Annotated in this window: 50 protein-coding genes and 2 tRNA genes; 30 read left to right on the plus strand and 22 right to left on the minus strand. The window is 58.6% G+C overall.

Features of this window, described 5'->3' with window-relative positions; all coding sequences use genetic code 11:
• Positions 1-271: 271 nt before the first annotated feature.
• Positions 272-1024 carry a class I SAM-dependent methyltransferase gene (locus FAZ30_RS13475; protein WP_137009617.1) on the plus strand — a complete coding sequence of 251 codons (753 nt, stop codon included), beginning with the start codon at positions 272-274 and terminating at the stop codon, positions 1022-1024.
• Between the two features lie 86 nt (positions 1025-1110).
• Here the strand turns inward: FAZ30_RS13475 and FAZ30_RS13480 are convergent, their stop codons facing one another.
• Positions 1111-2262 carry a GGDEF domain-containing protein gene (locus FAZ30_RS13480; protein ID WP_124643331.1) on the minus strand — a complete coding sequence of 384 codons (1152 nt, stop codon included), beginning with the start codon at positions 2260-2262 and terminating at the stop codon, positions 1111-1113.
• 386 nt (positions 2263-2648) lie between these two features.
• Between FAZ30_RS13480 and tig the strand changes: the two genes are divergently transcribed.
• The 8 genes from tig to FAZ30_RS13520 all read left to right on the plus strand — a co-directional run bounded on the left by tig (position 2649) and on the right by FAZ30_RS13520 (position 11038).
• Positions 2649-3956, plus strand: coding sequence for a trigger factor (gene tig, locus FAZ30_RS13485; RefSeq protein WP_137009618.1), 1308 nt, complete (start codon positions 2649-2651; stop codon positions 3954-3956).
• 24 nt (positions 3957-3980) lie between these two features.
• The gene (gene clpP, locus FAZ30_RS13490) at positions 3981-4613 is read left to right on the plus strand and encodes an ATP-dependent Clp endopeptidase proteolytic subunit ClpP (RefSeq protein WP_124643334.1); all 633 of its coding nucleotides are present in this window, start codon (positions 3981-3983) and stop codon (positions 4611-4613) included.
• Between the two features lie 16 nt (positions 4614-4629).
• Positions 4630-5910, plus strand: coding sequence for an ATP-dependent Clp protease ATP-binding subunit ClpX (clpX, locus tag FAZ30_RS13495; RefSeq protein ID WP_124643336.1), 1281 nt, complete (start codon positions 4630-4632; stop codon positions 5908-5910).
• A 144-nt stretch (positions 5911-6054) separates the two neighbouring features.
• A complete protein-coding gene (lon, locus tag FAZ30_RS13500) occupies positions 6055-8469 on the plus strand; it encodes an endopeptidase La (RefSeq protein ID WP_124643338.1) in 2415 nt (804 codons plus the stop codon).
• A gap of 176 nt (positions 8470-8645) precedes the next feature.
• On the plus strand, positions 8646-8915 hold the full coding sequence (locus tag FAZ30_RS13505; RefSeq protein ID WP_043572292.1) for an HU family DNA-binding protein: 270 nt from the start codon (positions 8646-8648) through the stop codon (positions 8913-8915).
• Between the two features lie 42 nt (positions 8916-8957).
• Positions 8958-9033: transfer RNA gene (locus FAZ30_RS13510), tRNA-Val, on the plus strand.
• Between the two features lie 6 nt (positions 9034-9039).
• Positions 9040-9116 (plus strand) — tRNA-Asp (locus tag FAZ30_RS13515).
• A gap of 77 nt (positions 9117-9193) precedes the next feature.
• Positions 9194-11038, plus strand: a complete 1845-nt coding sequence (locus FAZ30_RS13520) for a SurA N-terminal domain-containing protein (protein ID WP_124643340.1) — start codon at positions 9194-9196, stop codon at positions 11036-11038.
• A 108-nt stretch (positions 11039-11146) separates the two neighbouring features.
• On the opposite strand, the gene sodB is transcribed toward FAZ30_RS13520, so the two are convergent.
• Positions 11147-11728 carry a superoxide dismutase [Fe] gene (gene sodB / locus FAZ30_RS13525; RefSeq protein WP_124643499.1) on the minus strand — a complete coding sequence of 194 codons (582 nt, stop codon included), beginning with the start codon at positions 11726-11728 and terminating at the stop codon, positions 11147-11149.
• Positions 11729-11857: 129 nt separating this feature from the next.
• On the opposite strand from sodB, the gene FAZ30_RS13530 reads away from it, so the two are divergent.
• Genes FAZ30_RS13530 through FAZ30_RS13545 form a run of 4 tightly spaced genes read left to right on the plus strand, consistent with a single transcriptional unit; the run spans position 11858 to position 15478 of the window.
• Positions 11858-13039, plus strand: a complete 1182-nt coding sequence (locus tag FAZ30_RS13530; RefSeq protein ID WP_137009619.1) for a BaiN/RdsA family NAD(P)/FAD-dependent oxidoreductase — start codon at positions 11858-11860, stop codon at positions 13037-13039.
• A gap of 52 nt (positions 13040-13091) precedes the next feature.
• Positions 13092-14501: a replicative DNA helicase gene (gene dnaB / locus FAZ30_RS13535; protein WP_124643344.1), complete on the plus strand. Its 1410-nt coding sequence runs from the start codon at positions 13092-13094 to the stop codon at positions 14499-14501.
• Positions 14502-14561: 60 nt separating this feature from the next.
• A complete protein-coding gene (locus tag FAZ30_RS13540; protein WP_124643346.1) occupies positions 14562-14870 on the plus strand; it encodes a (2Fe-2S) ferredoxin domain-containing protein in 309 nt (102 codons plus the stop codon).
• A complete protein-coding gene (locus FAZ30_RS13545; protein WP_124643348.1) occupies positions 14870-15478 on the plus strand; it encodes an alpha/beta hydrolase in 609 nt (202 codons plus the stop codon). Before FAZ30_RS13540 ends, FAZ30_RS13545 begins: the two co-directional genes overlap by 1 nt.
• A 58-nt stretch (positions 15479-15536) precedes the next feature.
• Here the strand turns inward: FAZ30_RS13545 and rnk are convergent, their stop codons facing one another.
• From rnk to dinG, 6 genes are all read right to left on the minus strand, one after another.
• Positions 15537-15947: a nucleoside diphosphate kinase regulator gene (rnk, locus tag FAZ30_RS13550; protein WP_124643350.1), complete on the minus strand. Its 411-nt coding sequence runs from the start codon at positions 15945-15947 to the stop codon at positions 15537-15539.
• Positions 15948-16073: 126 nt separating this feature from the next.
• Positions 16074-16928 (minus strand): flagellin N-terminal helical domain-containing protein, encoded by an 855-nt coding sequence (locus FAZ30_RS13555; RefSeq protein ID WP_124643351.1) that lies wholly within the window; start codon positions 16926-16928, stop codon positions 16074-16076.
• A gap of 129 nt (positions 16929-17057) precedes the next feature.
• Positions 17058-17855, minus strand: a complete 798-nt coding sequence (gene map, locus FAZ30_RS13560; RefSeq protein ID WP_124643353.1) for a type I methionyl aminopeptidase — start codon at positions 17853-17855, stop codon at positions 17058-17060.
• Between the two features lie 107 nt (positions 17856-17962).
• Entirely contained in the window at positions 17963-19111 is a 1149-nt protein-coding gene (locus tag FAZ30_RS13565; RefSeq protein ID WP_233578409.1) for a porin, read from the minus strand.
• Between the two features lie 166 nt (positions 19112-19277).
• The gene (locus FAZ30_RS13570) at positions 19278-19592 is read right to left on the minus strand and encodes a DUF3579 domain-containing protein (protein WP_059285374.1); all 315 of its coding nucleotides are present in this window, start codon (positions 19590-19592) and stop codon (positions 19278-19280) included.
• Positions 19593-19719: 127 nt separating this feature from the next.
• Complete coding sequence (gene dinG / locus FAZ30_RS13575) at positions 19720-21846, minus strand: ATP-dependent DNA helicase DinG (protein ID WP_124643355.1); 2127 nt, start codon at positions 21844-21846, stop codon at positions 19720-19722.
• Positions 21847-22116: 270 nt separating this feature from the next.
• On the opposite strand from dinG, the gene FAZ30_RS13580 reads away from it, so the two are divergent.
• The 4 genes from FAZ30_RS13580 to FAZ30_RS13595 all read left to right on the plus strand — a co-directional run bounded on the left by FAZ30_RS13580 (position 22117) and on the right by FAZ30_RS13595 (position 26857).
• Positions 22117-24075 carry an aminotransferase class I/II-fold pyridoxal phosphate-dependent enzyme gene (locus FAZ30_RS13580; RefSeq protein ID WP_124643357.1) on the plus strand — a complete coding sequence of 653 codons (1959 nt, stop codon included), beginning with the start codon at positions 22117-22119 and terminating at the stop codon, positions 24073-24075.
• A gap of 191 nt (positions 24076-24266) precedes the next feature.
• The gene (gene argF / locus FAZ30_RS13585; protein ID WP_124643359.1) at positions 24267-25190 is read left to right on the plus strand and encodes an ornithine carbamoyltransferase; all 924 of its coding nucleotides are present in this window, start codon (positions 24267-24269) and stop codon (positions 25188-25190) included.
• A 44-nt stretch (positions 25191-25234) separates the two neighbouring features.
• On the plus strand, positions 25235-26461 hold the full coding sequence (locus FAZ30_RS13590; RefSeq protein ID WP_103523639.1) for an argininosuccinate synthase: 1227 nt from the start codon (positions 25235-25237) through the stop codon (positions 26459-26461).
• 222 nt (positions 26462-26683) lie between these two features.
• Positions 26684-26857 carry a DUF2788 domain-containing protein gene (locus FAZ30_RS13595; RefSeq protein ID WP_181836620.1) on the plus strand — a complete coding sequence of 58 codons (174 nt, stop codon included), beginning with the start codon at positions 26684-26686 and terminating at the stop codon, positions 26855-26857.
• 73 nt (positions 26858-26930) lie between these two features.
• On the opposite strand, the gene FAZ30_RS13600 is transcribed toward FAZ30_RS13595, so the two are convergent.
• From FAZ30_RS13600 to FAZ30_RS13625, 6 genes are all read right to left on the minus strand, one after another.
• Positions 26931-27569 carry a LysE family translocator gene (locus FAZ30_RS13600; RefSeq protein WP_124643361.1) on the minus strand — a complete coding sequence of 213 codons (639 nt, stop codon included), beginning with the start codon at positions 27567-27569 and terminating at the stop codon, positions 26931-26933.
• A gap of 154 nt (positions 27570-27723) precedes the next feature.
• Positions 27724-29262: an amino acid permease gene (locus FAZ30_RS13605; protein WP_124643363.1), complete on the minus strand. Its 1539-nt coding sequence runs from the start codon at positions 29260-29262 to the stop codon at positions 27724-27726.
• A gap of 325 nt (positions 29263-29587) precedes the next feature.
• Positions 29588-30316, minus strand: coding sequence for a gamma-glutamyl-gamma-aminobutyrate hydrolase family protein (locus tag FAZ30_RS13610; RefSeq protein ID WP_124643365.1), 729 nt, complete (start codon positions 30314-30316; stop codon positions 29588-29590).
• Positions 30313-31476, minus strand: coding sequence for an iron-containing alcohol dehydrogenase (locus tag FAZ30_RS13615; protein WP_124643368.1), 1164 nt, complete (start codon positions 31474-31476; stop codon positions 30313-30315). Before FAZ30_RS13615 ends, FAZ30_RS13610 begins: the two co-directional genes overlap by 4 nt.
• Before the next feature lie 3 nt (positions 31477-31479).
• Positions 31480-32865, minus strand: coding sequence for an aldehyde dehydrogenase family protein (locus FAZ30_RS13620; protein ID WP_137009620.1), 1386 nt, complete (start codon positions 32863-32865; stop codon positions 31480-31482).
• Complete coding sequence (locus FAZ30_RS13625; RefSeq protein ID WP_233578410.1) at positions 32866-34209, minus strand: glutamine synthetase family protein; 1344 nt, start codon at positions 34207-34209, stop codon at positions 32866-32868.
• A 283-nt stretch (positions 34210-34492) separates the two neighbouring features.
• Between FAZ30_RS13625 and FAZ30_RS13630 the strand changes: the two genes are divergently transcribed.
• The 3 genes from FAZ30_RS13630 to FAZ30_RS13640 all read left to right on the plus strand — a co-directional run bounded on the left by FAZ30_RS13630 (position 34493) and on the right by FAZ30_RS13640 (position 37648).
• Positions 34493-35365, plus strand: coding sequence for a MurR/RpiR family transcriptional regulator (locus tag FAZ30_RS13630; RefSeq protein ID WP_137009621.1), 873 nt, complete (start codon positions 34493-34495; stop codon positions 35363-35365).
• A gap of 64 nt (positions 35366-35429) precedes the next feature.
• Complete coding sequence (locus FAZ30_RS13635) at positions 35430-35930, plus strand: YajQ family cyclic di-GMP-binding protein (RefSeq protein ID WP_124643376.1); 501 nt, start codon at positions 35430-35432, stop codon at positions 35928-35930.
• A gap of 116 nt (positions 35931-36046) precedes the next feature.
• Positions 36047-37648, plus strand: coding sequence for an NAD(P)/FAD-dependent oxidoreductase (locus FAZ30_RS13640; protein WP_137009622.1), 1602 nt, complete (start codon positions 36047-36049; stop codon positions 37646-37648).
• A gap of 67 nt (positions 37649-37715) precedes the next feature.
• Here FAZ30_RS13640 and FAZ30_RS13645 read toward each other — a convergent pair whose 3' ends face one another.
• Together FAZ30_RS13645 and FAZ30_RS13650 are read right to left on the minus strand one after the other, a co-directional pair.
• Entirely contained in the window at positions 37716-39203 is a 1488-nt protein-coding gene (locus tag FAZ30_RS13645; RefSeq protein ID WP_124643381.1) for an aldehyde dehydrogenase, read from the minus strand.
• Between the two features lie 60 nt (positions 39204-39263).
• A complete protein-coding gene (locus FAZ30_RS13650; protein ID WP_255424577.1) occupies positions 39264-39791 on the minus strand; it encodes a cupin domain-containing protein in 528 nt (175 codons plus the stop codon).
• Positions 39792-40219: 428 nt separating this feature from the next.
• Here FAZ30_RS13650 and FAZ30_RS13655 point away from each other — a divergent pair, with 428 nt between their 5' ends.
• From FAZ30_RS13655 to FAZ30_RS13695, 9 genes are all read left to right on the plus strand, one after another.
• A complete protein-coding gene (locus FAZ30_RS13655; RefSeq protein WP_124643385.1) occupies positions 40220-40975 on the plus strand; it encodes a gamma-glutamyl-gamma-aminobutyrate hydrolase family protein in 756 nt (251 codons plus the stop codon).
• Between the two features lie 53 nt (positions 40976-41028).
• Complete coding sequence (locus tag FAZ30_RS13660; RefSeq protein WP_103523626.1) at positions 41029-42360, plus strand: glutamine synthetase family protein; 1332 nt, start codon at positions 41029-41031, stop codon at positions 42358-42360.
• Positions 42361-42579: 219 nt separating this feature from the next.
• Complete coding sequence (locus FAZ30_RS13665) at positions 42580-43959, plus strand: aspartate aminotransferase family protein (RefSeq protein WP_137009623.1); 1380 nt, start codon at positions 42580-42582, stop codon at positions 43957-43959.
• A gap of 324 nt (positions 43960-44283) precedes the next feature.
• Positions 44284-45141 carry a flagellar motor stator protein MotA gene (gene motA, locus FAZ30_RS13670; protein ID WP_124643389.1) on the plus strand — a complete coding sequence of 286 codons (858 nt, stop codon included), beginning with the start codon at positions 44284-44286 and terminating at the stop codon, positions 45139-45141.
• Between the two features lie 18 nt (positions 45142-45159).
• Entirely contained in the window at positions 45160-46068 is a 909-nt protein-coding gene (gene motB, locus FAZ30_RS13675; protein ID WP_124643390.1) for a flagellar motor protein MotB, read from the plus strand.
• A gap of 6 nt (positions 46069-46074) precedes the next feature.
• Complete coding sequence (locus FAZ30_RS13680) at positions 46075-46821, plus strand: class I SAM-dependent methyltransferase (protein ID WP_124643392.1); 747 nt, start codon at positions 46075-46077, stop codon at positions 46819-46821.
• The gene (locus FAZ30_RS13685) at positions 46808-48130 is read left to right on the plus strand and encodes an HDOD domain-containing protein (RefSeq protein WP_137009624.1); all 1323 of its coding nucleotides are present in this window, start codon (positions 46808-46810) and stop codon (positions 48128-48130) included. Before FAZ30_RS13680 ends, FAZ30_RS13685 begins: the two co-directional genes overlap by 14 nt.
• Before the next feature lie 3 nt (positions 48131-48133).
• Complete coding sequence (locus FAZ30_RS13690) at positions 48134-48937, plus strand: TrmH family RNA methyltransferase (protein WP_137009625.1); 804 nt, start codon at positions 48134-48136, stop codon at positions 48935-48937.
• A 35-nt stretch (positions 48938-48972) separates the two neighbouring features.
• Positions 48973-49662, plus strand: coding sequence for an N-acetylmuramoyl-L-alanine amidase family protein (locus FAZ30_RS13695; RefSeq protein ID WP_137009626.1), 690 nt, complete (start codon positions 48973-48975; stop codon positions 49660-49662).
• 41 nt (positions 49663-49703) lie between these two features.
• Here FAZ30_RS13695 and FAZ30_RS13700 read toward each other — a convergent pair whose 3' ends face one another.
• The 4 genes from FAZ30_RS13700 to FAZ30_RS13715 are packed head-to-tail and all read right to left on the minus strand — an operon-like array spanning position 49704 to position 54216.
• Positions 49704-50078, minus strand: coding sequence for a lysozyme inhibitor LprI family protein (locus FAZ30_RS13700; protein ID WP_137009627.1), 375 nt, complete (start codon positions 50076-50078; stop codon positions 49704-49706).
• A gap of 43 nt (positions 50079-50121) precedes the next feature.
• The gene (locus tag FAZ30_RS13705) at positions 50122-51354 is read right to left on the minus strand and encodes a multifunctional CCA addition/repair protein (protein WP_137009628.1); all 1233 of its coding nucleotides are present in this window, start codon (positions 51352-51354) and stop codon (positions 50122-50124) included.
• Positions 51354-52301 (minus strand): complex I NDUFA9 subunit family protein, encoded by a 948-nt coding sequence (locus FAZ30_RS13710; protein ID WP_137009629.1) that lies wholly within the window; start codon positions 52299-52301, stop codon positions 51354-51356. The genes FAZ30_RS13705 and FAZ30_RS13710 overlap by 1 nt, the downstream gene beginning before the upstream one ends.
• A 25-nt stretch (positions 52302-52326) precedes the next feature.
• Positions 52327-54216 carry a lytic transglycosylase domain-containing protein gene (locus FAZ30_RS13715; RefSeq protein ID WP_137009630.1) on the minus strand — a complete coding sequence of 630 codons (1890 nt, stop codon included), beginning with the start codon at positions 54214-54216 and terminating at the stop codon, positions 52327-52329.
• Positions 54217-54746: 530 nt separating this feature from the next.
• On the opposite strand from FAZ30_RS13715, the gene FAZ30_RS13720 reads away from it, so the two are divergent.
• Positions 54747-55319 carry a hypothetical protein gene (locus tag FAZ30_RS13720; protein WP_137009631.1) on the plus strand — a complete coding sequence of 191 codons (573 nt, stop codon included), beginning with the start codon at positions 54747-54749 and terminating at the stop codon, positions 55317-55319.
• Positions 55320-55387: 68 nt separating this feature from the next.
• Here the strand turns inward: FAZ30_RS13720 and trpE are convergent, their stop codons facing one another.
• Together trpE and FAZ30_RS13730 are read right to left on the minus strand one after the other, a co-directional pair.
• A complete protein-coding gene (trpE, locus tag FAZ30_RS13725) occupies positions 55388-56851 on the minus strand; it encodes an anthranilate synthase component I (protein ID WP_137009632.1) in 1464 nt (487 codons plus the stop codon).
• 134 nt (positions 56852-56985) lie between these two features.
• Positions 56986-57654, minus strand: coding sequence for a phosphoglycolate phosphatase (locus tag FAZ30_RS13730; protein ID WP_124643408.1), 669 nt, complete (start codon positions 57652-57654; stop codon positions 56986-56988).
• Between the last annotated feature and the right edge of the window lie 17 nt (positions 57655-57671).

Below are 57671 nucleotides of genomic sequence, written 5' to 3' on the forward strand. Positions count from 1 at the left end.
TAATTTAAGCCGGGGATTTTTTATGCTGCGTGGGCTAAAGGCACTGTCGCAAATTTGTCGCAAGTATCTCTATGGGCCAATAAAATCAATGTTTTTCGAGTCTCTCCGCTCGCACCACAACTCAGTTTTTTCTCTGGTAATCCTGCGGTGTATCCGCTTCGTTTTACTCCTGCAGATGCGGTATGCGATAGTCTGCACACTCCTCTTGTTTTGTACTGCGTTGTCTGTATCCGTATTCGTCCCGTGATTGATCTCAATTAGGCGGAGTTCGATGCACAAGTCCACTGTCAATGCGCTGTACACCGACCCGCGGCTGATCGCTGTATACGATGTGCTGAATGCCGGAGAGGCCGATCATCTGTTTTATGCGGAGCGGATTGGTCCTGAGAGCAGGGCTGTCGTTGATATCGGTTGTGGCACAGGCGTGCTTGCGCTGCGCTTGGCGCAACTGGGGCATTCCGTCACAGCTATTGATCCGGCGCCGGCAATGCTAGACCTGGCGCGTGCACGTAGTGGTGCCGGGCAGGTCTGTTGGCGTAGTGGCACGGCGACCGACTTGCCACCTGATACGCGTTTCGATATCGCACTGATGACGGGGCATGCCTTTCAGTGTCTGTTGACGGATGAAGCAGTGCTGCAAACGCTGCTTGCTGTGCGTCGCCGCTTGCGGCCGGGTGGGGTAATGATGTTTGAAAGTCGCAACCCGGTCGGTGCGCCCTGGCAGCGGTGGACGCCCGAGTATTCGCGCCGCATGGTTGAGCTGGCGGATGGTGAACAGCTTGCTGTCTGGCATGTGCTGCAGGATTTCGATGGGGCGTTGCTCAGTTTTGATACTCACTACCATTTTCAGCGTGCCGATGTGCGGCTGCACAGTCAGAGTGTCTTGCGGTTCATGACGCATGCTGCCATTGCCGAGCAGTTGCGGTTGGCCGGTTTTGTGCGAGTGGATTGGTATGGCGACTGGCAAGGCGGGGCACTGACGCCGGCGAGTGCCGAAATGATCGCTATCGCCCGTTGTGACTGAGCTATATGAGCAGGGCGTTTGTGATTGATGTGGAGACGGTGCTTGGCTGTGAGGCGGATATCTGTCGTTCCAAGTCGCATGCTGCCTTAGATGATGGGTGCGGTCTGGCGGCGCGGGTGAACGGCATTGCGCCCGGCGTGTTTGGCAGCATAGAGCGCCTTGTCGGTGGCGGCTAAAAATGTTTGTTCACTGTCGTCCGTCTGCCACTGCGCCAGCCCCAGGCTGACCGTGGCGTGCAGTTCACTGGCTCCGTGTGGTAGTGGCGAGTCGGCAATCGTATTCCGGATGGTCTCGCACAGGATAAAAGCCTGATCCACGCTAGTGTCGGGCAGCAGGATGGCGAACTCTTCACCGCCAATGCGGCATACCAGGTCCTGCGGACGTACGTTGAGCTGCAGCAGGCTGGCGATGTGGCACAGCACTTTGTCGCCGGCATCGTGGCCGTAGTTATCATTGATGCGTTTGAAAAAATCGATATCCAGCATGGCGAGGCAAAATGGGCGCTGGTCCAGACTGTGGCGGTGCTGCAATTGCGCCAGCCTGGCATAAAAGGCGCGTCTGTTGGCCAGGCCGGTCAGCATATCGGTGCTGGCCATTTGCTGGATACGGTTTACCAGTGCATCCGAAAAGTGTTCACCCGCCAGTAGGGCGATGAACAGAATGATGGAGCCCGATAGCAGTACTCCCAGATTCAGTATGCTGATCATGGTGGGGCCGAGCGTCTGTACGGTGAGTGCGGCTGGCCATTGCATGAACTGGAACAAGGAAAACCATCCCAGGCAGATTCCGCAGACGATGGCCATGCCACGTCGATCATTGATGGGGACGATGAGGGGCGCGGTCAGGAAAAACAGCAGGAAATAGAAGTGTGAGCCGAAGAGTGTGCCCTGTCCGCCAAGAATGCCAGTCAGTACCGTGGTTTGGCAGATCAAGCAGGCTTTCCAGTAGTGGGGAGGCTGGCCACAAGTTTGGCGCCAGCGGAACCAGGCGATGCCGGTGGCGGGGATGGGGATTTCCACCAGGCATGAGTGTGCCAGTTCGCGATTGCCCAGCGTGAGAAACAGCAGGTAGTAAAACAGCACCATCAGCAGCACCGAGGCAGGGACGGCATTGGTAATGTACTGCCGTCGCCGCAGCGGGCCGCTCAGTGTGGGGTCTACGCCTGCGGTGATCCATTGCCAGGCCATGGCAAGGGCAATGGGCGGCTTGGTGGCGATCGATTGATGGGGTAGGCCCATGGCGGCTCATCCGGATTATTCATCGTCTGTTTATTCAGCATAGTGAAAAATGCGGAAAGTCGCCGGGCTTGGTTTACTGGTCTGGCAGTGACAGTGCGAGGGGTCCCCGTGATGATGGCTGGCTATTGCTATAGCCCAGTGTGGGCAAGCATTTGCGCCGCGATTCGCCTGCATACAAAAACAGGGTGCATGTTATACTGCGCGTTTTCGCAATGGGATGCGGGCCTGATCGTTGCTGCGTAAGCGCAGCAGGGCTTGCACTTGTAGCCGGGGCTTGTGGCCCCATATAGAGCCGAAGCCTCCCAAGGGTTTCACCTGTTTTCCAAAATACGAAATGTTCGCGCAAAGGCCGAACTCGTATTCAGATGACTAGTTAAGGATTGAACATGCAAGTACAACTGGAAACGTTGAGCAATCTTGAGCGCCGCATGAACATCGCTCTGCCGATGGCTGCCATTGATGCCCAAGTCACCGAGCGCCTGAAGCGCGTGGCACGTACTGCCAAGATTCAAGGTTTCCGCCCGGGCAAGGCTCCGCTGAAAATCGTTGAAGCAAACTACGGCGCCCAAGTGCGTGAAGAAGTGCTGGGCGAACAGGTTCAGCAAGGCTTCTACGGCGCAGTCAGCGAACAGAAGCTGCGTGTTGCCGGCTACCCGCGTTTCGAACCGGTAGCGGCCGAGGGTGATGTCGAGAACTTCAAGTTCGCAGCCACTTTCGAGGTATACCCGGAAGTCAAGGTTGGCGAGCTGGCCGACAAGGAAGTCAAAAAGCCGGCCACTCCGGTGACTGATGTTGAAATCGACAAGACCATCGACATCCTGCGCAAGCAGCGTACCCGTTACAACCGTGTTGAGCGTGCTGCTGCCGAAGGCGACCGCGTGATCATCGATTTCAAGGGCAGCATCGATGGCGTGCTGTTTGATGGCGGTTCTTCCGAGAACTTCCCCTTCGTGCTGGGTCAGGGCCAAATGCTGGCCGACTTCGAAACCGGCGTGACCGGCATGAAGGAAGACGAAGTCAAGAACGTGGAAGTGTCCTTCCCGGCTGACTACCATGGTAAGGATGTTGCCGGCAAAACCGCCGTCTTCGAAATCACCGTGAAGAATGTTGCCGAAGCTACCCTGCCGGAAGTGAACGAAGAGTTCGCCAGGCTGCTGGGCATTGCCGATGGCGATGTAGAAAAAATGCGTGCCGAAATTCGCAAGAACGTCGAGCGCGAAGTGAAGCGTCGTCTGCAGGCTCGCACCAAGGAAGCCGTGATGCAGACCCTGCTGGATGCCACCGAAATCACTCTGCCCAAGGCCTTGGTGCAGCTGGAAATCGGCCGCCTGATCGAGCAGGCTCAGCGTGACATGCAGCAACGCGGCATGAACGTAAAAGACATGCCCTTCCCGCCGGAGCTGTTTGCCCAGCAAGCAGAACGCCGCGTGGCCCTGGGTCTGATCCTGGCTGAAGTGGTTGAATCCAACAAGCTGGAAGCCAAACCGGAACAAGTGAAGGCGATGATCGAAGAGTTCGCCGACAGCTACGAGCATCCGGAAGAAGTCCTGACCTGGTACTACGCCAGCGCCGACCGTCTGGAAGGCCCGACCTCCATGGTGCTGGAAGACAATGTGGTGGAATTTGTTCTGTCCAAGGCCAAGGTTGAAGTAGAAGAATTGTCCTTTGATGCCCTGATGGGTAGCAACGCCTGATAACGACACAAACGGAGTTGGTCGATGAAATCGATGATTGAACCGCAAGGGCTGGGCCTGGTGCCCATGGTGGTGGAGCAGAGTGGTCGTGGCGAACGCGCTTATGACATCTACTCGCGACTGCTGAAGGAGCGTATCGTGTTCCTGGTAGGGCCCGTCACCGACGAATCGGCCAACCTGGTTGTGGCGCAGATGCTGTTCCTCGAGTCGGAAAATCCGGACAAGGACATCTACTTCTACATCAATTCGCCAGGTGGTTCGATCACGGCGGGCATGTCCATCTACGACACGATGAATTTCATCAAGCCGGACATTTCCACGCTGTGTATCGGTCAGGCTGCCAGCATGGGGGCTTTCCTGCTTTCTGCCGGCACTCATGGCAAGCGCTTTGCCCTGACCAATAGCCGGGTGATGATTCACCAGCCGTTGCTGTATGGCGGTGGTCTGAGCGGCCAGGTGACCGATATCGAAATCCATGCCCGCGAGCTGGTGAAGGTAAAGGGCAAGATGAACGAGCTGCTGGCCAAGCATTCCGGCCAGACCATGGAGCGTCTGCAGGCCGATACCGAGCGTGACAATTTTATGTCCGCCGAGGAAGCCCGCGAGTACGGTCTGATTGATAAAGTGCTGACCTCCCGCAAGGATGTTACGGCGTAAGCAGTGGAACTAGCTAATGGCTGATAAAAACAGCAACGAAAAACTTCTGTATTGCTCTTTCTGCGGCAAGAGCCAGCATGAAGTCCAGCGTCTGATCGCCGGTCCCCAGGTATTCATCTGCAATGAATGCGTCGAGCTGTGCAATGACATCATTCGTGAAGAACTGGAAAAGGTGGTTGGCGAAATCGGTGATGCCGCCGGCACTGCCACCGCACTGCCCACTCCGCAGGAAATCCGCGCGGATCTGGATCAGTACATCATTGGCCAGGATTTTGCCAAGAAGACGCTGTCCGTTGCCGTGTACAACCACTACAAGCGGCTGTACACCCCGGCGGGCGACAAGGACGAAGTCGAGCTGGCCAAGAGCAACATCCTGCTGGTAGGTCCTACCGGTTCTGGCAAGACCCTGCTGGCGCAATCGCTGGCGCGACTGCTGGATGTGCCGTTTGTGATTGCTGACGCCACCACGCTGACCGAAGCCGGTTATGTGGGGGAGGATGTCGAGCACATCATCCAGAAGCTGCTGCAGAAGTGCGACTACGATGTAGAAAAAGCCCAGCGTGGCATTGTCTACATCGATGAAATCGACAAGATTTCGCGCAAATCGGAAAACCCGTCCATCACGCGTGACGTGTCGGGCGAAGGTGTGCAGCAGGCATTGCTCAAGCTGATCGAGGGTACGGTGGCTTCCATCCCGCCGCAAGGTGGGCGCAAGCACCCCAACCAGGAATTTATCCAGGTTGATACCACCAATATCCTGTTCATCTGCGGTGGTGCATTCGATGGTCTGGAAAAGATCATCCGTCGTCGCTCGGAAAAGGGCGGTATTGGTTTTGGTGCGGAAGTCAGCTCGCGCGACGACAGCAAGTCGACCTCGGCGCTGTTCAAGGAGGCCGAACCGGAAGATCTCATCCGTTTTGGCCTGATTCCAGAGCTGATCGGCCGTCTGCCGGTAGTGGCTACGCTGGAAGAGCTGGATGAAGAGGCGATGGTCACTATCCTGACTCAGCCGAAGAATGCGCTGATCAAGCAATACCAGCGTCTGTTCCAGATGGAGTCGGTTGAGCTGGAAGTGCGTCCGTCAGCCTTGCGGGTGATCGCCAAGCAGGCGCTGATTCGCAAGACCGGTGCACGTGGTCTGCGTTCGATTCTCGAGCGCGTGCTGCTCGATACCATGTACGAACTGCCGTCCATGGAAAATGTTGAAAAAGTAGTGGTAGATGAAAAGGTTATCGAAAAAGGTGAGAAGCCTTTGTTCATCTATCGCGACAAGGGTGACGAAGTCCAGTCTGCCTGAGCTTTTCAGCTGTGATGGAAAACCGCCCGTCATGGGCGGTTTTTCTTTTGTGTTGTCGCCAAACTGATTTAGTATGGGGTGTTGATTTTCAGCGTGCATGCCCCATCTTTCATGCATTGTTTCACGTACGCAAGGTTAGGTGATATGCCCCAACCCGCAGAACTCCGCGAAGAAACCACATTGCCCTTGCTCCCGCTCCGGGATGTGGTTGTTTTCCCCCATATGGTCATTCCGCTGTTTGTTGGAAGAGCCAAATCGATCCGCGCGCTGGAAAGCGCCATGGATGAAGGCAAGCAGGTGCTGCTGGTCGCTCAGCGTTCGGCCTCCAAGGATGAGCCTGAGGCTGACGATCTTTATGGCATCGGTACCATCGCCTCTGTCCTGCAAATGCTCAAGCTGCCTGATGGTACGGTCAAGGTCCTGGTCGAGGGGCGTCAGCGCGCGCTGATCAGCCAGGTAGCTGAAGATGGTGGCTGCTTTGTCGGCACCATTACCCCGTTGGCCGCGGATGGCGAAGACTCCACCGAGTCCGAAGCCATGCGCCGTGCCCTGCTGGCGCAGTTTGAGCAATACGTCAAACTCAACAAGAAAATTCCGCCGGAGGTTATGACCTCGCTGGCGGGTATCGAGCGTGCCGGTCGCATGGCCGACACGATCGTGGCTCATCTGCCGCTCAAGCTGGAGCAAAAGCAGGAGGTGCTGGAGATGTTCGACGTGCGTGCGCGTCTGGAACACCTGCTGTCCCAGCTGGAGGGTGAGATCGACATTCTGCAGGTAGAAAAGCGCATCCGTGGCCGCGTCAAGCGCCAGATGGAAAAGAGCCAGCGCGAGTATTACCTGAACGAGCAGGTCAAGGCCATCCAGAAAGAACTGGGTGACATTGATGAAGTCAGTGACCTGGACGAGCTGGAAAAGAAAATCCGCCTGGCTGGCATGCCCAAGGAAGCCAAGGACAAGGTCAGTGCCGAGCTGAAAAAGCTCAAGATGATGTCGCCGATGTCGGCTGAAGCCACTGTGGTGCGCAACTACATCGACACCTTGCTGGAACTGCCTTGGAAGAAGAAGACCAAGATCAACAAGGATGTCGGTAATGCCGAGGCTGTACTGGATGAGGATCACTTTGGCCTGGAAAAGGTCAAGGAGCGCATTCTCGAATATCTGGCAGTGCAGCAGCGCGTTGACAAGCTCAAAGCGCCTATTCTCTGCCTGGTAGGCCCGCCGGGCGTGGGCAAGACCTCGCTGGGGCAGTCGATTGCCCGTGCCACCAACCGCAAGTTTGTGCGCATGGCGCTCGGTGGCGTGCGTGATGAGTCGGAAATTCGTGGTCATCGCCGTACCTATATTGGCTCCATGCCCGGCAAGGTATTGCAGAACATGAGCAAGGTCGGCGTGAAGAATCCGCTGTTCCTGTTGGATGAGGTAGACAAGATGGGGGCCGATTTCCGTGGCGACCCTTCATCCGCCTTGCTGGAAGTGCTGGATCCGGAGCAGAATCACTCCTTTGTCGATCACTACGCCGAGGTTGAGTACGACTTGTCGGATGTCATGTTCGTGGCTACCGCCAATTCGCTGAACATTCCGCACGCTCTGCTGGACCGGATGGAAATCATTCGCCTGGCTGGTTATACCGAGGACGAAAAGGTCAATATTGCCCTGAAGTACTTGGTGCCCAAGCAGATCAAGGCGAACGGCGTGCAGGAAGGTGAGCTGGTGCTGCAGGAGTCGGCCTTGCGCGACATCGTGCGCTATTACACCCGTGAAGCGGGTGTGCGCAGCCTGGATCGCGAGATTGCCAAGATCTGCCGCAAAGTGGTGACCGGTACCTTGCTGGGCAAGAACAAGGCTGCCAAGGTTACGGTCAATGCCAAGAACCTGGACAAGTATCTGGGTGTGCACCGCTTTGATTATGGTGTGGCCGAGCAGGAAAACCGCATTGGCCAGGTCACCGGTCTGGCGTGGACCGAGGTGGGTGGCGAATTGCTGACCATCGAGGCTGTATCGCTGCCAGGCAAGGGCAATATCATCCGTACCGGCCAGCTGGGCGAGGTGATGCAGGAGTCGATTACTGCGGCAATGAGTGTGGTGCGCAGTCGTTCGCGCGCTTTGGGAATCAAACCTGATTTCCATGAAAAACATGACATGCACATTCATGTGCCGGAAGGTGCCACTCCCAAGGATGGTCCGAGTGCAGGTATCGCCATGACGACCGCGATAGTTTCCGTTCTGGCGGGAATTCCGGTACGCTCTGACGTTGCCATGACGGGTGAAATCACCTTGCGCGGCGAGGTTCTGCCGATTGGTGGCCTGAAGGAAAAACTGCTTGCTGCGCATCGCGGCGGGATCAAGCATGTGCTTATCCCGCATGGCAATGCCAAGGATCTGGTGGATATCCCCACCAACATCAAGCAGAAGCTGGAGATTCATCCTGTGAAGTGGATCGACGAGGTACTGGCTCTGGCGCTGGAGCGTCAGCCGGAGCCTTTGCCTGAAGAAGCCAAGCCGGACGAGTTGCACCCGGCGCCGGAAGGCGCAGCTGGTGTATCCGTAATGACGCATTAAAAATCAGTATGTTGCAGCAGTAGTGAATTTACCGGGCCGCTAGCGCTTTCCAGCAGGGTTTGCGAAATGGCAATATTCCGCTGGAAGCCGCTTGACACAAGGATTTTAGCCTTGCTATAAAGCAAGCGGTTTTTATCCGAATTACGTAGACCGAAGAACGACGAAAGGGGACTTACGTGAACAAGTCTGAACTGATTGATGCAATCGCCGCTGAAGCCGATATTTCCAAAGCTGCAGCTGCCAAGGCACTGGATGGTATGGTTGCCGCTGTTACCGATGCTCTGAAAAAGGGCGACACCGTGACTTTGGTAGGTTTTGGTACATTCTATGTTGGCGAGCGCGCTGAACGCAGCGGTCGCAACCCGAAGACTGGCGAAACCATCAAGATCCCGGCTGCACGTTCTCCGAAGTTCCGTGCTGGCAAAGCACTGAAAGACGCGCTATAATTTGCAACCTTGTCGTTAGCGATAACGGCGAGGTTTTATAGCGGGCGTTTAGCTCAGTTGGTAGAGCGTCTGCCTTACAAGCAGAATGTCGGCGGTTCGACTCCGTCAACGCCCACCAAAGTTTGGAGTGGTAGTTCAGTTGGTTAGAATACCGGCCTGTCACGCCGGGGGTCGCGGGTTCGAGTCCCGTCCACTCCGCCAGAATCTACAGAAAAGGTGAACGTATTCAGTCGTTCACCTTTTTTTTTACCAATGGGGTGGCTTGCGCCGATATCGCCATGTTCGATTTTGTTCAGAATAATAAAATTGCCATTCAAGTCATTCTGGGTGCGGTAGCGCTGACTTTTGTCGGCTTTGGTGTGGGTAGCTACTCCTCCGCCGTGGAAGACCCTTACCTGGCCAAGGTTGGCTCGGCCAAGATCTACAAACGTGATCTGGACCGGGTCCTGGAAGGTCAGCCCAGCGATGCGGCGACCCGTCAGCAAGCCATGGACGACCTGATCCGCCAGAACCTGCTGCTGGCTGCCGCGCATGATGGTGGTGCCGTGGTTACGCCGGAGCAATTGCGCAAGGCCATTGCCGGCATTGCCGAACTGCAGGAAAACGGCCAATTCAGTGCCTCCCGTTACAAAGAATTCCTTGCCGCGCGCAATATGTCGCCGGAGGCTTTTGAAGCCAAGATCAGCCGCGACATCATGTTGCAAAACCAGATCAATAACTTTGCCGGCACCGGGTTTGTTTCGCGCAGCATGGTGGAGCGTCTGGGCAGCCTGATGGCAGAAGAGCGCCAGGTTCGCTTGCTGCTGCTCAAGCCTGCCGATTTTGCGGCCCAGGTTAAGACGGATGATAAGGCGCTGCAGGCATTCTACGATGCCAATGCCAAGCGCTTCCGCAGTGCCGAGGCGGTCAAGCTCGACTACGTGTTGCTGTCGCCGCAAGCTGTGGCTGCGGGATTGACGGTGAGTGATGCCGAGGTCAAGCAGTATTACGAACAGCACAAGGCTGATCTGTCAGGCGAAGAGCGCCGTGCCTCACACATCCTGCTGACTGTCCCCAAGGATGCCAAGCCGGCAGACAAGGCCAAGGTCAAGGCAGAAGCTGACGCCTTGCTCAAGCAATTGCGTGCGGATCCCGGCAAGTTTGCCGAGCTGGCCAAAACCCGCTCGCAAGACCCCGGCTCCGCTGCCAATGGTGGCGATCTGGGTTTCTTCGCCCATGGTGTGATGGTGAAGCCGTTTGATGATGTGGTATTCCGCATGCAACCGGGCAAGATCAGCGAAGTGGTGGAAACTGAATTCGGTTATCACATCATCAAGCTGGATGAGGTCAAGCAGCCTGATTTTGCTGCGGTGAGAACTGCGGTTGAAGCCAAGCTCAAGCAGCAGAAGGCTGCTGGCCAGTTGCGCAGCATGTCGGACAAGCTGGCCGAAGTGGCTTACCAGCAAGCGGACTCGCTCAAGGGTGTGCAAGATGCTCTGAAGCTTGAGGTCAAACACTCTGACTGGCTGTCTCGTGACAAGAAATCTGCCGATCCGGTATTGGCCAATGCCAAGGTGCTGGATGCAGCTTTCAGTGATGATGTGCTGAAGAAGAAGCACAATAGCGAGCCAGTAGATGTTGGTGGTGGCAACCTGTTGGTGGTGCGTGTGGCTGATCACCAGCCGGCACGTCAGCAAGCGCTGGCTGAGGTTCGTGAGCTGATCAAGGCTGAACTGATTGCGACCGAAGGTGCCAAGCTCGCGGAAAAGCAGGGGCAGGCTTTGCTGGCTCAACTGAAGGCCGGCAAGGCAGTGGATGCGCCCAAGTGGGGTGAGCTGCAGGCTGTGTCCCGCCGTAATCCGGGTGGGATGCCGACTGCCGATGTGCGGGCAGTGTTTGCAGCCGCTGCTAGCACGCTGCCTGCGTTTGCCGGTAGCAAGCATGATAACGGTGACTATGCCATCTACCAGATTGCCAGTGTCGCTGCTGGGGCTGCTGTGAGTGATGCAGAACGCACCCAGTTGGCTGCGGCGATGGAACAGATGACCGCCCGCAATCAGTTGGGCAGTTATCTGGAAACCTTGCGCCAGAAGTATCCGATCAAGCTGGGTAAGCAACAGCTGAATGATCAGAGCGAGCAGTAACAGGCTTACGAAAAAGCCGACCTTATGGTCGGCTTTTTTTGTTTGCCCCGACCGTGCCGGGGGCAATAAAAAAGGGCCGTAAGGCCCTTGCTTGGAACTCAAGTCTGCTTAGGCAGCGAAGTTCTTGGCAGCAAAATCCCAGTTCACCAGCTTCCAGAAGCTGTCCAGGTAGTTCGGACGGCTATTGCGGTAGTCGATGTAGTAGGCGTGTTCCCATACATCACAGGTCAGCAGCGGGGTTTTGTCGGTGGTCAGCGGGGTGGCGGCATTGCTGGTGGAAACCAGGTCGAGCGAGCCATCGCTGTTCTTGACCAGCCAGGCCCAGCCGGAGCCAAAGGTGCCAACGGCAGTCTGGGTAAAGGCCTTCTTGAATTCTTCGAAGGAACCCCATTTGGCGTTGATGGCATCAGCCAGTGCGCCGGTCGGTTCGCCACCGGCATTGGGAGCCAGGCCGAACCAGTAGAAAGTGTGGTTCCACACCTGAGCAGCGTTATTGAAAATGCCACCGGAGGATTTCTTGACGATTTCTTCCAGCGAAGCGTTTTCGAACTCGCTACCCTTGATCAGGTTGTTCAGGTTGGTAATGTAGGTCTGATGATGCTTGCCGTAGTGGAATTCCAGAGTTTCCTTGGAGATGTGGGGGGCCAGCGCATCCAGTGCGTATGGCAGTTCCGGCAGTTTGTGTTCCATCATGCTCTCCTTGTTGAGAATTGGGCTTGCAGAATTGCGTAAGCCGAATCTAGCGGAATGCTGTATGCCCAAGTGTACTGGAATCGCCTGTTAATCGCCAATAGTTGACTAAATAAGTAAAGTAAGAAAATGAATAAGTCATTTGACGTCATCGTACTGGGAGCCGGGGCTGCCGGCATGATGTGTGCTGCTGTCGCCGGCCAGAATGGACGGCAGGTTCTGCTGCTGGATCATGCCCAAAAGCTGGCGGAGAAAATCCGTATCTCTGGCGGTGGGCGCTGCAACTTCACCAATAATGCGGCCCGGCCCGATTGCTATCTGTCAGAAAATGCCCATTTCTGCCGCTCTGCGCTGGCACAGTTTGGCCCGCGTGATTTTCTGGTAATGGTGGAAACACACGGTATTGCCTACCACGAGAAAAAGCTGGGTCAGCTATTTTGTGATGACTCCAGCCAGCAAATCATCGACATGCTGGATGCCGAGTGCCGTCAGGGCGGGGTGGAGCGTCACATGGGTGTCACCGTGACGGCGGTGAGCGCAGGGATGACTGGTGGCTTTGTGCTGGATACCTCGCTGGGCTGCTTTGAAGCGCGTTCACTGGTGGTGGCTACCGGTGGTTTATCCATCCCGCAGATTGGTGCTTCGCCACTGGGCTATCGCATTGCCGAGCAGTTCGGCTTGCCGGTAACCAGCCTGAGCCCGGCCTTGGTGCCGCTGACTTTTCATGTGGAAGATGCCGAAGCCTTTGCTCCCCTGGCCGGGGTGTCGCTGGATGTGGAAGTGCGTGCTGGCAAGGGCCGCTTCCGTGAGCAGGTGCTGTTTACCCATAAGGGGCTCTCAGGTCCGGTCATCTTGCAGATTTCCTCGTATTGGGAACCCGGCATGGATGTGGTGATCAACCTGTTGCCCGATTGCGATGGACTGGCTTTTCTGGAGGAGCGGCAGGGTAGCGAGCAGCTGCTCAGCAATGCGTTAGCGGAGTTGGGCTGGCCCAAGCGCTTTGCCGAGGCCTGGCTGGCGCGGCAGGGCTGCCATGTACGGCTGAAAGAGCTGACACCCAAGAAGCGCGTGCAACTGGCCGAGCAGCTACACCACTGGCGCATCAAGCCTAACGGCACCCAGGGTTACAAGAAGGCAGAAGTCACGCGCGGTGGCGTATCGACCAAGGCTCTGTCCTCCAAGACCATGGAGGCGCGCGCGGTTCCTGGTTTGTATTTTATCGGCGAGGTGGTGGATGTCACCGGCTGGCTGGGGGGATATAACTTTCAGTGGGCGTGGTCATCCGGCTATGTGGCGGGTAAAAACTGCTAGAATTGCCACCTGATTCCCTGCTGTTGCCTGTAGCACATTTCATTGAGTCTCCATGACCGAACAGTACGAAAATTTTGACGGCGCCATGGCGTCCTTGCGCACCCCGCCGCACTCCACTGAAGCAGAGCAGTCGGTGCTGGGTGGCCTGATGCTGGACAACAGCGCTTTCGACAAGATTGCCGATGTGGTATCAGAGGCCGATTTTTATCGCCATGACCACAAACTGATTTTCAAGCACATTGCCCGCCTGATCGAGCTGGGCCGCCCGGCCGACGTGGTGACGGTGTCCGAAGTGCTGGACAAGAATGCCGAGCTGGCTGACATCGGTGGCCTGTCCTACCTGGCCACGCTGGCGCAGAATACGCCATCCGCCGCCAATATCCGCCGCTATGCCGAAATCGTGCGTGAGCGCTCCATCATGCGCCAGCTGGCAGTGGTTGGGGCGGAGATCGCCGAGTCGGCCTATGCACCGCTGGGGCGCGATGCGGCCCAACTGCTGGACGAGGCCGAGGGCAAGGTGTTCCAGATTGCCGAATCGACGGCCAAGTCCAAGCAGGGCTTTCTGGAAATGCCCGGCCTGTTGAAGGAAGTGGTCGAGCGTATCGACATGCTGTACAGCCGTGATAATCCGGACGAAGTGACCGGCATTCCCACCGGCTTTATCGATCTGGATGCCAAAACATCCGGCCTGCAGCCGGGAGACCTGGTGATTGTGGCTGGTCGTCCGTCCATGGGTAAAACCGCCTTCTCCATGAATATCGCCGAGCATGTGGCGGTGGAGTACAAGGCACCCGTGGCCGTGTTCTCCATGGAAATGGGCGGGGCACAGCTGGTGATGCGTATGCTGGGCTCGGTGGGCCGGCTGGATCAGCATGTGTTGCGTACCGGCAAGCTGGGCGACGAAGACTGGCAAAAGCTCACCTACGCTATCGGCAAGCTATCCGAGGCACCGATGTATATCGACGAAACGCCGGCATTGACCGCACTGGAGCTGCGCGCGCGGGCGCGGCGTCTGGCCCGCCAGCATGGCGGCAAGCTGGGCCTGATCGTGATCGACTATTTGCAGCTGATGTCGGGTTCTGGCCGTGGCGACAACCGTACGGCGGAGTTGGGTGAAATTTCGCGTGGACTGAAAGGCCTGGCCAAAGAGTTGCAAGTACCGGTGATTGCCCTGTCGCAGCTGTCGCGTGCGGTGGAACAGCGCCCCAACAAGCGACCGATGATGTCCGACTTGCGTGAATCCGGTGCCATTGAGCAGGATGCCGACATCATCATCTTCATGTATCGCGAAGAATACTACAGCCCGGAAAATGCCGAGGTAAAAGGCATGGCCGAGGCGATTATTGGTAAGCATCGTAACGGCCCCACCGGTGCCGTGCGGCTGGCCTTTGTCGGCAAGCATGCAAAGTTTGAAAACGCGGCCACGCTGGGCATCAGTGGCTGGGCCGATAGTGATGGTTAAGCTGTGAGGTGGCAGTGCGCTGTGTAGGCAGCGGTCTGCCCAACCTTGGAAAGGAAACGCATGAGTTTTTTCGACAAGCATGTTTTTGTCTGCTGCAATCAGCGGGCTGCCGGCGAGGATTGTTGCAATAATCACGGCTCCAGTGAGTTGCTGTCGTATATGAAAGACAAGGTAAAGGCGCTGGGCCTGGCGGGTGACGGCAAGATTCGTGTCAACAAGGCGGGCTGCCTGGGGCGCTGTGATCAGGGGCCGGTCATGGTGGTTTATCCGCAAGAGACTTGGTACACCTTTGTCGATCGAGAGGATATTGACGAAATCGTCGATGAACACATGGTGGCTGGCCGCATTGTGGAAAGGCTGAAAGTCTGATGCTGAAGGCGCAAAACAAGCTTGTCATCGCCGGACCTGCCGGTGCGCTGGAAACCATCGTGGTATCGCCACCGGGGCTGGCCAGTGGTATCGCCGTGATCTGCCATCCCAACCCACTGCAAGGCGGGACCAATACCAACAAAGTGGTGCAGACGGCCGCCAAGGCGCTATCCCAATTGGGGTATGTCTGCTATTGCCCCAATCTGCGTGGTGTCGGGGCAAGTGAAGGCCTGCATGATCACGGCCTGGGTGAGGTGGATGATGTGCTGGCGGTGGTGGCCCATGCCCGTAGCGAGCAGGGTGATCTGCCGCTGGCATTGGCCGGTTTCTCGTTTGGTGGTTTTGTGGCAGCCCGTACCCGGGCGGTGATTGAAGCTGACAAATTGCTGCTGATGGGCGTGGCAGTGGGCAAGTATGAAATCCCCACGCCAGCGGTACCAAACGACACCTTGGTGATTCACGGTGAAGAGGACGAAGTCATTCCGCTGTCAGCCGTACTTGACTGGGCCAGGCCGCAGGATTTGCCGGTGCTGGTTTTCCCGGGTGCAGGGCATTTCTTCCACGGCAAGTTGATCAAGTTGGCGCAGATGATTCAGCGTTGCTGGTGAGTGGGAGTTCAGATAGAAACAGGGCCAGTCACAGGACTGGCCGTTTTTTTGCCTGCGCTCAGCGATGCAATTCGCCGGCAGCTTCTGGCTGGTAGGTTACTTCCAGTACGGTCAGCCTGGTCTGACCGGCCAGTGTGGGCCAGTCTATGCTTTGGCCTTCAGCCAGTCCCAGCAGGGCTGCGCCGATGGGGGCCAGGATGGATACGTGGCCGGCGGTACCATCGGCCTGATTGGGATAAACCAGGGTCAGCAGTTTTTCTTCACCGCTTTGCTCAATCCGTACCCGTGCCGTGCTGTTCATGGTAATGATGCCGGCCGGGATGTTTTCCGGTTCTACCACTTCTGCGCGTTCCAGTTCTGCTTCCAGAGCCGCCAAGGTTGTCTTGTCCTGTGCGGGAAGTCGCTCCATCCAGGCGGCCAGCCTTTCATAGTCCAGGCTGGAAACGATAATGGCCGGTTGGGTTGGCATGGTTTTACTCCTTGTTGATCAATAAAAAGCACAGGATAGCGGGCGCTATCCTGTGCGGGCCGGTGCGTACTGTTGCCGGTTGTTTACTGAAACTTGGAGTGCCGCGGTGCGATAAAGTTGCCAGAGTTAGCCGAGCAGGCTGAGTGCGCTGCGCTGGGAGATATTGGCCTGGCCCTGAATCGCCATGGCCGCTTGGCCGAGTATCTGTTGCTGTACCAACTGTGCGGCCGCTGCGGCGTAATCGGTATCGCTGATGCGACTGTTGGCGGCTTGCGCATTCAGCGATGAGTTCTGCAGATTATTGATGGCAGCGGAGAACTGGTTACTGCTGGCCCCGAGCTGGGTGCGCGAGCTGCTGATGGTGTTCAGATCGGTCTGGATATTGCCTTGAGCCGCCAGTGCGCTGGCCGGGCTGGAAAGGTCGATGGTGCCGGTGGCATTCAAATTGGCATTGTAGCTGTGAAGACCACCACTTGAGGGGCTGGCACTCAGGTTGCTGGTATTTACACTGATCTGGTTGCTACTGTCGCCGTTGGGGCCTGTCTGGAATTGCAGCGCGTTATTACTGCTCAGCAAGGCGCTGCCGTTGTATTGGGTGTTCTGGATGATGGCCGAATTGCTTTGTGTCAGCTGGTCGGCTTGCTGTTGCAAGGATTGTCGGTTGCTGCTGCTCAGTGCGGCATCGCCGGCCTGAATGGCCAGATCCTGCAGCTGCTGGCTATTGTCTTGTAGTTGACTTAGCGCACTGTCGGCGGTTTGAACCATGGAAATACCATCAAGCGCATTGCTGCTGGCTTGGTTGTCTCCACGCACTTGTGCTTCAAGTGATTGCGACAGGGCCGTATTGGCTGCATTGACCGCGGCACTGCTCAACTGGGTGCCGGATGCAAGCTGGGAAAGTGTCTGCTCGGTATTCTTGCGTGATTTGTCGAGCTGGGTTTGGGCGTTGAGTGCGCCGAGATTGCTATTGATGTTCAGCATGGCTAATCCCGATGTAAGTGCTGTCAGATCATCGACTTACTATAGTGCTATCTGTTGATGATTACCAGTTTTTACACGGAAAAACACCCGCCAGTGGCGGGTGTTCTGTGCGCAGTGAATGAGCAGGGACTAGCGTGCGGCAGGTTTGGCCGGTGTGCCGGCTGACTGGGTCAGTATTTCATAGCCAGTTTCGGTCACCAGGATGGTGTGTTCCCATTGCGCGGACAGGCTGCGGTCTTTGGTGGCAACCGTCCAGCCGTCACCCATCATGCGCAGGTGGCGTTTGCCCTGGTTGATCATCGGTTCGATGGTGAAGATCATGCCGGCCTGCAACTCCAGGCCGGTACCGGGGCGGCCGTAGTGGAGAACCTGCGGCTCTTCGTGGAAGCGCTTGCCGATACCATGGCCGCAGAATTCCTGTACCACGCTATAGCCATTGGTTTCGGCGTATTGCTGTACGGCATAGCCGATATCACCCAGTGTGGCGCCTGGCTTGACCTTTTCAATACCGCGCCACATGCATTCATAGGTGATTTTGCACAGACGACGGGCATGTTCGCTGACTTCGCCAACAAAGAACATGCGGCTGGTGTCGCCGTGGTAGCCGTCCTTGATCACGGTGATGTCGATGTTCATGATGTCGCCGTTTTTGAGCGGCTTGTCATTGGGAATGCCATGGCATACCACGCTGTTGATCGAGGTGCAGATGGATTTGGGGTAGGGGTTGTGGCCATCGGGTGCGTAGTTCAGCGGGGCCGGAATGCAGCCTTGCACATTGACCATGTAGTCATGGCATAGCTTATCGATGGCTTCGGTGGTTACGCCCGGTTTGACAAAGGGAGTGATGTAATCGAGTACTTCGGAGGCCAGCTTGCCGGCGATACGCATTTTCTCGATATCGGCGGCTGTTTTCAGTTCAACGCTCATTGTGGTGGTCTTGGTGTGTGCGGCAATGTTCCATTCTAGCAAATGATGAAAAAACGGGCATCCTTGAGGATGCCCGTTTTACAGTTTGTTGCTAAGCGGTGTGCAGCTTAGAACGCAACTTTCAGACCAACACCGAAGGCTTGCGGGTCGTTGCCTGCAGCGAGGGTACCGGTGGTGCCTGATACCGAGGTGTAAACGGCATTGTTGGCAAAGTTGGCAGCTTGCTTGGCTTTGTTGGTGATCTTGGTGTAGTAGCCGAACACTTTGGTGGACTTGGACAGGTTGTAGTCAGCACCCAGGGCCCACTGATGCGCCTTGTAGTCGTCTTCAGTGCCAGCAGCAGCACCCTTCAGGCGACCCAGCGAGCTGTATTCCAGTTTCAGCGTAGCAGCACCAATATCTTGACCAACCGACAGGGTCCAGTCGTCTTGTTTCAGGGTGGTGCCGCCAGTGGTGGCATCGAAGCGGCCAAATTCATAACCGGCACCTACGAAAGTACCCGATGCAAATTTGTAGCTGGTAGCCAATTTGTAGAAGTTGGTGTTCTTGCCGGAGTAAAGGGTCGCGCCCTTGTAATCGCCCTTGTCATTCTGGCGATCCCAGCCGGCAGCAACTTGCAGGCCGCCATTGGTGTAGTTGCCAGCCAGCGACAGACGAGTGGCGTCGGTCGAGCCATTGGTTGCAACGCTGTCCGTGCGGGTTTCATCAACGCCGTAGGATACGCCTAGTTGGAAGCCAGACCAGTTCGGCGAGAAGTAATGAACAGAGTTGGTAAGGCGTGCTTCAGCACGGCTGTAAACACTGGAGGAACCGTTGTTTTCAGCAGTGGTATCGCCAAACAAGTTCAGGCCAATGTTGGTCAGGGTTTTGTACGCGCTGTCGTTTTGGCCTACCAGTACCTTACCGAAATTGGCGTTGTCCAACCCTACAAAGGAGTTACGGGTGGCAAAAGTTGCGCTCTGGTTTTTGTCGTTGGTGCCGCCTTGTTCGAAGTTACGCAGGCTGCTTTCGACTTGCCAGATGGCCTTGGTGCCATTGCCCAGATCTTCGCTGCCTTTGAAGCCGATGCGGGAGTTGTGGTCAACAACACGTGTACGGGATTTGTAATCAGAACTGGAGCCAGCGGTGGCGCCGGTGGCCTTGGTAGATTCGATGCCACTGCTCAGGAAACCATAAATGGTTACATCTGCGTGGGCGGCGAAGGGAACGGCGAACAGGGTTGCAACCAGTGCGGCTAGGCTTTTCTTTTGCATCATCAGTGCTCCATCAGGGGTTTTATGTTCGTTATACGTACTGGTTGTGGCGAATCTCTATGTTTGAGCCGTCCAGCACCTCAGTACTGTCGAAGTTTAACCACAAAATGTGACGCGAATGTTGCAGAAAAGATGCAAAGCTCTGCTGGAAAAAAGCTAACTGTTGTTTTTATGCTAAAAACTTATTGGGATAAACCTCGTCGATTAGTGTGCGGCAATCGACAATTCTTAGGTCATTGTCTTTGGCAAAATCCATCAGGAACTGAAATACTTGCGGGTCGATCTTTTGCAGCTTTTTGTCCACGGCGACGCAGCGCACGCCTTCCAGCAGCATGGGGCGAACATAGGCGTGGTAGGACAGTTTCTGGTCGCCGCCAAAGGAGGCCAGAATGCCGGCCAGGCGCTCTGCCCAGTCGCTGGGGCGGAAAGTGCGGCCTTCGGAGGTAAGCCCCTGGATGACTACTTCATATGGATTGCAGATCATGGTGATGAACCGGAGTGTGCTTTTAAGGTGTGGTCTCTGTATTTATCTATAGCAAAGACAGTGTTGTTGTTTTGGACTGTCTTTGATGCAGGGCAATAGCGGGTTTACCCGCAATTTTACCCGAAAATCAAATGCGCTTGAATGGCGGTAGCGAGGCAAGTAGTTTTTTTCCGTAACTTTGTTTCAGCAGGCGGTTGTCCAGAATGGTGACGCGGCCATAGTCGCGCTCGGTGCGGATCAGTCGGCCCACCGCCTGAATCAGCTTGATTGAGGCCTCCGGCACGGTCAGCTCCACAAATGGGTTGCCTCCGCGTTTTTCAATCCAGCGCGACAGGGTCTTGCCCACCGGATCGTCCGGCATGGCGAAGGGCAGCTTGGCAATGATGACGTGCACGCAGCTCTCTCCCGGCAGGTCCAGACCTTCCGAGAAGGAGTCCAAGCCAAATATCACGCTAGCCTGACCTTGTTTCAGCCTGCTGTGATGGGTTTCCAGCAGCACGCTTTTGGGAATCTCGCCCTGGATCAGCAATTGTGCACGCAGTGCATCGGGCAATTGGCTGGCCACTTCCTGCATTTGCTTGCGCGAGGAGAACAATACCAGTGTGCCGACCGGCTCGCCGGTATCCACCAGCTTGGGCAGCCACTCGACGATTTCGCGGGTGTGGCCTTGCGGGTCTTTCGGACTGGCCAGCATGGGTGGCAGGTACAGTTCACCTTGTTCGGTGAAGTTGAATGGCGAATCCAGTGCCACACAGCTGACTTGTGGCAGCCACTTCAGGCCGGTTTGCGACAGCAGCAAATCAAAAGCACCGAGCGAGCGCAGGGTTGCCGAGGTCAGCACCGCACCGGCGGCGCGGCGCCACAAGGTGGCGGCCAGACTGGCAGCCGCACTGACGGGGGAGGCGGAGAAAATATAGTCGCCCTTGCCCTCCAGGCGACGGGTAATCCATTTAGCAATTGGCGGGGCGGATTCTTCGGTCTGTTTTTCAAACAGGTCCCACACGGCCATGACTTGTTCTGCACGGCCGGTCAGAAAGCCCAGATCAGCCGCTGCCTTGTCGATCTGCGTGGTATCGCTGCCTTTTTCCTTGCGTGCTTCGGTAAGGGCATCGTTGAGCGCCGACAGGTGCTTGAAGATGGCGCGGGCGGCAATCGCCATATTACTGGCTGGTGTTTGCAGGTTTTCTGGCAACTGGCCGTCTTCGAGTAGCCAGGTGGGCTCCATGTTTTCGCTGTTGGCAGCCAGGGCTTGTTCACCGCCCAGCAGCCATAGCCATTCGCCCAATGTTTCCACGCATGCGGTGGCGGCATCCATGGCCTGGGTGGCAATCTCCGATTTTCCGGTCAGGGTTTCCACCCGTGCGGCAATGGGAGCCACCTTGTCCAGCCAGCCAATCGCCTGCGCCAGCGAATGCTCGGCGGAGAACTGGTTGATGGCTTTCTTGGCCAGATGATGTGCCTCGTCGATGCAGTAGTAGCTATCTTCCGGTGCCGGCAGGATGACGCCGCCGCCCATGGAGACATCAGCCAGCATCAGGTCGTGGTTGGCCACGATGACGTCGACGGTTTCCAGCGTGTCGCGTGCCAGATAAAACGGACATTCCGGACGGTTGGGGCAGGCCGCTTTCAGGCAGCCGTGGCGGTCATTGGTGACACGTGCCCACAGGCCGTCGTCGATGATTTCCTGCCAGGTGTCACGGTCGCCATTCCAGCGGCGGTAATAGAACTCATCCGCCATGGCACGCAGGGCTTCAATCTCGCCGGCCTGCGGTTTGCGGTCCCACAGCGTCAGCATGGGATCGGGGGACAGCAACTGGCCCTGGGCGTTTTCTGCGGTCAGGGCATAAATGCGCTGCGGACACAGATAACGGCCACGGCCCTTGGCCAGGGCGAAGGTCAGCGGCAGGCCGCTGTTTTCCACCACGAAGGGCAGGTCGCGGTTGACCAGTTGTTCCTGCAGGGCGACGGTGGCGCTGGTGACCACCAGTTTTTTGCCGCGCGAGCGCGCCATCACCCCGCCGGCCAACAGGTAGGCCAGACTCTTGCCGACCCCGGTGGGGCCTTCGATCACGGCGATGCTTTCGCCTTCACGATTAGGGTAGGCATCCCCCTGTTTATCCAGACTGCGTGACAAGGCATTGGCGATTTCCGCCAGCATGCGGCGTTGGGCCGCGCGCGGGCGAAAGCCGGGCAGATTGTCGGCAAGGGTGCGGTAGTGATCGCGGATGGCGTCTTTTTCAGCATCGTTCAGCATGGCGCGATTGTACCGCAAGCCGGGCACCCGATTCGTGCTAAAGCGTCGCGGATTTTCGTCTGTGCGCAAATGCTGCTATGCAAAATGACGGCTCGGTCAGCTTGTGGATACGATAGCCAAAAAACAATTCAGCCAGAGTGCTCGGCAAAGTCACCTTAAATCCGGGGAAACGGATAGTGACTGATTGGAAAATGCCGACTCTGCATTGCGTACGCATGGACAGACAGACAATAAAGTACGCAGCGTTCTACACACAGGAGAAATCAGTTCATGACACCCGTTAGCCGCGTTCTGGTGGTAAGCGATGATGCAAAGTGGCAGGCCGATGTGCTGGCCGGGCTGGGAGCCGTGGCCGTGCGTCTGGAGAATCCCTACGGTTTGACCTTTATCGGCGCGGCGCGCCTGAAGGAGGCCATGGATGTCATCCGCCGCGATGGCGACATTCAGGCTGTGCTGGTTGACAAGCAGTTGCAGGAAAAGGGCATCAGTCAGGCGGCGGTACAGCTGGCCAACCAGATCAGCGACTTCCGCCCCGAGCTGTCGCTCTATGTATTGCTGGTGGATGACGATGAAAGAGTGCTGGTGGAGAGCCTGGCCAGTCATGCGGTGGATGGTTATTTTTACCGTGACGAGACCGATTACAACGGCTGGTTTCGCATCCTGACGGCCGAGCTGGCAGAAAAATCGGCCACGCCTTTCTATGACAAGCTCAAACAGTATGTGCGCATGGCCAAGGATTCCTGGCATACGCCGGGCCATGCCGGTGGTGATTCGCTCAAGGGCAGCCCGTGGGTAGGGGATTTTTATGATTTTGTCGGCGAGAACATGCTGCGGGCGGATTTGTCGGTTTCGGTGCCCATGCTGGACTCCCTGCTGCATCCCACCGGGGTGATTGCCGAATCACAAAAACTGGCGGCCAAGGCCTTTGGTGCACGCAAGACCTATTTCGCCACCAATGGCACCTCTACCTCCAATAAGGTGATTTTCCAGACCCTGCTGGCCCCGGGCGACAAATTGCTGCTGGATCGCAATTGTCACAAATCGGTACACCACGGGGTGATTCTGTCTGGTGCCTTGCCGGTGTATCTGGATTCCTCCATCAATCGTCAGTACGGCATTTTTGGACCGGTGCCCAAAGCCACCATTTTTGCCGCCATCGAGGCCAATCCGGATGCGCGGGTGCTGATTCTGACCTCCTGCACCTATGATGGTCTGCGCTATGACCTGGTGCCCATCATCGAGGCCGCGCACGAGAAGGGTATCAAGGTGATCGTGGACGAGGCTTGGTATGGCTTTGCCCGTTTCCATCCGGCTTTCCGCCCGACGGCGCTGGAGTCCGGTGCCGACTATGTCACGCAAAGCACGCACAAGATTCTGTCTGCCTTCTCCCAGGCCAGCATGATTCACGTGAATGATCCCGGCTTTGACGAGCATCTGTTCCGGGAAAACTTCAATATGCACACCTCCACCAGTCCGCAGTACAACCTGATTGCCAGCCTGGATGTCGCGCGCAAGCAGGCGGTGACCGAAGGTTATCGCTTGCTCGACCGTACCTTGAAGCTGGCGGAGGAGTTGCGCGACAAGATCAACTCCACTGGCGCATTCCGCGTGCTGGAGCTGGAAGACCTGCTGCCGGAGGACATTCGTGAGGACGGCATTCGGCTGGATCCGACCAAGCTGACGGTGGACATTACCCAGTCCGGGTTTACCACTGACGAGTTGCAGCACGCGCTGTTCGAGCGCTACAACATCCAGGTGGAGAAGTCGACTTTCAGCACCATTACCTTGCTGTTGACCATGGGTACGACGCGCAGCAAGGTCTCGCGGCTGTACGATGCGCTGTTGCGACTGGCCAAGGAGAAGCGGCCGCCGCGTGCGCTGGGTCGCATGCCGGAAATTCCGCGTTTTTCACGGCTGGCCTGCCTGCCACGTGATGCCTTTTATGAAGCGGGCGAACGCCTGCCCTTGCTGGATGATGATGGCCGCCCCAATGCCGAACTGAATGGCCGGGTGTGCTGCGACCAGATTGTGCCTTATCCACCTGGCATCCCGGTTTTGGTGCCAGGGCAGGTGATTGACGACAGTATCCTGTCATACCTGGCGCGTCTGCAAAAGACACAAAAGTCCATAGAAACGCATGGTTTGGCGGAAGATGGTGGGGAAATGTATGTCAGAGTGCTGAAAGATAGGGAGTTATCGCATTTGCCTGACAGATTGTTGTTCAGCTGAGAGCTTGTCAGAACGGCCAAATTCCGATAAATATAACAATTGTCGCAAATATGTAAATTTTGCATCCGTTTGCTACGGGATTGCGACACCAGTTAACTGACTTGAGACCAGCGTGTAGTAATGTGCCATTGCGCATGAAGACACACACCGTGTTCTATGCGCGATGGCCTTTTTTTTTGGAAATCTTACCCATGAAGCCAGTAGGACATTACCTGCAATTCAGCGACCTGAACCACGAGGAATATCGCCACATCTTCGAGCGTGCCAAGGTACTGAAGCGACGACACAGCGAAAAAGAGCTGTATCAGCCGCTGGTTGGCCGCGTAATGTCCATGATCTTCGAGAAGAATTCCACCCGTACCCGGGTCTCCTTTGAAGCGGGCATGGCCCAACTGGGTGGTCATGCCATGTTCCTGGACACCAAGACCTCGCAGCTGGGGCGCGGCGAACCCATCGAAGACACGGCCCGTGTGCTGTCGCGCATGAGCGACATCATCATGATTCGTACCTTCGAGCAATCGCTGGTCGAGCGACTGGCCACGCATTCCAAGGTGCCGGTCATCAATGGCCTGACCAATGAATATCACCCCTGCCAGATTCTGGCCGACATCTTCACCTTCATCGAGCATCGTGGTTCGATCAAGGGCAAGACCGTGGCCTGGATTGGTGACGGCAACAATGTCTGTCGCACCTGGTTGCAGGCGGCCAAGATTCTTGGTTTCAAGCTGAAGGTGGCCACCCCGGTAGGCTATGAGCTGACCGTGCTGGATGGCGAGCATTACGGTCCCGAGCATTTCGAGCCCACCCACAGTGCCGTCAAGGCGGTGGAAGGTGCCGATCTGGTCACCACCGACGTGTTCACCAGCATGGGCTACGAAGCCGAAAGCGCAGCACGGCTGGACGCTTTTGCCAGCTATCAGGTGAATGCCGAGCTGATGAAGCACGCCAAGCCGGATGCGCTGTTCATGCATTGCCTGCCTGCCCATCGCGGCGAGGAAGTGACCGCCGAGGTGATTGACGGCCCACAGAGCGTGGTCTGGGACGAGGCGGAAAACCGCATGCATGCCCAGAAAGCCCTGATCGAATATCTGCTGCTTGGTCATCAGTACAACTGAGCCGGCAGGACAACCCACTAGATTCGCTGGAAAGAAAACGCATCATGTCTGACATCAAAAAAGTAGTACTGGCCTACTCCGGTGGCCTGGATACCTCCGTTATTCTCAAATGGCTGCAAGACGTTTACCACTGTGAAGTGGTGACCTTCACCGCCGACATCGGCCAGGGTGAAGAAGTGGAACCGGCACGCAAGAAGGCCGTTTCCCTGGGCATCAAGCCGGAAAACATCTTCATCGAAGACCTGCGCGAAGAATTCGTGCGCGATTATGTCTATCCGATGTTCCGCGCCAACGCCATCTACGAAGGTGAATACCTGCTGGGTACTTCCATCGCTCGTCCGCTGATCGCCAAGCGCCAGATCGAAATCGCCAATGCTGTAGGTGGCGACGCCGTATCCCACGGTGCTACTGGCAAGGGTAACGACCAAGTGCGTTTCGAGCTGGGCTATTACGCCCTGAAGCCGGACGTCAAGGTGATTGCCCCGTGGCGCGAGTGGGACCTGCTGTCCCGTGAAAAGCTGCTGGCTTATGCCGAAACCCATGGTATCGACATCAGCAAGAAGAAAAACGGTGGCAGCCCGTACTCTATGGATGCCAACCTGCTGCACATCTCCTATGAAGGCACCGTGCTGGAAAACCCGGCAGCGGAGCCGGAAGAAGATATGTGGCTGTGGACTGTCAGCCCGGAGAATGCACCGGATCAGGCCGAATACATCGAGCTGAGCTACGAGAAGGGTGATATCACTGCCATCAATGGCGTGGCCATGACCCCGGCCCAGGTACTGACCGAGCTGAACCGCCTGGGCGGCAAGCATGGCATTGGCCGTCTGGACATCGTGGAAAACCGTTACGTGGGCATGAAGTCCCGTGGCTGCTACGAAACCCCGGGCGGTACCATCATGCTGAAGGCGCACCGTGCCATCGAATCCATCACGCTGGACCGCGAAGTGGCCCACCTGAAGGATGAGCTGATGCCGAAGTATGCCCAGCTGGTTTACACCGGTTACTGGTGGAGCCCGGAGCGTCAGATGCTGCAAGGCCTGATTGATGCTTCGCAAGCTACCGTCAATGGCTGGGTACGCCTGAAGCTGTACAAGGGTAATGTTATCGTGGTGGGCCGCGAATCCAAGACCGATTCGCTGTTCGATCCGAACATCGCCACCTTCGACGAAGACGGTGGCGCTTACAACCACGCTGATGCAGCCGGCTTTATCCGTCTGAATGCCTTGCGCATGCGGATTGCGGCCAACGCCAAGCTCAAGCGCGGCTGATTGTCCGTCTGCTGAAACAGCCGCCTGCGGGCGGCTTTTTCGTTGGCGGCCCACTCTTGTCATCTGCGTAAAAGTTGAGCCGGCAAGGGATGCGGCGTATCGTAGTGGCTTCGTCCGGGATGGCCCGGTGGCAGCGGCGCCGATTCAAGCGCCGGCTGTACTGAGCAGCCGCAACAATGAAGGAATGTCTGGGTGTCTGAAGATCAATTTACCGATATTTCCATGGCCGTGTGTCTGTCAGGGCTGATCATTTTCATGGGTTTCATCATCTGGGACCTTGGCAAGAAATCGCAGGCCGGCAAGATGGGAACGGCGATTCTGTTCCTGGTGCTGGGTTTCGGTGTGTTCGGCTTTATCTTCAAGAACGTGCTGGTGGAATTTCTGGTGCTGAAGTAAGCAGCTTGGAAAATACATAAACGGGTTGGCCAAGGCCAACCCGTTTTGCATGGTGCGCAGTATGGCCGGTCGACTAGCGCGACGGTGCCAGCATCAGCCGCAGGCCCAGCGCGATGAATACGCTGCCGGCAATGCGGTCCAGCCACTGGCTGGCCTTGGGGGTGCGGTTAAGCCAACTGCCGATGGCACCGGCGAAATAACCCAGGCTGCCAAACAGCAGTGCAGCCTGCGCGGTAAAGATCAGCCCCAGAATGGCCGTCTGCCAGCCACTGTGGCCCTGCGCCGGACTGACGAACTGTGGCAGGAAAGCCAGGAAAAACAACACGACCTTGGGGTTGATGGCATTGGCCAGCAGGCCTTTGCGAAAGTGTGCCATCAGTGGGGTATGGTCCGGCGCGCCATTGGCCGCCTGCAGATGGCTGCCATGGCTGCGAATGGCTTGCCAGCCCAGATACACCAGATAGAGGCCGCCGGCTGTTTTCAGCAGGCCGAATGCCATAGGCGAGGCGGCGATCAGTGCGCTGACGCCGATGGCTGCCAAGACGGTATGCGTCAGGCAGCCCAGCGCACAGCCCAGGCCGAAGGCCATGCCCTGGCGTCGCCCTTTGGCAATGCCCAGGCTCAGTACCATCAGATTATCCGGGCCGGGGGAAAGGGTGATCAGCATGGCTGCGGCGGTAAAGGCCGCCAGTTGTTCCGGGGTCACAATCATGGCGATGTTCTCAAGGTAAACCAGACAGCATCATTAAGTATTTTCTGGCAGCGGGCAAGCCGCTTGCTTCGGCGCCGACGGGTGATTTCGCAGCAGCGCATCCCAAAGAAAACGGCCATGCAGGACATGGCCGTTGTTCTTGCTGACATCAGGGTCAGGCGGTCTTGTCCAGCGCATTCTCGATCTCACGGATATGCGCCTGGTGTTTCTGGATACGTTCACCGACCGGTGGCCCCTTGAATTGCTTGCGTACCCCCAGCACAAACCAGAAGAACAGCAAGACCACCAGCAGGGCGATGATCAGATAGAGCACCTTTTGATTGGGTGGCTGTACCCCGACAAACGCCAGGATGGCACCACCGATGGTGGCCAGCACGGCAATCGGCTTGGAGGCAGCGCCCAGGCTGAAGGGGCCTTTGTGGGTCCAGCTTTTGCCTTCAGCAAACAGACCGGCCGTGGTGGGCAGGATGTAGGAAATGTACAGAAATACGGCGGAGCCAGCCGACAGCACAGTAAAGGCATCGCCATACAAGGTGGCGACAATGGCCAGGATGGCGCTGACCCAGATGGCCAGTCCCGGAGTGCGGTGTACGGCATGGACCTGTTTGAGCTGGTGCGAGAAGGGCAGGCCGCCATCACGGGCAAAGGCATACATCATGCGCGAGGTGGAGGTCAGGCAGGCCAGGCCGCACAGATAGTTGACCAGGAAGATGCCGATGCCCAATACCGCCTTCAGTACCGGCGGCAGGCTGCTGAGCAGCAGGTCGAAGAAGCCCATGCCAGCTTTGACGCCAGCCTGCATATTGGGCAGGACCAGCACGAAGGTGCAGATCAGGATGTAGCCGAACAGGGCAGACCACAGCACCGAGCGAATGATGCCCTTGGGCACATTGTGCGCGGCCTGGTGGGTTTCTTCCGAGGTATGCGCCGAGGCGTCGTAGCCGGTAAGGGTGTAGACGGTCAGCAACAGGCCGGACAGGAAGAGCATCAGGCTGCTGTCGGTCTTGGGCCAGGTGCCGCCGTCGGCACCGCTGAAGTTGGTAAAGGTGAACAGGCGCGAGAAATCGAGCGGACCCGGTGCATAAGCCAGCAGCGATACGGTCAGCAGCAGCGCGATGGCAAAGATCAGATAGCCGGACATGTCGGTCAGCCGGGTGGTGAGCTTGATGCCCAGATGATTCAGCCAGGCCTGGCTCAAGGTGATGCCTGCCAGAAACAGCGTTTGCTCTGTCCAGGTGAGCTGGTCAGGATTAATGCCCAGCAGTGGTGCAATCAGGGTTTTGAAGAAGGGATCGTAAACCCCGAAATTGACCGAAGCCACCACGAAGATCAGCCCCAGCAGGTTGATCCAGGCAGTTACCCAGCCCAATCCCTTGCCACCCAGAATGGACGACCAGTGATAGAGCCCGCCGGCAGTGGGGTAGGCCGAGGCGATCTGTGCCATGGCAGCGGCCACGATGCTGGCAAATAGCGCACCCACCGGCCAGCCTATGCCGATGGAGGCACCGCCGCCGGCACTGATGCCCGCCGGAAAGGCCGTGATGCCACCGGCCAGAATGCAGATGATGGAAAAGGAAATGGCGAAGTTGGAAAAGCCGCTCATGCGTCTGGATAGTTCCTGAGCGTAACCCATGCTGTGTAACAGTTTCTCGTCCTCACCCTGCGGTGCGGAGCCGTGCTGATCTCGGTTCATGATGATCCTCTTACATGTGTTGACCTACACTGTATGGAAATGCACTGTGCTGAGACTTCACCCTTTGCTGCGCCAGTAGCGGACGGCGGGCAAAAGCGCGGCCTGCGTCCGGCTTTGCCTGTCGGCTAGCCATACCCATTTGCCTTCTACCCGTGTCTGCTGCGTGGCGCTCTGCGTCCCGTTCGTGCCGGGAATACTCTGGAATGCTTGCCGTTCGTGCTGTCGGCTTTGGAACAGCTAACAAAACCCCTGCTGCTGCGTTGCGCCGCCTTGCCGTACTACTTGTACTGTCTGCAGCGGCGCGCCTTTCCCCAGGGCCGCTACGCTATTTTGTCAGCCGCTCTGAGTGACTGCGTTTGCTGCTCATGCGGACCAACTCATCAAACAGCCCCTGCTGGCTGCTGTCTTCCCGTGCAGATAATTCCGGATGCCACTGCACGGCAATCAATTGCGGAAACCCTTCCACCTCGATGGCCTCGATCACGCCATCGGCTGCCCAGGCCACGGCGTGCACGCCCTGACCCGGCTGGTCGATGGCCTGGTGGTGCCAGGACTTGGTGGCCACTTCGGTGCTGCCCAGCAGGCCTGCCAGGCAGGAGTCGGCAGCCACCCTGACCTGATGCAGGGTGGGGTCGCGCGGGGCTACCCGGTGTTCCACTGTTTCACCCACCACATCCGGCAAGTGCAGGTGCAGTGTCCCGCCCAGTACGGTATTGAGAATCTGCAGGCCACGGCAGATGGCCAGCGTCGGCAGTTTGCGTTGAAGCAGGGAGCGTGCCAGCGCGGTTTCGGTGTGGTCGCGCTCCGGGCTCAGGTTGTAGATGGTGGGGTGGGTGCCACGGTCGAACAGCTCCGGGTCGATGTCGCCGCCACCAATCAGCACCACGCCGTCCAGCGCATCCAGCCAGCTGTCGATGGCAGCATCCCCCACTGGCGGCAGCAGCACCGGCGCACCGCCGGCACGCAAGACGGCATGCACGTAGTCCACCGGAGTGTGATAGCCATACCCCTGGCCAGCGGGGTAGGTGGTCAGGCCGATGAGGGGGGGCTTCATGGCAGTTGGCCTTGCACGGCTGCCAGATAGATGGCGCTGTAGTCGCTGGCGCTCAGCGGCAGCGGATTGCCGCCGTCGCTGGGGTCGGCCTTGGCCATGCGGCCGATCTCACTGGCCTGCTCTGCCGGGATGTTGATCTGGCCCAGGCTGTGCGGAATGCCCAGATCGCTGCGCAGCTGCAGTATCCAGGCGAGGAAACCATCAAAACTGCTGTCGGCCAAGCCGATATAGCGGGCAGCGGCGGCCAGCTTGTCGGCGATGGCCGGACGATTGCGTACCAGCACATAGGGCAGCAGGATGGCATTGGCCAGGCCGTGGTGGGTGTCGAACACCGCACCAATGGGATGCGCCAGTGCATGCACGCCGCCCAGGCCTTTCTGGAAGGCGGTTGCGCCCATGATGGAGGCCGCCAGCATATGTGAGCGGGCCTCGATATGGCTGCCATCGGCATAAGCGGTGGGCAGCCAGTCGTGCACCAGTTTCATGCCTTCCAGCGCCACGCCCTGCGCCAGCGGGTGGTAGTAGGGCGAGCAATAGGCTTCCAGATTGTGCACCAGCGCGTCGATGCCGGTGGCGGCAGTCAGGTGCGGGGGCAGGCCGGCGGTGAGTTCCGGGTCGGCCAGCACCAGTCTGGGCAGCATGGAAGGGTGGAAGATGATGACCTTGCGGTGGTCTTCTTCATCGATGATCAGTGAGGCGCGGCCCACTTCCGAACCGGTGCCGGAGGTGGTCGGCACGGCGATGGTGGGGGCCACGCCGGCCACATTCACCCGCAGCCAGTTGTCGCCGACGTCTTCAAAATCCCACAGCGGGCGGTCCTGGCCCACCATCAGCGCAATGGCCTTGCCCACATCCAGTGCGCTGCCGCCGCCTACCGCAATCACGCCATCGTGCTTGCCCACCTTGTAGGCATTGACGCCGGCGTAGACATCGCGGCCCACCGGGTTGGGGCGCATATCGCTGAACAGCTGTGCTTCCATGCCGGCTGAGGCCAGATAGTCGAGCAATCTGGCCACCAGCGGTAGCCGGGCGAGGCCGGGGTCGGTGACCAGTAGCGGGCGGCGCATGCCCAGTTGCTGGCACAGTGCGGGCAGCTCGCTGGCGCGGCCTGCGCCAAAGCGGATGCTGGTCGGATAGTTCCAGTTACCTTGCAGTTGCATGCTTTACCCCTTTAGATGGAAGGATTTGATACGGGTGAGCTGCTGATAACCCAGCACGGATAGCGAAATGCCGCGGCCGGTGTCCTTGACCCCGGTCCAGGCGAGGGCAGGGTCCAGGTAGTCGCAGCGGTTCATGAACACGGTGCCGGTGGCAATGTCATTCCCCAGCCGGATGGCGGCCTCGCGGTCCTGCGTCCACAGCGAGGCGGTCAGGCCATAGGCGCTGTCATTCATCAGGGCCACGGCCTGCTCATCGGAATCCACCGGCATGATGCCGATGACCGGGCCAAAGCTCTCGTCCCGCATCACGCTCATGCCGTGATGCACATCCACCAGCACCTGCGGGGCCAGATAGGCAGTGCCCGGCGCATCGGCGGCAAAGTGAGCGGCCGGAATCAGCGCCCGCGCCCCGGCGGCCACGGCATCGGCAATCTGGCTGCGCACAAAGCCGGCGGCGCTGGCGCGTACCATGGGGCCGAGATTGGTATTGGTATCCAGCGGATTGCCAAAGCGGTAAGCCCTGGTCAGTTCGACAAATCCATCGACAAAGTCCTGATAGTGGCTGCGATGTACGTAGATGCGTTCGATGCCGCAGCAGGATTGCCCGGAGTTGAAAAATGCACCGTCCACCAGGTTTTCAATGGCGCTGGCCAGGTCGGCATCTTCACGCACATAAGCCGGGTCCTTGCCGCCCAGTTCCAGTCCCACGCCGATAAAGCGCTCACTGGCGGCTTGTTGTACCGCACGGCCACCGGCCACCGAGCCGGTAAAGGCGACAAAGTCGATCTGCGGCGCGGCCACCAGTCGCAGAGTGGCGACATGGTCCAGCTGCAGGCTCTGGAATACCCCGGCAGGCAGACCGGCTGCATCAAAGGCCTGCTGGAACAGTTCGGTCACCAGCGGGGTTTGCGAGGAGTGCTTGAGGATGACGGTATTGCCGGCAGCCAGCGCCGGCACGATGGTGTTGATGGCGGTGAGGAAGGGGTAGTTCCACGGTGCCAGCACCAGTACCGTGCCCAGTGGTTCGTGGCGCAGAAAGCGCTGAAAGCCTTCCTTGGCAGTGGGATGGATGTCGGCCAGCCCTTCCTCGGCAATGGCCAGCATGTGGCGCGCCCGTTCCTCGAGGCCGCGCACTTCGCCGGGCGACTGACTGATGGGGCGGCCAATCTGGCGGGTAATGGCTTCGGCACAGGCGTCCTTGTGCGCCACCAGCCAGTCTACCGCTTTGCCGATCAATGCCTTGCGTTCGGCCAGCGGGGTGTGTCGCCAGCCACGCTGTGCGGCGCTGGCCGCATCGAGAACCGCCTGGGTCTGGCTGGCGCTGGCATAGGGGCGCTCCAGCAGGACGGCACCATCGACGGGGGAGATGACGGAATAGGATGTGCTCATTTAGATGATCTCGAAGTAGCGTTTCAATTCCCAGTCGGTGACATGGCGCTGGAACTCGCGTTCTTCCCACTCGCGGGTGGCCGCAAAGTGGTCGACAAAATCATCACCGAACCAGTCGCGGGCGGCGGCGGAAGCGCGCAGGGCCTGGGCAGCATCCCACAGGGTGCGGTGCAGCTGCAGATGGGCCGGGGCTTCCAGCAGATAGCCATTGGCCGTTACCGGCTCCTCCGGCTCAATCTTGTTTTCTATGCCGTACAGCCCGGCGGCCAGCCCGCTGGCCAGTGCCAGATAGGGGTTGGTATCGGCACCCGGCAGGCGGTATTCCACCCGTTGCGACTTGCTGCTGCCCGGAATGGCGCGAATGGCCACGGTACGGTTGTCCACCCCCCACAGGGCGCTGGTAGGGGCCCAGTAGCCTGGTACCAGTCGGCGGAAACTGTTGACGGTGGGGGCGGCCATGCTCATGAATTGCGGCATCAGTTTTTGAATGCCGCCAATGAAATGGCGCATGGTGTCGCTGATATTGTGTTCGTGGCCGGCCTGATGGAAGGCGCTGTGGCCGTCGCGGTTCTTCAGCGAGATATGGATGTGCCCGCCCTGGCCGGAGTAGTCCTGATGCCACTTGGCCATATAGCAGATCATGCGGCCCTGTTTTTCCGCCAGCACCTTGGAAAAGGTCTTGAAGCAGACCGCGTTGTCGGCAGCGATCATGGCCTTGTCCACCGTCAGTGCGGCTTCCAGTGCGCCGGGGCCGGTTTCTTCGTGAAAGCCTTCTACCGGCATGTTCATCTGCTCGCACAGATCAAGCAGGCCACGGTAGAAGTCGGTATTCACCGAGTTGCGCAATACCGAGTAACCAAAAGCACCGCTGCCCAGCGGCTTGGGGTTCTGGTACAGCTTGTCTTGCAGCGCGGCATTGCTTTCGTCGGTGACCAGGAATTCGTATTCGAAGCCGGCCATCGGCTCGAAGCCCATGGCGCGGGCGCGCTCCACCACCCGGCGCAGCACGCCGCGCGGGCACAGCCCTTCCAGCCGGCCGACTACCTCGCCCTGCACGAAGATCATATTGTCCTCGAGCGGCAGCTCGCGACAGGATTCGGGAAGCAGCCGGATCTGCGCATCGCCATAGCCACGGCCCCAGCCGGTCAGCAGGGTGTTGTCGTACAGCTTGTCGCCCACGTCCCAGCCGAATACCACGTCACAGAAACCGAAGCCGCCCTCCAGCGAGGACAGGAATTTGTCGCGCGACATGTATTTGCCGCACATCACGCCATCAATATCAACCAGGCCAACCTTGATCTGCCGTAGCTGGCGTTCTTCGATCAGGGTCTTCAAATCTGCCATTGTCTTTACATGCCGAGCATCCATGATTGCTCCTTGCGCTGGTGTTGGGTGGGTGGCAGGGTTATTTCTTTTCCTGTTGCGGCTAGTATTGTTCGTTAGAAAATCTGCAATCAAGATAAAAATGTAATAAAAATTAGATTGTGCTGTGCAATGTGGAAGCAATGCCACAATGCCGGTTTGCCACCGCAGACTGCTATCATTGCCGAATGAATGCCGGCTGCGCCTTGTTGCCGGCCATTGATAACAGGCACTTGTCAGCCAGTGCCTGATTGTGGAGAAGCCTGTGAGTAATAGCCGGTCCATCGCGGAAGAACTGCGCGTGCTGTTTGAAACCCTGACCCCGACCGAGCGCAAGGTCGGGCGGGTGCTGCTGGCGAATTACCCGGTGGCCGGGCTGGAAACCATCGCCCAACTGGCGCTGCGGGCAGATGTCAGCGGCCCGACCGTGTTGCGCCTGATCAGCAAGCTGGGCTTCGACAGCTACACGGCCTTTCAGACTGCCTTGCGCGACGAACTGGAAATCCGCTTGCAGTCGCCGCTGGTGCGCCACGACCCGGCCCAGCTGCAGGGTGATAGCGATTTTCTGGTCAGCTATGCGGCGCGCATCACCCAGCTGATGCAGGAGACGGTGGCCCATCTGCCGCGGGTGGAGTTTGATGGCGTGGTGGATGTGCTGGGCGAGCGCAAGAACCGCATCTGGCTGCTGGGCGGCCGGCTGACTGACCCGTTGGCGGCTTATCTGTGTCACCACCTGAAAGTGGTGCGGGCCGACGTGGTGCATCTGCGCGGTGTGCCATCCAGCTGGGCCGACTCGCTGGTCGACATGGGCAAGCACGATGTGCTGGTGATCTTCGACATCCGCCGTTATTGGGATGGTGCCTTGCACATTGCCGAGATGGCGGCGCAGCGCAAGGTCAGTGTCTTGCTGTTTACCGATCAGTGGCTGTCGCCGGTATCGCGTGTGGCGCGCTTTACCCTGGCCGCACATACTGCCGGCCCGTCCGGCTGGGATACCAATACCCCGCTGATGCTGCTGGTGGATGCCGTCATCGCTGCGCTCAATACCCGGCAATGGGCGGCCATCAGCGACCGCCTGCAGGAAGTGGAAGCCATGCGCGCCCGGCTGGGCGAGGGCAGCCGCCGGGCTGACGAGTGACAAGGGCGCGCGCAGCCACTAAAATTGCGCCATTCAGCCTTATCTGCCTTACAGGACTAGTCCCATGCCGTCTTTTGATATTGTTTCCGAAGTCAATAAAGTAGAAGTGCGCAACGCCATCGAGCAGGCCAACAAGGAAGTGTCCACCCGCTACGATTTCAAGGGTAGCGACTCCCGAATCGAGCAGACCGACAAGGAAGTCATCCTGTACGCCGATGCCGAATTCCAGCTGGACCAGGTCAACGACATTCTGGTGAACAAGCTGTCCAAGCGCAGTGTGGATGTGCGCTGCATGGAATACGGCAAGCTGGAAAAGGTCAGCGGCAACAAGGTGAAGAAGGTGCTGACGGTAAAAGAAGGCCTGGAAACCGAAATGGCCAAGAAAATTGTCCGCATCATCAAGGATTCCAAGCTCAAGGTGCAGGCCAGCATCCAGGGTGAATCGGTACGCGTGTCCGGTGCCAAGCGCGATCTCTTGCAGGAATGCATTGCGCTGATGCGCAAGGAAATTGCCGATGACAAGGAAAACGGCATGCCGCTGCAGTTCAATAACTTCCGCGACTAAGCGTGTCCGGCATGTCCATGACGACCGGCCCACTGGGCCGGTTTTGCTTTTGCAGGGCGTCCCTCCTACAATACGGCCCTTGTTGAATAGACAGCAACCTGTGCATTGGAATCAGCATGTTACGCATTACCGAACTCAAACTGCCGCTGGATCACAGCGAACAAGATCTGGCCGCTGCCATTGTGGCCTTTCTGGGCATCAAGCCGGCCGACCTGAAAAGTTATACCGTTTTCAAACGCAGCTATGATGCCCGCCGTGGCGTGATGAGCCTGGCCTACATCATCGACATGGAAGTGGAAGGCGAAGCCAGGTTGCTGGCCCGCTTCAAGGACGATATCCATGTGTTGGCCACGCCGGATACCAGCTATCACTTCGTCACCCAGGCACCGACCACGCTGGCCAAGCGCCCAGTGGTGGTGGGCTTTGGCCCCTGTGGCCTGCTGGCGGCGCTGGTGCTGGCACAAATGGGCTTCAAGCCCATCGTGCTGGAGCGCGGCAAGAAAGTGCGCGAGCGCACCAAGGATACCTGGGGTCTGTGGCGCAAGAATGTGCTGAACCCGGAATCCAATGTGCAGTTTGGTGAAGGCGGTGCCGGTACTTTCTCTGACGGCAAGCTGTACAGCCAGATCAAGGATCCGCGCCATCTGGGTCGCAAGGTGCTGACCGAGTTCGTCAAGGCCGGCGCACCGGAAGAAATCCTGTTCATCGCCAAGCCGCACATCGGCACTTTCCGCCTGGTCAGCATGGTGGAAAAAATGCGGGCGGAAATCGAGTCGCTGGGCGGCGAAATCCGCTTCCAGCAGCGCGTGACCGATCTGCACATCGACAATGGCCATGTCCGTGGCCTGACGCTGGCTGATGGCAGCCAGATTGAGGCCGATCACGTGATTCTGGCGCTGGGCCATAGTGCGCGTGACACCTTCGAAATGCTGCATCAGCGCGGTGTGTTTATGGAAGCCAAGCCCTTCTCGGTGGGCTTCCGTATCGAACACCCGCAAACCTTGATCGACAAGGCGCGTTGGGGCAAGTATGCCGGTCACCCCATTCTGGGGGCGGCTGACTACAAGCTGGTGCATCACGCCAGCAATGGCCGTGCGGTGTACAGCTTCTGCATGTGCCCGGGCGGGCAGGTGGTGGCGGCCACCTCGGAAGAGGGCCGCGTGGTGACCAATGGCATGAGCCAGTACTCGCGTGCCGAGCGCAATGCCAACTCCGGCCTGGTGGTCAGCATCAACCCGGAAGACTATCCGGGTGGTGCCATGGCGGGCATCGCCTTCCAGCGGGCGCTGGAAAGCCACGCCTATGTGCTGGGGGGCAGCACTTACGAAGCACCGGCACAGCTGGTAGGCGACTTCCTGGCCGGGCGGGCCTCCACGGCGGTGGGTTCGGTCGAGCCTTCCTATCAGCCCGGTGTGCATTGGACAGACCTGGCCACTGCGTTGCCGGATTTTGCCATTGCGGCGATGCGCGAGGCGCTGCCGGAATTCGGCAAGAAAATCCGTGGCTACGACATGCACGACGCCGTGCTGACCGGGGTGGAAACCCGTACCAGCTCGCCGCTGCGCATTACCCGTGGTGAAGACCTGCAAAGCCTGAATGTGAAGGGCCTGTATCCGGCCGGCGAAGGTGCCGGTTACGCTGGCGGCATCCTGTCGGCCGGGGTGGACGGGATTCGCGTGGCCGAGGCACTGGCGCTGGAGATGAGCAGCCAGGGCTGATGCTGAGCGGATGAAAAGCAAAAAAGGCGCTCGGTCAGGAGCGCCTTTTTTTTGCTGCAGCGGGTGTTTACAGCTTGATCAGCGTGCTCTTCAGCTCGCTGTACTTTTCCAGTGCGTGCAGCGATTTGTCGCGACCATTGCCAGACTGCTTGAAGCCGCCGAAGGGGAAGTTCATGTCGCCGCCTTCGTCGTAGCAGTTTACCCATACGGTGCCGGCGCGTAGGCGGCGTGATACCTGATGGGCGGTGCTGACATTGGAGGTCCACACCGCAGCGGCCAGGCCGTATTCGGTATCGTTGGCGATGCTGACGGCTTCGTCCAGTGTGTCGAAGGTGATGACCGACAGCACCGGCCCAAAGATTTCCTCGCGGCAGGTGGTCATGTCCGGGCGCTGGCAATCAAAGGCGGTCGGTTCGATGAACAGGCCCTTGTCAGTGTGGGCAGCCTTGCCGCCGCAGATCAGGCCGGCGCCTTCGCTCAGTCCCTTGTCGACATAGGACAGCACCTTGTCGTACTGGATCTTGTCAACGATGGCACCCATGCTGGTGGCCGGGTCCAGCGGATCGCCTGGGAACCAGCCCTGGGCGGCCTTCTTGAACTCGGCCAGGAAGGCCTCTTTCACGCTGCGTTGTACCAGCACGCGCGAGCCGGCCGTGCACATTTCGCCCATATTGAAGAAAATGGCGCCGGCAGCGGTACGGGCGGCCTTGGCAATGTCCGGGCAGTCTTCCAGCACGATATTGGGCGACTTGCCACCCAGCTCCAGCCAGACGCGCTTGAGGTTGGATTGCGCGGCATAGCCGGCAATCAGCTTGCCCACGCCGGTGGAGCCGGTAAAAGCTAGGCAGTCCACATCCATGTGCAGGGCCAGCGCCTTGCCGACGTCACCCGCGCCGGGCAGTACCTGGAAAATACCGTCCGGGATGCCGGCATCCTTGGCCAGTTGTGCCAGGCGAATGGCGGTCAGCGGGGATTTTTCCGACGGCTTGACGATGACGGCATTGCCGGCCGCCAGGGCAGGGCCGAATTTCCAGCTCGCCATCAGGATGGGGAAGTTCCACGGCACCACGGCCGCCACCACGCCAATGGCTTCACGGGTGATCAGGCCCACCAGCTTGGGGTCGACCGGAGCCACTTCGCCACCGATCTTGTCGATGGCCTCGGCAAACCATTCCACACAGTAAGCCGCGCCCGGCACATCCACCGTGGTGGAGTCGCCAATCGGCTTGCCCATGTCCAGCGTTTCCAGCAGGGCCAACTCGTCGCCATGCTGGCGGATCAGCGCGGCAAAGCGTTTCAGAATGCTGCCGCGAGCCAGCGGGGCCAGCTCCGACCACTTGCCGGAATCAAAGGCGGCGCGTGCAGCGGTCACGGCTGCGTTCACTTCAGCCTCGCCGCAGCAGGCGATGTCGGCCAGTTTCTGACCATTGGCCGGATTGACGCAATCGAAGGTCTTGCCATCGGCGGCGCTGGTATAAGCACCGTTGATGAAGGCCCGGCCTTCGATATTGAGTTGTGCAGCAAGCTGTTTCCACTCTGCATGGGTACGCGCCATGGGTCTTCTCCTGATATTTATGTAAGTTGATTCCGGTTGCTCGTTGCTGGCTACCGTCAATCAGAATGTGGGCGGCGAGCTGGCACTGACCATTTCACAGATTTCGCTGCCGATGTTGCGAAAGCGATGCGGCAGCTTGCTGTCGAAATAGTAAGAGTCGCCCGGACCCAGAATGCGGGTTTCGTTGTTGACCGTGATTTCAATCGAACCGGCAATGATGACGCCACCCTCCTGGCCCTCATGCATCAGCATGTCGGGGCCAGTGTCGGCGCCCGGTTCGTAGTGCTCTTTCAGAATGGCGATATCACGCCGTTCATGTGCGGTGCCGATCAGCAGCAGCCTGATTTGATCATTGCCCAGATTGGGAAGTTCTTTTGCCTGATAGAACACGCGCGGCTGTTGCGGCTCTACATCAAAAGTGAAAAATTCCGCCAGGGTCATCGGCAGACCTTCCAGTACCTTCTTCAAGGAGCTGATCGACGGGCTGACGCGATTCTGCTCGATCAGGGAGATCGTGCCGTTGGTGACGCCTGCCCGCTTGGCAAGTTCGCGTTGTGACAGACCAAACCGGTCTCTGACCACTCTCAATCGTGCTCCTACATCCATCTGGCTGCTTCCATCTATGTTAATAATTTTAGACGTTCCATCATATGATTTTTGATCGTATCCTGCATCTGTTGTTGCGCTGCAAAATCAAATTTCTTTGCATGTTTTGGAGTTTATAGCCAGAATCAGCCTCAGGAATCAAGGGTGTTGTGGATTTTTTTAAACATCTGCAACAGTATATTTGATCAAACCTTGGTTTGTGCGATGATAGCGTTCATGCTGTCCGTCATGGTTTGCTGGACGGCATGAAGGGTACTTTCTTCTGTTCAGTTTCTTGTGGCCGGCCTTGCCGGACTTGAGTCACACTGGACCGGCGCGGTACCGGACTGCACCAGGCAGTGGTGTGCAGTCGCTGGCAACCTGTCGGAAACCGCGTGTGCGGTTTCTCCAATCGAGTCAACGAGGTCCTTATGCAGCAACCGATTATCGGCATTCCGTGTGATGTGAAAATGGTAAGTGGTCTGCCATTTCATGCGGTTGGCGAGAAATACATTGCAGCTGCCGCAGGCGGCGTAGGTGGTATCCCGGTGCTGATTCCTTCATTGGGCAGCGCGGCACCGCTGCGTGAATATCTCAATTTTGTGGATGGCGTGCTGCTGCCCGGCTCGCTGTCCAATATCGAGCCTCATCGTTATGGCGGCCAGGCCAGCCGCCAGGGAACACTTCATGATCCGGCGCGTGATGCAACCACGCTGCCGCTCATCGACCTTCTTCTGCAAGAAGGCATCCCGCTTCTGGGTATTTGCCGCGGTTTCCAGGAAATCAATGTTGCACTGGGCGGTGAACTCTTCCAGCACGTACAGGAAGAACAAGGCTTTGGCGATCACCGCGAGCCGGATACTCAGAATCTGGATGAGATGTATGGTCTGGCACATGCCCTGCACCTGCAACCGGACAGCCTGCTCAAAGGCTGGCTGGGGCAGGATGAAGTCAGGGTGAACTCGCTGCACCAGCAAGGTATCAAACGTCTGGCCGACCGCCTGGTGGCGGAAGGCGTGGCGGATGACGGGCTGGTGGAAGCATACCGGGTCAGGGATGCCAAGGGCTTTGCCTACGGCGCGCAGTGGCATCCTGAGTGGAAGTACTGGGAAAACCCGGTGTCCATGGCCATTTTCAATGCGTTCGGTGACGCTTGCCGCGCGCGTCGTGCCAGCCGTCAGGGCTGAGTCGCACGTCATCCAGAGCCGGTACACCGGCCACAATGGAAGTAGAGGAAAACATGAACCAAATCAATGATTGGCTGCGAGAACATCGCATTACGGAAGTCGAGTGCATCGTACCGGACATGACCGGCGTGGCACGCGGCAAGATCGTCCCCAAGGACAAATTCGTCTCCGACCCGGAAATGCGTCTTCCGGAAGCGGTACTGATCCAGACTGTCACCGGCGATTACCCGGACGACAGCATGCTGGACCTGACTGACCCGGACATGGTGCTGACGCCCGATCCGAACTCGCTGCGCTTCGTGCCCTGGGCAGCGGACCCCACCGCCCAGCTGATCTACGACTGCTACCGCGCCGATGGCTCGCTGGTGGATGTGGCACCGCGTAGCGTGCTCAAGCGCGTACTGGGCCTGTTTGACGAACTGGGCTTCGAACCGGTACTGGCTCCGGAAATGGAGTTCTACCTGATGTCGCCGAACCCGGATCCGGATATCCCGCTGACTGCGCCTATCGGCCGTACCGGTCGCGCCGAATTCGGTCGCCGCTCCTACTCCATCGATGCGGTCAACGAATTCGACCCGCTGTTCGAAGACATCTACGACTACTGCCATGCGCAGAATCTGGAAGTGGACACGCTGATTCACGAAATCGGCACCGCGCAGATGGAAATCAACTTCCTGCACGGCAATCCGCTGGATCTGGCCGACCAGGTCTTCCTGTTCAAGCGCACCGTGCGCGAGGCGGCGTTCCGTCACAATATGTACGCCACTTTCATGGCCAAGCCGATGGAAAACGAACCGGGCTCGGCCATGCACATGCACCAGAGCCTGATCGACAAGAACACCGGCAAGAACGTGTTCACCAATGAAGACGGCAGCCCGTCCGACATCTTCTTCCACTTCATTGGCGGCATGCAGCATTACATTCCGGAAGTGATGCCGTTCTTTGCGCCGTACGTGAACTCCTTCCGTCGTCTCAGCCCGTATACCGCTGCGCCGACCAATGTGGAGTGGGGCTACGACAACCGTACCGTCGGCCTGCGCGTGCCGCATTCTTCCCCGGCCGCCCGCCGCGTGGAAAACCGCGTACCGGGTGTGGACGTGAACCCCTACATCGCCATGGCCGCCACCCTGGCCTGCGGCTACCTGGGTATCGTCAACAAGATCAAGCCGCGCGAACCGATGTCCACCGACGCCTATGAGCTGCCTTTCCAGTTCCCGCATGGTGCGGAAGAGTCGCTCAAGCGCCTGGCTGCCTGCCCGGATATTCCGGAAGTCATGGGCCCGCATTTCGTGAAGATGTATCTGGGTATGAAGGAGAAGGAATTCTCCGAATACTTCCGCGTCATCAGCCCGTGGGAACGCAAATTCCTGCTGCTGCACGTATAACAACGCTTTCAGGTGAGACCGGCCGGTCTTGAAGGATCGGCCGCAGGTGCCCGGCATGCCGGGTGTCTGGATAGTGGCAGTCGCAGCAGGCATCTTGATCGCAAGGCCCGTCAGGGCCTTGTTTTGAAACATCAATGTTGCAGCCTGAGGCTGGCCGATTCCGGCCAGCCCAACAATAAGCCCCACAGGGGCTGGAGAGATAGTAGAGAGGAAGCTTTTATGCAGAACCAACGTACTACGACCGAATGGCGCGAACTGGATGCAGCACACCATCTGCACCCGTTTACTGATACCAACTCGCTGAACGAGCAGGGTGCGCGTGTCATCACCAAGGCCGATGGCATTTATCTGTACGACTCCGAAGGGAACAAGATTCTCGACGGGATGGCCGGCCTGTGGTGTGTCAATATCGGTTATGGCCGCAAGGATCTGCCGGAAGTGGCGAAGCGCCAGATGGAACAGCTGGCCTACTACAATACCTTCTTCAAGACCACGCATCCGGCCGTGGTGGAATTGTCCCACCTGCTGGCTGAAGTGGCTCCCGAAGGTTTCAAGCACGTTTTCTACACCAACTCCGGCTCCGAATCCGTCGACACCATGATCCGCATGGTGCGCCGCTATTGGGATGTAAAAGGCAAGAAGGACAAGAAAACCCTGATCGGCCGCTGGAACGGCTATCACGGTTCCACCATCGGTGGTGCCAGCCTGGGTGGCATGACTTACATGCACGAGCAGGGCGACCTGCCGATTCCGGGCATCGTCCATGTTGAACAGCCGTGGTGGTACAAGCATGGCAAGGACATGACGCCGGAAGAGTTTGGCCTGGCTGCCGCCAAGTGGGTGGAAGACAAGATTCTGGAAGTAGGTGCCGACAAGGTGGCTGCTTTTGTGGGTGAGCCGATTCAAGGTGCGGGTGGCGTGATTGTGCCGCCATCGACCTACTGGCCGGAAATTCAGCGCATTTGCCAGAAGTACGACATCCTGCTGGTGGCCGATGAAGTCATCTGCGGCTTTGGTCGTACCGGCGAGTGGTTTGGTCAGCAGGTATTCGGTTTTACCCCGGATATCTTCACCACCGCCAAGGGCCTGTCGTCCGGTTATCAGCCGATTGGCGCGGTATTCGTCAACGAAAAGGTGGCCACCACCCTGGCCGAAGGCGGTGACTTCAATCACGGCTTTACCTACTCCGGCCACCCGGTAGCGGCTGCCGTGGCACACGCCAACGTCAAGGCACTGCGTGACGAAGGCATTGTTGATCGCGTTAAGAACGACACCGGTCCCTATATGCAAAAGCGCTGGCGCGAAGTGTTTGGCCAGTTCGAGCATGTGGACGATGTCCGTGGCGTGGGCCTGATTCAGGCCTTCACCCTGGTGAAGAACAAGGCCACGCGCGAACTGTTCCCCAACTTTGGTGAAATCGGCACCCTGTGCCGCGATATCTTCTTCAAGCACAACCTGATCATGCGTGCCTGCGGCGACCACATCGTGTCCGCGCCGCCGCTGGTGATCAGCAAGGAAGAAATCGACCAGATGCTGGATACCGCCGCCAAGTGCATGGTGGAGTTTGAAAAGCAGCTGAAAGAACGCGGTCTGGCTTGAGTTATTGCCGTGACCGGTGCTTGATAAAAACGGGCCGTCCATGGGACGGCCCGTTTTTATTGCTCATTGTTGGCGCTTTGCTTGCCAGAATGGCCGCGCGCTGGCTACAAAAGAAGGGTGCAGGTCAACTGCAAGCTGTAAATGCCATGCTATTATTCGGGCTGTCGTTGCCTTGTCAGAGGCTTGGGCTGCCATCCGGCCAGCCTGTTCTGGCCGGGTGATGCAGGTGCTTGACGCCAAAGCCGGCCAGTGCGGGGATGCCAGGAACGGAATGGCAGTGACAGTGAATCTAGTCGCGATAATCACAATTACAGGACCAAGCTAATGTTTGTTGGAATCGGCTACCTTCTTCTCCTCGGCTGCGTGCTGGGGGGCTTTGTCGCAGCAGGGGGCCATCTGGGGGCGCTGATGCAGCCTCTGGAGGTGGTCATGATTGCCGGTGCGGCAGCTGGCGCTTTCGTGGTCGCCAATGGCGGCGCACCGATGAAAGCCACCATCAAGGCCTTGCCAACGGTATTCAAGGGCTCGCCCTACAACAAGGCCTTCTACATGGAGCTGTTCACCTTGTTGTTTGAAATCCTGTCCAAGGTGCGCAAGGAAGGCCTGATGTCGGTGGAAGCCGATGTGGAAAATCCGGAGTCCAGCCCGGTATTCTCCAAATACCCGGCGGTATTGCACGATCACCACGTCGTCGAATTTATCTGTGACTATCTGCGGCTGATGGTGGGCGGCAACCTCAATGCCTTCGAAATTGAAAACCTGATGGATGTGGAAATCGAAACCCACCACCATGAGGGCGAAGTGCCGATCAGTGCGGTAAAAGGCCTGGCCGATGGCTTGCCGGCCTTCGGTATCGTGGCGGCGGTGATGGGGGTGGTGCATACCATGGAATCGGTGGGTGCGCCGCCGTCGGAGTTGGGCATGCTGATTGCACACGCCCTGGTGGGTACTTTCCTGGGTATTTTGCTGGCCTACGGTTTTGTGGCCCCGCTGGCTACCATTCTGGAACACAAGCTGGGTGACGGTACCCGGGTATTCCAGACCATCAAGGTTACCCTGCTGGCCAGTCTGAATGGCTATGCGCCGCAGGTGGCGGTGGAGTTTGGTCGCAAGGTGCTGACTTCGACGGATCGTCCTTCCTTCAAGGAACTGGAAGATCACGTCAAACAGGCCAAGAAATAAGCGCAACAGGGTTGGAACATGGCTGACGAATCGCAACGCCCCATTATTGTCAAACGCATCAAAAAAGGCGGGCATGGCCATCATGGCGGTGCCTGGAAGATTGCCTATGCCGACTTCGTGACGGCGATGATGGCCTTCTTCCTGCTGATGTGGCTGCTGGGTTCGGCCTCGCAAGGTACGCTCAACGGTATTGCCGAATACTTCAAGACGCCGCTCAAGGTGGCGATGTCCGGTGGCGATGGCGCCGGCGATGCCACCTCGGTGGTGAAGGGCGGCGGTAACGATCTGACCAAGAAGGCCGGTCAGGTCAACAAGAGCAGCAGGGAACAAGAGCGCAAGGTGATGGAAAAACAGGCGCTGGACAAGCTGCAGCAGAAGATCCAGTCCAGCGTGGAGCAGAATCAGGTTCTGAAGGACTACAAGAACCAGATGAAGCTGGAAATGACCCCCGAAGGCCTGAAAATCCAGATCGTTGACGAGCTGAACCGTCCCATGTTCGATTCCGGTAGCTCGCGCATGCTGCCGCATACCCGTGAATTGCTGCAGCAACTGGCGCAGCAACTGAACCAGCTGCCCAATCGCATCAGCATCTCCGGGCATACCGATGCCACACCGTTTGGCAATGGCCAGAGCGGGTACAGCAACTGGGAGTTGTCGGCTGATCGCGCCAATACCGCACGGCGCGAACTGGTGGCCGGTGGCTTGCAGGAAGACAAGGTCATGCGCGTGGTCGGGGTGGCCGCAGCCAATCCACTGATCAAGAGCAATGTATTCAGCCCGGAAAACCGTCGCATTACCATTGTGGTGCTGAATCAGGAGGCCGAGAACGCCATCCTCAATGATGGTGTCAAGCCGCAGCTGAATCAGGAGCCGATCGGCCCGATCGGCCCGGCCGCAAACGCCGCAGCCCCGGCCAAGGCCGAATAAGCCTGCATGCGCTGGTTCTGGCTTCGCCACCTGACGGTGCAACTGCTGGCCGCGCTGGCCGCCTGGTTTTTCATCGCGCCGGCCATGCAGCCACAGGCCTGGTCGGTGCTGCAGGGTTTGTGTGCCGTTTTGCTGGCCTATGTCTGGCGTATGGCTGGCTGGCAAAAGCTGGCACACGGCCTGTTCCTGCCAGCGGTGGTGGTGTTGCAAGCGCAGGGCTTGCCGGGCTGGGTGTATCTGCTGGGCCTGCTGCTGACGGTGGCGCTGGGACGCAATGCGCTGACCGAGCGGGTGCCCTTGTACCGCTCGGCGCCGGAAGTGGCGGCCAGCTTGGCGCAATACCTGCCGCACGGAGCCCGTCTGCTGGAAGCCGGCTGCGGCGATGGCCGGCTGGCGATGCAACTGGCGGCATTACGGCCCGATCTACACATTCTGGCGCTGGAAAATGCCTGGGGCAGCTGGTTGCTGGCGCGCTTGCGCTGGTGGCTTGCCGGGCGTCCAGCCGGACTGGCCTTTGCCTGCCATAGCTTCTGGAAAGAACACTGGGGGGACTATGACGCGGTGTATGCCTTCTTGTCGCCGGCACCCATGCCCCGGGTCTGGCGCAAGTTTCTGGCCGAAGGCACGCCAGGCAGCGTGCTGGTGAGCAATACCTTCATGGTTCCCGATGTCCAACCTGATAGTCGGATTCCGCTTGGCGGACCGCTGCAGAAAGAATTGCTGATCTGGTGCCACCCCCATGGATCTCGCTAACTGGTTTCAGTCCATCGCCGAGCGGCGCTGGCCGATTCTTCCCTCTACCTTGCTCGAGGTCAGGGATGCTTGCTCGCGCCACAATGACCTGATCAGCTTTACCGAGCTGGCCAATCTTTGCCTGTCCGATCCGCTGCTGCTGTTTGATCTGCTGCGCGTGGTGGGTGGCTCGCGGGCTTTGCAGCGCAATGAATCGATTCCGTCGGTCGAGCAGACGCTGATGCTGATGGGGCTGGAAGCGGTGGTACAGCGCTTTGGCAAGCTCAGTGCCATGCAGCCGGTGCCGGACAAGCTGGATGCCGAGGTGGTCGACGCGGTGGAAGACTGGCTGGGACGCAGCCGGGTGGCGGCACTCATCATCAAGGAATGGCTGTCGATTTCCGGCGAGCACAAGGTGGAAGACTGCTTTGTCGCCGCGCTGATCTACAATCTGCCCGCCTGCCTCTACCTGATTTACCGTAACCAGCTGCCAGACAAGCCGCTGCTGCAGGAAGTGGCCGACCACTTCGGCAGCGACTACTCCAAGGTGCTGGAGCAGTTTGTCCAGGCCATGCCACTGCCGGCAGGATTGCTGAATCTGCTGGGGAGCGGTGCACCGTCAAAACGCAAACAGCTGTTGAAGCTGGCCATGGCTACCGCCAACTCGCTGGAGCAGGGCTGGTGGCGTTCGTCATGGAATGTGGGGCTGGATCTGGTCGCCAAGCTGATTGGGGCCACGCCGCAGCAGGTTTATCTGGGTGTGGTGCAAGCTTGTGTGACGGTAGCACGGCAGCCGCGTGCCGCTGCCTATACCTACCCGGCGCGCTCCATTCTGTTGATCGAGGGCGAATACAAGCGGCCGGAGCTGAAAAAAGCTGCGGCACTGACCAGCCCCGACCAGCTGGAGCAAGGCATACGCGAATCCATCCGCCATCTGTCCAATGACCTGAAATTCGAGCGGGTACTGTTTTACCGTTACGACCACGACAGCCACAGCCTGCGCCTGAAATACCAGGTGGGCCTGGCCGAAGGCCACGCGCTACGCAAGCTGCCGCTGGAGCTGGAGCCCGGCAGTTTTCTTGCCCTGCTCACCAGCAAGGCACAAAGCTTTCATGCGCCGGAAAGTGTGCGCAACCAGCTGGTGCGCAAGTACGAGGATGATTTTTTCGAACATATCGGAGATAGCGAATTCGCCATCATGAGCCTGTATCTGGGCCATCGGCTGGCCGGAGTGTTCTATGTCGACAATGGCCGCAGCGGCCGCGACATCGACGACACCAGCTATCACCGCTTCAAGGAACTGGTGGCCAGGCTGACGCCGCACCATTGATGCATGCAGTACACCGGTAAAACCATAAGTTCTCCCCATAACGACGAAGTCAAACAGCTGGCGCGGCTGGTACAGAACAGCCGCGAGCGGCGCAAGCAGGGTCTGATGGTGCTGGAAGGCATTCATCTGACCCAGTCCTGTATCGAGGCCGGCCTGTTGCCGCAGCGTGTCTATGTCAATGCCCAGGCGCTGGCCCATGCCGAGGTGGCGGCCTTGCTGGCCTCCTTGCCGGCGACTTGTGTGCTGGCCATCCTGCCCGAGCCCATCATGGCCAAGGCCAGTGCCCTGGCCACGCCGCCCGAGCTGCTGGCCCTGTGTGCCCGGCCACAACCGGCGGCCCCGGCTGCCGATGCGGCGCGGGTGCTGCTGGAGGATATCCAGGACCCAGGCAATCTGGGCACCATCCTGCGCTGTGCTGCCGCCTCCGGTGTACGCGAGGTGCTGCTGTCCAAAGGCTGTGTTGATGTCTATTCGCCCAAGGTGCTGCGTGCTGGCATGGGGGCGCACTTTGTCCTCAGCATTCATGAGCAGGTCGACCTGGAAGACGCCATGCGTGCCTTTGCCGGCCGCAAGCTGGTGACTTATCTGGAAGGCAGCAGCTCGCTGTACAGCCAGGACCTGAGCGGTGCCGTGGCGTTGGTGTTTGGCAATGAAGGTGCTGGCGTTTCACCGGCCTTGCTGGCGCTGGCCGATGCCCGCATCCGCATTCCCATGCCGGGTCATGCCGAGTCGCTGAATGTGGCGATGGCGGCTACTGTCTGTCTGTTTGAACGGGTGCGCCAGCTGGAGCTGGCCGCAGCCCAGTGATGCGCCTGCCCTTATTTTCACAAGGTGGATTCCCGATGAAACTGTGCTGGAGCCTGACTCTGCTGCTTGGCCTGGCCGTACCGGCATTGGCGCAGAGCGTGCAAACCGTGGCGGTGGATGTGGGCCATTCCTTGCAGGCCTCCGGTGCACGTAGCGCCAGCGGCCAGACCGAGTTCAGTTTCAACCGGCGCATGGCCTTGCTACTGGCCGAGCAATTGCGCGAACGCGGTGTCGAGGTGCAGCTGATTGGTGCGGCAGGGGATATCAGGCAGCTGAGCGAGCGCACACAGCTGGCGCAGGGGCGGCAATTGCTGTTGTCGGTGCATCATGATTCGGTGCAGCCGCAATACCTGTCCGAGGCCGGGCGGTTTCAGGGTTACTCGCTGTTTATCTCACGCAAGAACCCTTTTGCCGAGTTGAGCCTGGCCTGTGCCCGACAAATTGCGTTGTCGCTGCAGGAGGCGGGAGAGCGACCAACCCTGCATCATGCGGAAGCCATTGCCGGCGAAAACCGGCCGCTGGCGGACGCAGCGCTGGGGATTTACTGGTTTGATGATCTGGTGGTGCTGAAAACGGCGACCCAGCCAGCAGTGCTGGTGGAGCATGGCGTGATCGTCAATCCGGCCGAGGAGGCGCGGCTGGCGCAGCCAGCGGTAACGCTCAAGCTGGCGCGCGCAGTGGCCGCGGGTGCAGTGCGCTGTCAGCCGGCAGCCGCCACACCATGAGACAGACCCTGCCGCCGGGAGGCGGGCAGGGTGGGGCACGTTTATTGCAGCTTGCTGTTCATGCAGCCGGCACTCTTGCACTCGCGCTTGCGGTCATTGATGAATTGCAGGCGGTCGATGGTGGTGCGGGTGGCGCAATCCAGATTGACAAAAAAGCCACGCTGATCGCTGTAGCTGCAGTCATTGTTGCGCTGACGAATCCAGGCCAGCTGGCCGTTTTTCAATTGTTTTCTGCCGTCGGCATCCAGTAGCTTGGCCAGTTCGCCATAGCTCTCGTTCAGGTCTTTGTCCGCCTGGCTGTAGACCTTGTTCAGGCAGTACAGGCCGTCAAAATCATTCTTGGGTTTGTCGCAGGCCGAATTGGCCAGGGCACTGGCACTCAAGGCCAGCAAAATCAGGCTCAGACAGATTTTCATCGTGTTCTCCAGAGGGTTGTGCGGCAAGTTCATCAGGTCTGCATTACGCTTTGTCGGGCAGGCCAAGTGCCATCCGGGCGCTGGCGATGGCCTGACTGCGGGCGCTATCGACAGCGGCGGCGATCTGCCCTGGGTCGCTGCAGGCCTTGGCAATGCTGCCGGCATTCACTGATAGTGCCGCCGTCAGTAGTTGCTCCAGCCAGCCGGCTTGCGGATAGGGATCGGTCTCAAAATGCAGCCGGCCACGGGCGTCGGCCACGCCAGCGGCCAGCATCTGGCGGAAGCGCTCTGGCCGGCGCAGGGCGTCGCAATCCTTGAACAGGCGCAGGATGGTGCTCGGTTTCATCTGTGCGGTGCCATGCACCTTGGTGTGGTTTAGCACGGTAATGCGCGCCAGGTCGCGACATTCGGCTGGCACGCGCAAGCGTGTACATAGTGCCAGCAAGGGTTTTTCGCCCCGGGCTTCGTGTCCGATATGCCGCGGCAGGATGTCGGCCGGGGTCAGCGCCTTGCCCAGGTCATGGGTGAGTGCGGCAAAACGTACGGCCAGTGGCTGCTGCATGTGGGCTGCCATGTCGATCACGCGCATCACGTGGTCGCCGGTGTCGATTTCCGGGTGGTAGTCGGCGCGCTGCGGCACGCCGAACAGGGCGTCCACTTCCGGCAGAATGCGTTGCAGCGCACCGCATTCACGCAAGATCAGGAAAAAGCGTGAAGGCTTGTCTTCCTGCAAGGCCTTGGCCATTTCCTGCCACACCCGCTCGGCCACCAGCGCATCCACTTCGCCGGCGGCCACCATGTTCTGCATCAGCTGCATGGTTTCCGGGGCAACGCTAAAACCGAAACGGGCGGCGAAGCGGGCCAGCCGCAAAATGCGCACCGGGTCTTCGGCAAAGGCCGGGCTGACATGGCGCAGCACGCCGGCCTGCAGGTCTTGCTGGCCGTGGTAGGGGTCGATCAACTGCCCCTGATCGTCCTGGGCGATGGCATTGATGGTGAGGTCGCGCCGCGCCAGGTCCTGTTCCAGCGTGACGCTTTCATCGGCATGGAAGGCAAAGCCGTGATAGCCCTTGCCGGTTTTGCGCTCGGTGCGGGCCAGCGCGTATTCCTCGTGGCTGTGCGGATGCAGGAAAACCGGAAAATCCTTGCCTACCGGTTTATAGCCCTGTTGCAGCATGCTTTCGACACTGGCACCCACCACCACCCAGTCCCTGTCCTTGACCGGCAGGCCAAGCAGACGGTCGCGCACGGCGCCGCCGACAATATAGACCTGCATCAGCGTGCGGCTTCCCTGCGGTAATCGGCCAGGATGAGGTTGAACTCGTCCTGGCCCAGATAGTGGGGGGCCACCACTTCCAGCGGTGTCGGGGCAAAGCCGAGCAGGGCGCTGGGGAAGGGCTGCGGACTGACATTGTCCACGGCCAGCGAGCGCACATTGTCGCGGCTCATCAGGGTGGGGCCGGGCAGCAGCTCCATCAGCCCGGCCTGCAGCATGGCCAGGCCTTGTGGCAGGCCGATGACCGGGCGCGCTGTGCCGCGCAGTCGGCCGACATAGCGCACCAGCTCGGCCAGGGTATAGCTGCGCGGGCCGGTCAGGTCGAGGCTGTGGCCTACGGTGTGCGGGTTTCGCAGGCAGGCGACCACGGCGCGTGCCAGATCATCGGCCCATACCGGGGCAAAGCGGGTGTTGGCACCGGCCAGCGGCAGCATGGGTAGCTTGTCGAGCAGGCCGGCAAACAGGGTAAGAAAGCTGTCACCCCGGCCGAATACCACCGAAGGCCGCAAAATGGTCCAGTCCAGTCCGCTTTCCCGCAGTCGCTGCTCGGCGATGCCCTTAGTTTGCTGGTAGTCGCTGGGCGCATTGACATCGGCTCCCAGTGCGCTGATATGCAGCAGCCGGCGTATCCCCTGCTTGTGGCAACTGGCGATGATCTTGTCCAGCAACTCGATATGGGCGTGTTCAAAGGCCTTGCGCGTGCCATGCAGGATGCCCACCATGCTGATCACCGTGTCGTGGCCGGCCAGTAGCTGCTGCAAGGCCAGCGGGTGGTGCACATTGGTGGAAACCACTTCGGTCTTGGGCAGGACAATCAGCGCGGCCTTGTTGCGGTCGCGATTGCGGGTGGCGATGGTCAGCGCGGCTTCCTGCTCGGCCAGCCGTTCTGCAATATAGCTGCCGATGAAGCCGCTGCCGCCGATCAGGCAGATACGTCGATCTTGCATTGCTTTCTCCTTGTGCTGCGGTGGTTCAGCGTGCCGGAATCGTGCCCATGCGGGTCTTCAGTGAAATGTTGGCATGGCCGAAGGTGCTGGCATAGTAAGCCGCATTGGCCATGACCTTCTGCACATAATCACGGGTTTCGCTGAAGGGAATGGTTTCAGCATAGATGGTCCCGTCCAGCGGGCGGCCATCCTGCCAGGCGCGGGCGCGTCCCGGGCCTGCATTATAGGCGGCGGTGGCCATCACTTCGTTGCCGGACAGGCTGTCACGCACATAGCGCAGATACCAGGTGCCCAGTTGCACATTGGTGTCGATGTCGGTGACCGAATAGCTGGTCAGCCCCATTTTCTTCGCTACCCATTTGGCGGTGGCCGGCATCAGCTGCATCAGGCCGGAAGCCCCCACACCAGAGCGGGCGGCGATGATGAAACGGCTTTCCTGGCGGATCAGGCCATAGACCCAGGCATCGTCCACTTCCAGCTGGCGGGCATAGCGCTGGGTAATGTCGCGATAGGGCGTGAGATAGCGCAGCGAGTAATCGTGTTCTTCCTTGGTGCGCTCGGCACTGTAAATGGCCATGTCGTAAAACGCTTCGCGGCGGCCGATTTCTGCAGCGGCCAGCAATTCCATGTCATTGCGGCCGCGCATGGCCCAGCGCCACTCGCGTTGGGCATCGCTGCGCAGTTCCGGTTTGCCCGCACTATTGCTGATGTCCAGCAAGGCCAGTGCACGCTGGATGGCCGGATTGGCACGCATGGCGCTGATGTCGGCGGCGCTGGGGCCAACCTTGCTGGCGGGAGTGGACAGCACATTGCCCAATTCTTCCAGTGATAGCAAGGCGTAGTAATGGTGGCCGATGCTGGCCTTGGCAAACAGGGCCGGTGCTTCGCTGCCGCGTCCCAGCTGCTTCAGGCTGCGGGCGCGCCAGTATTGCCAGGCCGGCTTGCCTGCCACGGCTGCGGGCATGGCGCGGGTGATTTGTTCCAGTTGCGCCCATTGTTCACCGCGCAAGGCTGCGCGTGCCCACCATTCCCATTGTTCGGCGGTCAATTGCTGCGGGTCGGCCTTGGCATACCATTGCAGCGCCTGTGACATCAGTTGCTTGCGCGCCGACAGCAAGGCCAGTTGTCCCCAGGCAAAGCCGCTGCGCTCCTTGCTCAGTGAGCCTTCTACCGCCAGCAGACGGCTGACGGCCGCATTGCTGTCGCTACGCGCCTTGCTGACGATGCCATAGAGGATGGCTTCCTGGCCGCCAGCAGTGGCCGGGCTGGCTGCCGCCGGATTGTTCAGTGCGGCATTGTCCAGCGGCAAATTGGTGGCATCGGCCAGCTGGCGTGCCTGGCTCAGGTAATTGCCGGCCAGCAGCAGGCGCACCCGGCGCCACAGCCAGTCCTGGGTGAGCAGGCCTTGTCCTGCGGCGGCGGTCAGCAAGCGGTTACAGCCATCCGCTGCCGGGCGCATCTCAAGAAAACGGTTGAGGTCATCCGGTTTCTTGCCCTGGCGCGCATCCTGCAACTGGCCGTAGCAGGTGGATTCTTCATCCCTTGCATCTTCCGGCAGCTTTTTCCATTCGGCGGAGAAGCTGCTCCAGTCTTCACGCTTGCCCAGTTTTTTCAGCCACTCATTACGGATTTTTTCCGGCATCCAGCCTTCGCGCACGCTATTGAGAAAGCCTACAACCTGGCCGTCGTTGTCGCGATCCAGTGCTTTGAGGGTCAGCCAATAGGACGGATAGTCATGCAGTGCGTAACTGGCCGGCATGGCGCTGGCGATGGTGGTCAGCTTGCCGAGGTCGTTGCTGCGATAGGCCTCGCGGGCGGCAAGCAGGTCTTCGTTATTGCCGGCCAGCGCTGGCATGGCGGCGACAAGGGTCAGGGCAAGGCTGAGGGTGCGGAATGTACTGAGCGAACGGGTCATGTAAACAGATTCTCTTGAGGTCGGCCATTCCCGGCAGCTGCCCTTGTCAGGCAGTAGGGTGGGAGTGCGGTGGGGCGGGAGCGGCAGGCTGATTATACCCGCTTGGCGCGCCGAGCACATGGCAGGCATTTGTCATGATTGCTGGCGAGAAGTGCCATGGTCGTTGAATCTAAGTAATTTCTTATTATGCGTATCAGGTCGGCTTGTTATGCTGTTCGACTTGGTTTTCATGATTGGTAAGGTTCGGTGCTGCCTCTACAGTATCGTGATGTGCCGATATGCTGGTAAGGAAGTGATAGCTTAGGTCATATTTTTGAGGCGGTTAGTTGGCTACGCAGCATATGTACGCCGACAATATTATTGTGGGGTGTTGGATGTATAGTCTGGCCGATCTATTCTCAATCATGAGTTATCATTTGCATATCATTCTGCAAAACTATATTTTTGTTTTAGCTCATTTCTGTGTCTTGGTATTGTGGTGGCGATATTCGCGAGAGCGATATTTCCGGCAGAATCAGCAATCCTTCTGCATGAGTCATTCCACCACTTTGGAAAATTATCAGAAGCAGTTGCTAATCGTCATGATCTTGGTTTCACTGGTATTGTCGCTTATCTTGTATTTTCCCATGCGCGTCATGCTGTTTCTGGGGAGTGATTTTGTATATATAGGTGGTGTGGTCTTGGGTTGGCGGCGTGGCTGGTCTGTAATGCTGGTTGGCTTGTTATGCCTTATCGGGAGAGTCCTGCTGCAAGGGGATGGTTGGGTTTGGGTGCTTTATGTTGTGCTGGATGTGCTGATTTATTATTTGATCGGTAGTATTGTGCGGACGATGTTGCATGTGGATGCAGATATACTCTCTTGGAGTGATATTCTGTTTGTCTGTATTAATAAAATCCTGGTGAGCATATTTTCTGCAACCTGTTGGTTGCTGTTGATGCAGGATACCTGGTTAAACGGTTTCAATCTTTTATTGTTCAGGCTGGTGGCGTGGCCGCTGATTTCTCTGCCGATGATCACTTTGTTGCTGATGTTGTTGCGTGAAGATTATCGACAGTATCGCCAGGCTGTTGCACTTGATGGCAAGTGTACTGTCTCGCCGTAAGTGCCAGATAAAAAACAAGCCCCACGGTATTGCTGTGGGGCTTGTTTTTGTCTGCTACCGGGTGCTGCTCAGGCATCCAGCCCTGCTTGTGCCAGCTCCGCTGCACGGATCACGGCGCGGGCCTTGTTCTGGGTTTCCTGCCATTCCGATTCGGGTACCGAGTCGGCCACGATGCCGGCACCGGACTGTACATACAGCATCTTGTTCTTGACCACGGCGGTACGGATGGCAATGGCCAGATCCATGTCTCCATTGAAGCCCAGATAGCCCACCGCACCGCCATAGACGCCGCGCTTGGTTGGTTCGAACTCGTCGATGATTTCCATGGCCCGCACCTTGGGTGCGCCAGACAGGGTGCCGGCCGGGAAGGTGGCCTTGAGAATGTCGATATTGGAAACTTCCGGCTTGACGCTGCCTTCCACGCTGGAAACGATGTGCATCACATGCGAGTAGCGTTCAATCACCATATTGTCGGTGATGTTGACGCTGCCGGTGTTGGCGACGCGGCCGATATCGTTGCGGCCCAGGTCCATCAGCATCACGTGTTCGGCGATTTCCTTGGGGTCGGCCAGCAGTTCTTCAGCCAGTGCTTCGTCTTCGTCGCGATTCTTGCCGCGCACGCGGGTGCCGGCGATCGGGCGTACGGTGACAGTTTCCTGTTCGCGCCGCACCAGGATTTCCGGCGAGGAGCCAACCACGTGGAAGTCGTCGAAGTGGTAGAAGAACATATAGGGTGAGGGGTTCAGGCTGCGCAGTGCGCGGTACAAGGACAGCGGCGAATCGCTGTAAGGCATCTGCATGCGCTGGGCCAGTACCACCTGCATGATGTCACCGTCCACGATGTACTGCTTGCACTGTGCAACGGCCTGCTTGAATTCTTCCTGACCATACTCGGACACAGCCTTGCTGGGCTGGGAGGGCAGCGACAGCGGAATATCCATTGGTTCGCGCAGGCGGGCACGTAGCTGGCCGAGCCGGCTTTCCGCCTTGGCCAGGGCATTGGGTACGGCAGGGTCGGCGTAGACAATCAGATAGAGCTTGCCTGAAAGATTGTCCACCACTGCCAGCTCTTCCGACACCATCAGCAGGATGTCCGGGGTGCCGATCGGATCGGGCTTGCGGGTGGCGGCCAGGCGCTTTTCTACATAGCGGATGGTGTCGTAGCCGAAATAACCGACCAGGCCACCGGTAAAGCGCGGCAGGCCTTCTACGGGTGGTGCGCTGAAACGCTGCTGGAAGGCTTCGATAAAAGCCAGCGGGTCGCCTTCGAACTGCTCGATCACCTTGTCACCGTACTCAACCTGTACCTTGTTGGCATTGACGCGCAGGCGCGTGGTGGCAGGCAGGCCGATAAAGGAGTAGCGGCCAAAACGCTCGCCGCCCACTACCGATTCCAGCAAGTAGGAGTAGGGCTGATTGGCCAGCTTGAGGTAAACCGACAAGGGGGTGTCCAGGTCGGCGAACAGTTCCAGCGTCACCGGAATACGGTTATAACCGGCTGCGGCCAGTTGGTCGAATGTGTCGTGCGTCATGAGTGAGCTACCTTGAAACCGGATGGAAAGCGAAATAAGTAAACAGGGTGTGGCTTAGCGTTGCCATCGCCAACTGGCCGGTGCGGGCAGGATAGTCATGATGCAGATGCAATCCGTATTGAATGTTGTGGTGATCAGTTATTTTTCATCAAATCGTACAGTTCGGCAAGATTGCCGATGACCAGATCGGCCTGCAGCGTGCTGGCATCGGCATAGCCATAACTGACGGCGATGGCGGCTGCACCGGCGGCACGGGCGGACAGGATGTCGTTCTCGGAGTCGCCCACCATGGCCAGTTCGCTGGTGTTGATGCCCAGAACATCGCAGACATGCTGCAGCGGCAAGGCTGAGGGTTTTTTCTCGGCCAGGGTGTCGCCACCGATGACCAGGCTGAAGGCATCGCGCAGCTCAAGTTGCTGCAGCAGCGGCACGGCCAGGTATTCCGATTTATTGGTGACCACCACCAGCGGTAGTTGCAGGGCGCGCAGCAGGCCCAGGCCATCGCGCACACCGGGGTAGACGCTAGTGTTGTCGCTCAGGTGTTCGTGGTAGTAGCGCACGAAAAAGCTGAAACCCTGCTCCCAGAGTGCAGCTTCCGCCGCGCCATGGCGTTCATCAGTAATGGCACGGTGTACCAGGCTGGCAATGCCGTCGCCGACATGCTCCTGTATGCGCATCTCGGCCAGGGCCGGCAGGCCCAGATGCTGGCGCATGGCATTGGCCGCAGCAGCCAGGTCGGGAATGGAGTCAACCAGGGTGCCGTCCAGATCGAAGGCAACGGCTTTGATGTGTTTCAGATTCATACGATGTCAGGGCTAGG

The sequence above is a fragment of the Aquitalea aquatilis genome (genome assembly GCF_005155025.1).
Lineage (GTDB): Bacteria > Pseudomonadota > Gammaproteobacteria > Burkholderiales > Chromobacteriaceae > Aquitalea > Aquitalea aquatilis.

Bases quoted from the DNA above. Each gene is read 5' to 3' on its own strand.
- FAZ30_RS13520 (WP_124643340.1), top strand. From the start codon at position 9,194: ATGTTCGATTTTGTTCAGAATAATAAAATTGCCATTCAAGTCATTCTG.
- sodB (WP_124643499.1), bottom strand. From the start codon at position 11,728: ATGGAACACAAACTGCCGGAACTGCCATACGCACTGGATGCGCTGGCC.
- FAZ30_RS13600 (WP_124643361.1), bottom strand. From the start codon at position 27,569: ATGATTGTGACCCCGGAACAACTGGCGGCCTTTACCGCCGCAGCCATG.
- FAZ30_RS13700 (WP_137009627.1), bottom strand. From the start codon at position 50,078: ATGAAAATCTGTCTGAGCCTGATTTTGCTGGCCTTGAGTGCCAGTGCC.
- FAZ30_RS13625 (WP_233578410.1), bottom strand. From the start codon at position 34,209: ATGGCAGATTTGAAGACCCTGATCGAAGAACGCCAGCTACGGCAGATC.
- FAZ30_RS13530 (WP_137009619.1), top strand. From the start codon at position 11,858: ATGAATAAGTCATTTGACGTCATCGTACTGGGAGCCGGGGCTGCCGGC.
- dnaB (WP_124643344.1), top strand. From the start codon at position 13,092: ATGACCGAACAGTACGAAAATTTTGACGGCGCCATGGCGTCCTTGCGC.
- FAZ30_RS13580 (WP_124643357.1), top strand. From the start codon at position 22,117: ATGACACCCGTTAGCCGCGTTCTGGTGGTAAGCGATGATGCAAAGTGG.
- FAZ30_RS13665 (WP_137009623.1), top strand. From the start codon at position 42,580: ATGCAGAACCAACGTACTACGACCGAATGGCGCGAACTGGATGCAGCA.
- clpP (WP_124643334.1), top strand. From the start codon at position 3,981: ATGAAATCGATGATTGAACCGCAAGGGCTGGGCCTGGTGCCCATGGTG.
- FAZ30_RS13565 (WP_233578409.1), bottom strand. From the start codon at position 19,111: ATGATGCAAAAGAAAAGCCTAGCCGCACTGGTTGCAACCCTGTTCGCC.
- map (WP_124643353.1), bottom strand. From the start codon at position 17,855: ATGAGCGTTGAACTGAAAACAGCCGCCGATATCGAGAAAATGCGTATC.
- FAZ30_RS13635 (WP_124643376.1), top strand. From the start codon at position 35,430: ATGCCGTCTTTTGATATTGTTTCCGAAGTCAATAAAGTAGAAGTGCGC.
- FAZ30_RS13480 (WP_124643331.1), bottom strand. From the start codon at position 2,262: ATGGGCCTACCCCATCAATCGATCGCCACCAAGCCGCCCATTGCCCTT.
- FAZ30_RS13605 (WP_124643363.1), bottom strand. From the start codon at position 29,262: ATGAACCGAGATCAGCACGGCTCCGCACCGCAGGGTGAGGACGAGAAA.
- FAZ30_RS13555 (WP_124643351.1), bottom strand. From the start codon at position 16,928: ATGCTGAACATCAATAGCAATCTCGGCGCACTCAACGCCCAAACCCAG.
- FAZ30_RS13540 (WP_124643346.1), top strand. From the start codon at position 14,562: ATGAGTTTTTTCGACAAGCATGTTTTTGTCTGCTGCAATCAGCGGGCT.
- argF (WP_124643359.1), top strand. From the start codon at position 24,267: ATGAAGCCAGTAGGACATTACCTGCAATTCAGCGACCTGAACCACGAG.
- FAZ30_RS13680 (WP_124643392.1), top strand. From the start codon at position 46,075: ATGCGCTGGTTCTGGCTTCGCCACCTGACGGTGCAACTGCTGGCCGCG.
- dinG (WP_124643355.1), bottom strand. From the start codon at position 21,846: ATGCTGAACGATGCTGAAAAAGACGCCATCCGCGATCACTACCGCACC.
- FAZ30_RS13710 (WP_137009629.1), bottom strand. From the start codon at position 52,301: ATGCAAGATCGACGTATCTGCCTGATCGGCGGCAGCGGCTTCATCGGC.
- FAZ30_RS13690 (WP_137009625.1), top strand. From the start codon at position 48,134: ATGCAGTACACCGGTAAAACCATAAGTTCTCCCCATAACGACGAAGTC.
- FAZ30_RS13705 (WP_137009628.1), bottom strand. From the start codon at position 51,354: ATGCAGGTCTATATTGTCGGCGGCGCCGTGCGCGACCGTCTGCTTGGC.
- FAZ30_RS13640 (WP_137009622.1), top strand. From the start codon at position 36,047: ATGTTACGCATTACCGAACTCAAACTGCCGCTGGATCACAGCGAACAA.
- FAZ30_RS13610 (WP_124643365.1), bottom strand. From the start codon at position 30,316: ATGAAGCCCCCCCTCATCGGCCTGACCACCTACCCCGCTGGCCAGGGG.
- motA (WP_124643389.1), top strand. From the start codon at position 44,284: ATGTTTGTTGGAATCGGCTACCTTCTTCTCCTCGGCTGCGTGCTGGGG.
- FAZ30_RS13590 (WP_103523639.1), top strand. From the start codon at position 25,235: ATGTCTGACATCAAAAAAGTAGTACTGGCCTACTCCGGTGGCCTGGAT.
- FAZ30_RS13660 (WP_103523626.1), top strand. From the start codon at position 41,029: ATGAACCAAATCAATGATTGGCTGCGAGAACATCGCATTACGGAAGTC.
- motB (WP_124643390.1), top strand. From the start codon at position 45,160: ATGGCTGACGAATCGCAACGCCCCATTATTGTCAAACGCATCAAAAAA.
- FAZ30_RS13615 (WP_124643368.1), bottom strand. From the start codon at position 31,476: ATGCAACTGCAAGGTAACTGGAACTATCCGACCAGCATCCGCTTTGGC.
- FAZ30_RS13620 (WP_137009620.1), bottom strand. From the start codon at position 32,865: ATGAGCACATCCTATTCCGTCATCTCCCCCGTCGATGGTGCCGTCCTG.
- FAZ30_RS13685 (WP_137009624.1), top strand. From the start codon at position 46,808: ATGGATCTCGCTAACTGGTTTCAGTCCATCGCCGAGCGGCGCTGGCCG.
- FAZ30_RS13655 (WP_124643385.1), top strand. From the start codon at position 40,220: ATGCAGCAACCGATTATCGGCATTCCGTGTGATGTGAAAATGGTAAGT.
- FAZ30_RS13595 (WP_181836620.1), top strand. From the start codon at position 26,684: ATGGCCGTGTGTCTGTCAGGGCTGATCATTTTCATGGGTTTCATCATC.
- FAZ30_RS13695 (WP_137009626.1), top strand. From the start codon at position 48,973: ATGAAACTGTGCTGGAGCCTGACTCTGCTGCTTGGCCTGGCCGTACCG.
- FAZ30_RS13570 (WP_059285374.1), bottom strand. From the start codon at position 19,592: ATGATCTGCAATCCATATGAAGTAGTCATCCAGGGGCTTACCTCCGAA.
- lon (WP_124643338.1), top strand. From the start codon at position 6,055: ATGCCCCAACCCGCAGAACTCCGCGAAGAAACCACATTGCCCTTGCTC.
- clpX (WP_124643336.1), top strand. From the start codon at position 4,630: ATGGCTGATAAAAACAGCAACGAAAAACTTCTGTATTGCTCTTTCTGC.
- rnk (WP_124643350.1), bottom strand. From the start codon at position 15,947: ATGCCAACCCAACCGGCCATTATCGTTTCCAGCCTGGACTATGAAAGG.
- FAZ30_RS13645 (WP_124643381.1), bottom strand. From the start codon at position 39,203: ATGGCGCGTACCCATGCAGAGTGGAAACAGCTTGCTGCACAACTCAAT.
- FAZ30_RS13475 (WP_137009617.1), top strand. From the start codon at position 272: ATGCACAAGTCCACTGTCAATGCGCTGTACACCGACCCGCGGCTGATC.
- FAZ30_RS13545 (WP_124643348.1), top strand. From the start codon at position 14,870: ATGCTGAAGGCGCAAAACAAGCTTGTCATCGCCGGACCTGCCGGTGCG.
- FAZ30_RS13720 (WP_137009631.1), top strand. From the start codon at position 54,747: ATGAGTCATTCCACCACTTTGGAAAATTATCAGAAGCAGTTGCTAATC.
- FAZ30_RS13715 (WP_137009630.1), bottom strand. From the start codon at position 54,216: ATGACCCGTTCGCTCAGTACATTCCGCACCCTCAGCCTTGCCCTGACC.
- tig (WP_137009618.1), top strand. From the start codon at position 2,649: ATGCAAGTACAACTGGAAACGTTGAGCAATCTTGAGCGCCGCATGAAC.
- trpE (WP_137009632.1), bottom strand. From the start codon at position 56,851: ATGACGCACGACACATTCGACCAACTGGCCGCAGCCGGTTATAACCGT.
- FAZ30_RS13730 (WP_124643408.1), bottom strand. From the start codon at position 57,654: ATGAATCTGAAACACATCAAAGCCGTTGCCTTCGATCTGGACGGCACC.